This window comes from Scopulibacillus cellulosilyticus (assembly GCF_042665295.1).
GTDB classification, from domain to species: Bacteria; Bacillota; Bacilli; order Bacillales; family Sporolactobacillaceae; genus Scopulibacillus_A; species Scopulibacillus_A cellulosilyticus.
Map to the genome: position 1 here is coordinate 57,672 of NZ_JBHTCO010000010.1, position 57,671 is coordinate 115,342.

The 57,671-nt window shown below is 39.3% G+C and carries 44 protein-coding genes (2 of these 44 cut by a window edge); 8 read left to right on the plus strand and 36 right to left on the minus strand.

What is annotated here, in order from left to right; translation table 11 throughout:
• The 9 genes from ACFQRG_RS09185 to ACFQRG_RS09225 all read right to left on the minus strand — a co-directional run.
• A protein-coding gene (locus ACFQRG_RS09185; RefSeq protein WP_380965588.1) for a hypothetical protein crosses the window boundary here: on the minus strand, nucleotides 1-180 show its 5' end (the start). It extends 633 nt beyond the left edge of the window; 180 of the gene's 813 nt are visible here — the first part of the coding sequence; it begins with the start codon at nucleotides 178-180; the stop codon falls past the left edge of the window.
• 378 nt (nucleotides 181-558) lie between these two features.
• A complete protein-coding gene (locus ACFQRG_RS09190) occupies nucleotides 559-3,630 on the minus strand; it encodes a hypothetical protein (RefSeq protein WP_380965590.1) in 3,072 nt (1,023 codons plus the stop codon).
• 14 nt (nucleotides 3,631-3,644) lie between these two features.
• Entirely contained in the window at nucleotides 3,645-6,305 is a 2,661-nt protein-coding gene (locus ACFQRG_RS09195) for a tetratricopeptide repeat protein (protein ID WP_380965591.1), read from the minus strand.
• A gap of 154 nt (nucleotides 6,306-6,459) precedes the next feature.
• Complete coding sequence (locus ACFQRG_RS09200) at nucleotides 6,460-6,780, minus strand: hypothetical protein (protein ID WP_380965592.1); 321 nt, start codon at nucleotides 6,778-6,780, stop codon at nucleotides 6,460-6,462.
• Between the two features lie 318 nt (nucleotides 6,781-7,098).
• Nucleotides 7,099-7,371 (minus strand): WXG100 family type VII secretion target, encoded by a 273-nt coding sequence (locus ACFQRG_RS09205; protein ID WP_205001924.1) that lies wholly within the window; start codon nucleotides 7,369-7,371, stop codon nucleotides 7,099-7,101.
• A gap of 427 nt (nucleotides 7,372-7,798) precedes the next feature.
• Nucleotides 7,799-11,821 (minus strand): type VII secretion protein EssC, encoded by a 4,023-nt coding sequence (essC, locus tag ACFQRG_RS09210; protein ID WP_380965594.1) that lies wholly within the window; start codon nucleotides 11,819-11,821, stop codon nucleotides 7,799-7,801.
• A 13-nt stretch (nucleotides 11,822-11,834) separates the two neighbouring features.
• Nucleotides 11,835-12,203, minus strand: coding sequence for a hypothetical protein (locus ACFQRG_RS09215; protein WP_380965595.1), 369 nt, complete (start codon nucleotides 12,201-12,203; stop codon nucleotides 11,835-11,837).
• 31 nt (nucleotides 12,204-12,234) lie between these two features.
• On the minus strand, nucleotides 12,235-13,035 hold the full coding sequence (locus tag ACFQRG_RS09220; RefSeq protein WP_380965596.1) for a hypothetical protein: 801 nt from the start codon (nucleotides 13,033-13,035) through the stop codon (nucleotides 12,235-12,237).
• Nucleotides 13,036-13,051: 16 nt separating this feature from the next.
• Complete coding sequence (locus ACFQRG_RS09225) at nucleotides 13,052-13,816, minus strand: vWA domain-containing protein (RefSeq protein WP_380965598.1); 765 nt, start codon at nucleotides 13,814-13,816, stop codon at nucleotides 13,052-13,054.
• A gap of 491 nt (nucleotides 13,817-14,307) precedes the next feature.
• Here ACFQRG_RS09225 and ACFQRG_RS09230 point away from each other — a divergent pair, with 491 nt between their 5' ends.
• The 4 genes from ACFQRG_RS09230 (at nucleotide 14,308) to ACFQRG_RS09245 (ending at nucleotide 16,402) form a co-directional block, all read left to right on the plus strand.
• Entirely contained in the window at nucleotides 14,308-14,706 is a 399-nt protein-coding gene (locus ACFQRG_RS09230; RefSeq protein ID WP_380965599.1) for a hypothetical protein, read from the plus strand.
• Between the two features lie 300 nt (nucleotides 14,707-15,006).
• On the plus strand, nucleotides 15,007-15,336 hold the full coding sequence (locus tag ACFQRG_RS09235; RefSeq protein ID WP_380965600.1) for a hypothetical protein: 330 nt from the start codon (nucleotides 15,007-15,009) through the stop codon (nucleotides 15,334-15,336).
• Entirely contained in the window at nucleotides 15,287-15,547 is a 261-nt protein-coding gene (locus ACFQRG_RS09240) for a hypothetical protein (RefSeq protein ID WP_380965601.1), read from the plus strand. Before ACFQRG_RS09235 ends, ACFQRG_RS09240 begins: the two co-directional genes overlap by 50 nt.
• Before the next feature lie 222 nt (nucleotides 15,548-15,769).
• Nucleotides 15,770-16,402 (plus strand): YkoP family protein, encoded by a 633-nt coding sequence (locus ACFQRG_RS09245; RefSeq protein WP_380965602.1) that lies wholly within the window; start codon nucleotides 15,770-15,772, stop codon nucleotides 16,400-16,402.
• A 32-nt stretch (nucleotides 16,403-16,434) separates the two neighbouring features.
• On the opposite strand, the gene ACFQRG_RS09250 is transcribed toward ACFQRG_RS09245, so the two are convergent.
• The 7 genes from ACFQRG_RS09250 to ACFQRG_RS09280 all read right to left on the minus strand — a co-directional run bounded on the left by ACFQRG_RS09250 (nucleotide 16,435) and on the right by ACFQRG_RS09280 (nucleotide 23,274).
• The gene (locus ACFQRG_RS09250; protein WP_380965603.1) at nucleotides 16,435-17,100 is read right to left on the minus strand and encodes a bifunctional 2-keto-4-hydroxyglutarate aldolase/2-keto-3-deoxy-6-phosphogluconate aldolase; all 666 of its coding nucleotides are present in this window, start codon (nucleotides 17,098-17,100) and stop codon (nucleotides 16,435-16,437) included.
• 13 nt (nucleotides 17,101-17,113) lie between these two features.
• Entirely contained in the window at nucleotides 17,114-18,061 is a 948-nt protein-coding gene (locus tag ACFQRG_RS09255) for a sugar kinase (RefSeq protein WP_380965604.1), read from the minus strand.
• Nucleotides 18,062-18,137: 76 nt separating this feature from the next.
• Nucleotides 18,138-18,986, minus strand: a complete 849-nt coding sequence (locus ACFQRG_RS09260) for an SDR family oxidoreductase (RefSeq protein ID WP_380965606.1) — start codon at nucleotides 18,984-18,986, stop codon at nucleotides 18,138-18,140.
• A gap of 1 nt (nucleotide 18,987) precedes the next feature.
• Nucleotides 18,988-20,052, minus strand: a complete 1,065-nt coding sequence (gene uxuA / locus ACFQRG_RS09265) for a mannonate dehydratase (protein WP_380965607.1) — start codon at nucleotides 20,050-20,052, stop codon at nucleotides 18,988-18,990.
• A 94-nt stretch (nucleotides 20,053-20,146) separates the two neighbouring features.
• Complete coding sequence (locus ACFQRG_RS09270) at nucleotides 20,147-21,166, minus strand: zinc-binding alcohol dehydrogenase family protein (RefSeq protein WP_380965608.1); 1,020 nt, start codon at nucleotides 21,164-21,166, stop codon at nucleotides 20,147-20,149.
• A gap of 23 nt (nucleotides 21,167-21,189) precedes the next feature.
• Complete coding sequence (locus ACFQRG_RS09275; protein ID WP_380965639.1) at nucleotides 21,190-22,467, minus strand: MFS transporter; 1,278 nt, start codon at nucleotides 22,465-22,467, stop codon at nucleotides 21,190-21,192.
• 132 nt (nucleotides 22,468-22,599) lie between these two features.
• The gene (locus ACFQRG_RS09280; RefSeq protein WP_380965609.1) at nucleotides 22,600-23,274 is read right to left on the minus strand and encodes a GntR family transcriptional regulator; all 675 of its coding nucleotides are present in this window, start codon (nucleotides 23,272-23,274) and stop codon (nucleotides 22,600-22,602) included.
• 178 nt (nucleotides 23,275-23,452) lie between these two features.
• On the opposite strand from ACFQRG_RS09280, the gene ACFQRG_RS09285 reads away from it, so the two are divergent.
• Nucleotides 23,453-24,631 carry a M20 family metallopeptidase gene (locus ACFQRG_RS09285; protein WP_380965610.1) on the plus strand — a complete coding sequence of 393 codons (1,179 nt, stop codon included), beginning with the start codon at nucleotides 23,453-23,455 and terminating at the stop codon, nucleotides 24,629-24,631.
• Nucleotides 24,632-24,780: 149 nt separating this feature from the next.
• Nucleotides 24,781-25,959 (plus strand): hypothetical protein, encoded by a 1,179-nt coding sequence (locus ACFQRG_RS09290; protein ID WP_380965611.1) that lies wholly within the window; start codon nucleotides 24,781-24,783, stop codon nucleotides 25,957-25,959.
• 94 nt (nucleotides 25,960-26,053) lie between these two features.
• Here ACFQRG_RS09290 and ACFQRG_RS09295 read toward each other — a convergent pair whose 3' ends face one another.
• From ACFQRG_RS09295 to ACFQRG_RS09375, 17 genes are all read right to left on the minus strand, one after another.
• On the minus strand, nucleotides 26,054-27,268 hold the full coding sequence (locus ACFQRG_RS09295; RefSeq protein WP_380965612.1) for a M20 metallopeptidase family protein: 1,215 nt from the start codon (nucleotides 27,266-27,268) through the stop codon (nucleotides 26,054-26,056).
• Between the two features lie 47 nt (nucleotides 27,269-27,315).
• The gene (locus ACFQRG_RS09300; protein WP_380965613.1) at nucleotides 27,316-28,797 is read right to left on the minus strand and encodes a sodium:solute symporter family protein; all 1,482 of its coding nucleotides are present in this window, start codon (nucleotides 28,795-28,797) and stop codon (nucleotides 27,316-27,318) included.
• Nucleotides 28,790-28,996 carry a DUF3311 domain-containing protein gene (locus ACFQRG_RS09305; RefSeq protein ID WP_380965614.1) on the minus strand — a complete coding sequence of 69 codons (207 nt, stop codon included), beginning with the start codon at nucleotides 28,994-28,996 and terminating at the stop codon, nucleotides 28,790-28,792. Before ACFQRG_RS09305 ends, ACFQRG_RS09300 begins: the two co-directional genes overlap by 8 nt.
• A 23-nt stretch (nucleotides 28,997-29,019) precedes the next feature.
• Nucleotides 29,020-30,207, minus strand: coding sequence for a M20 family metallopeptidase (locus ACFQRG_RS09310; protein ID WP_380965615.1), 1,188 nt, complete (start codon nucleotides 30,205-30,207; stop codon nucleotides 29,020-29,022).
• Between the two features lie 270 nt (nucleotides 30,208-30,477).
• Nucleotides 30,478-31,737 carry a Zn-dependent hydrolase gene (locus tag ACFQRG_RS09315; protein ID WP_380965616.1) on the minus strand — a complete coding sequence of 420 codons (1,260 nt, stop codon included), beginning with the start codon at nucleotides 31,735-31,737 and terminating at the stop codon, nucleotides 30,478-30,480.
• 90 nt (nucleotides 31,738-31,827) lie between these two features.
• The gene (locus ACFQRG_RS09320) at nucleotides 31,828-33,261 is read right to left on the minus strand and encodes an amino acid permease (RefSeq protein WP_380965617.1); all 1,434 of its coding nucleotides are present in this window, start codon (nucleotides 33,259-33,261) and stop codon (nucleotides 31,828-31,830) included.
• A 12-nt stretch (nucleotides 33,262-33,273) separates the two neighbouring features.
• The gene (locus ACFQRG_RS09325) at nucleotides 33,274-33,960 is read right to left on the minus strand and encodes a DUF1028 domain-containing protein (protein ID WP_380965618.1); all 687 of its coding nucleotides are present in this window, start codon (nucleotides 33,958-33,960) and stop codon (nucleotides 33,274-33,276) included.
• A 202-nt stretch (nucleotides 33,961-34,162) separates the two neighbouring features.
• Complete coding sequence (locus ACFQRG_RS09330; RefSeq protein WP_380965619.1) at nucleotides 34,163-34,591, minus strand: RidA family protein; 429 nt, start codon at nucleotides 34,589-34,591, stop codon at nucleotides 34,163-34,165.
• 123 nt (nucleotides 34,592-34,714) lie between these two features.
• Nucleotides 34,715-35,269 (minus strand): FAD synthetase, encoded by a 555-nt coding sequence (locus ACFQRG_RS09335; protein WP_380965620.1) that lies wholly within the window; start codon nucleotides 35,267-35,269, stop codon nucleotides 34,715-34,717.
• A 12-nt stretch (nucleotides 35,270-35,281) separates the two neighbouring features.
• Nucleotides 35,282-36,733 carry a 4-hydroxyphenylacetate 3-hydroxylase family protein gene (locus tag ACFQRG_RS09340; RefSeq protein WP_380965621.1) on the minus strand — a complete coding sequence of 484 codons (1,452 nt, stop codon included), beginning with the start codon at nucleotides 36,731-36,733 and terminating at the stop codon, nucleotides 35,282-35,284.
• Between the two features lie 38 nt (nucleotides 36,734-36,771).
• On the minus strand, nucleotides 36,772-37,953 hold the full coding sequence (locus ACFQRG_RS09345; protein ID WP_380965623.1) for a flavin reductase: 1,182 nt from the start codon (nucleotides 37,951-37,953) through the stop codon (nucleotides 36,772-36,774).
• A gap of 519 nt (nucleotides 37,954-38,472) precedes the next feature.
• On the minus strand, nucleotides 38,473-39,927 hold the full coding sequence (gene nhaC, locus ACFQRG_RS09350; RefSeq protein WP_380965624.1) for a Na+/H+ antiporter NhaC: 1,455 nt from the start codon (nucleotides 39,925-39,927) through the stop codon (nucleotides 38,473-38,475).
• A 58-nt stretch (nucleotides 39,928-39,985) separates the two neighbouring features.
• The gene (locus ACFQRG_RS09355; protein ID WP_380965625.1) at nucleotides 39,986-41,356 is read right to left on the minus strand and encodes a purine-cytosine permease family protein; all 1,371 of its coding nucleotides are present in this window, start codon (nucleotides 41,354-41,356) and stop codon (nucleotides 39,986-39,988) included.
• Nucleotides 41,357-41,392: 36 nt separating this feature from the next.
• Complete coding sequence (locus tag ACFQRG_RS09360) at nucleotides 41,393-43,084, minus strand: amidohydrolase (RefSeq protein ID WP_380965626.1); 1,692 nt, start codon at nucleotides 43,082-43,084, stop codon at nucleotides 41,393-41,395.
• A gap of 337 nt (nucleotides 43,085-43,421) precedes the next feature.
• Nucleotides 43,422-44,900, minus strand: coding sequence for an aldehyde dehydrogenase family protein (locus ACFQRG_RS09365; protein ID WP_380965628.1), 1,479 nt, complete (start codon nucleotides 44,898-44,900; stop codon nucleotides 43,422-43,424).
• A gap of 72 nt (nucleotides 44,901-44,972) precedes the next feature.
• Nucleotides 44,973-46,355: an aminotransferase family protein gene (locus ACFQRG_RS09370; protein ID WP_380965629.1), complete on the minus strand. Its 1,383-nt coding sequence runs from the start codon at nucleotides 46,353-46,355 to the stop codon at nucleotides 44,973-44,975.
• Nucleotides 46,356-46,468: 113 nt separating this feature from the next.
• Nucleotides 46,469-47,920, minus strand: coding sequence for a 4-hydroxyphenylacetate 3-hydroxylase family protein (locus tag ACFQRG_RS09375; RefSeq protein WP_380965630.1), 1,452 nt, complete (start codon nucleotides 47,918-47,920; stop codon nucleotides 46,469-46,471).
• A 641-nt stretch (nucleotides 47,921-48,561) separates the two neighbouring features.
• Between ACFQRG_RS09375 and ACFQRG_RS09380 the strand changes: the two genes are divergently transcribed.
• On the plus strand, nucleotides 48,562-49,866 hold the full coding sequence (locus tag ACFQRG_RS09380; RefSeq protein ID WP_380965631.1) for a helix-turn-helix domain-containing protein: 1,305 nt from the start codon (nucleotides 48,562-48,564) through the stop codon (nucleotides 49,864-49,866).
• A 185-nt stretch (nucleotides 49,867-50,051) separates the two neighbouring features.
• On the opposite strand, the gene ACFQRG_RS09385 is transcribed toward ACFQRG_RS09380, so the two are convergent.
• The 3 genes from ACFQRG_RS09385 to asnB form a co-directional block, all read right to left on the minus strand.
• Entirely contained in the window at nucleotides 50,052-51,539 is a 1,488-nt protein-coding gene (locus ACFQRG_RS09385; RefSeq protein WP_380965632.1) for an amino acid permease, read from the minus strand.
• Between the two features lie 409 nt (nucleotides 51,540-51,948).
• Nucleotides 51,949-54,882, minus strand: a complete 2,934-nt coding sequence (locus ACFQRG_RS09390; RefSeq protein ID WP_380965634.1) for a S8 family peptidase — start codon at nucleotides 54,880-54,882, stop codon at nucleotides 51,949-51,951.
• A 142-nt stretch (nucleotides 54,883-55,024) separates the two neighbouring features.
• Nucleotides 55,025-56,875 carry an asparagine synthase (glutamine-hydrolyzing) gene (asnB, locus tag ACFQRG_RS09395; protein ID WP_380965635.1) on the minus strand — a complete coding sequence of 617 codons (1,851 nt, stop codon included), beginning with the start codon at nucleotides 56,873-56,875 and terminating at the stop codon, nucleotides 55,025-55,027.
• Between the two features lie 289 nt (nucleotides 56,876-57,164).
• Here asnB and ACFQRG_RS09400 point away from each other — a divergent pair, with 289 nt between their 5' ends.
• A protein-coding gene (locus tag ACFQRG_RS09400; RefSeq protein WP_380965636.1) for an ornithine--oxo-acid transaminase crosses the window boundary here: on the plus strand, nucleotides 57,165-57,671 show its beginning. The gene runs 687 nt beyond the window's last position; only the first 507 of its 1,194 coding nucleotides appear in the window; its start codon is at nucleotides 57,165-57,167; the stop codon falls past the right edge of the window.

Here is a 57,671-nt window from a genome sequence, read left to right on the forward strand (position 1 = left end):
GTTATCTTTACTAATAAAGCCTTTTTCGATTAATCCAGAAACTGTACCTTGCCATTCTGCATCGATTTCTTCTCCCAATAATCCAAGAAAGGGATTTTCCATTCCAATAATTACTGGCACTTCAAGCATACTTTGTAAAACATATATTTCTTTATTGGTTAGTATCATAAATTCATTCATTGTATCCCTCCATTTTAACTCTTATTTAAAAACTATAGAGGTCATAAGTTTTAATAATAAATACCCGTTTTCATGGAAATTTATTCATATACTTATAATAGAATTCCATCTCATATAATTAATTACCTTAATTTAAAGCGTATCATCAATCTTATTTTGACTTAAATCCGTCTCTGGTTTATGTAGTTTATCATCACTCAATGCCTTCCCGACGGCGACAATCAATAAGACACTAGATGATATGAAGAAAAAGATATTAATAATGATAGATATAATGCCAATTGAAAAGAGCCAAGCACCGGTGAATATGACTAAAGTGAAATGAATCCTTTTTAAGGGAACAGGCTGCAACAATTCAGCGGCAGCCTGTCTGTTAAATTATTTATATTGATCAGTGTCCGTGTTTTCTTGATCTTTTTGTGCTTTCTGATCTTCATTATTTTGCGTTTGATTATCGTTGTCTTTTTGAACATCATTGGTGTCCGTGTCTTTTTTATTATCTTGGTTATTTACATCTTGTGAATCATTATTTTGTTGGTTCTGATTGTCCTGATTGGTCTGAGTTTGTGTTTCTCTATTTTGCTTAACCTGGTTATCTTTATTGTCTGAGCTTTGGGTATCCTTGTTTTCTTCCTTTTGAGAATTTCCGTGCTGTGTGCTTTGAATGTTTCTGTTGCTTACTTGTCTGTTGCTGCTATTGTTGTCAGCGCCATTATCTTTATTGTTTAAGCCATTTAATGCCTGGCGTGCTTGTACTTTAAGGTTAGCTAAATCACTGATGTCCGGTGTTTTTTCGATCATAGTTTTATAGTAACGGGCGGCTAGTTGAGGGTCGCTGTCTTTGATTTTATTAGCCTCATCTATTAAAGCTTGTGATCTTTTAATTAATGGCTGTTTAGCAATAGATTGTGTGACATTATTTTGATATGCCAGTCCTAGATAGTACACTGCAATTTCATTTGAAACATCAGGATCCATACCTTTATTAAAGTTGTCAATGGCTTTCTGATTTTCAATCACTTGGTTTACTTTATCCTTCGGCATGCCAACAGCGCTTGTAATTGTACGGTAATCTTGTTGTTTTTCGCTCAAGTCATTAGATTTTTCGGCTTCTTTTAGCAGAGCATCTGCTGAACGTAACATTGTATTGTTATTTTCGTTCTGCATGTCATCATACATACGATTGGATTCGCTGGCGTAGAAAATCGCATCCGAAAATTTTCCATTATCGGCCAATTGACTGGCGTATTTTGCATAGGAAATGGCTAATTTCCGATTTGCTGCTTCTTTAGCAATATCCGTTTTAATCGTCGGTCGTGTGCTTAAAATTTCATATGCTTGTTCTTGTTTATCTGGACTCATGGACGGGGCTTTATTAAGAAGCCGGTTTGATAAATCATCTAATATGGCTTTTGCCCCAGGTGTATTATTGCCCTTATCAACAGACTCGGAGGCTAAAATAACAGCTTTATTTAGGTCTTTATCAGCGTCTTTTTCGGCTTGAACTGTCAGCCTGTATAGATAGAGCTGTGAAGCTGCTTTTTCGGCAATGTCTTTAGGGACGCCTGAATCCTCTGCCAGGACTCTATATTGATTAATTATTTGTGATTGATTAGCTTCTTCATAAGCATTCTCATTACCCATTAGTTTATTTGTTTGATCTAAAAGGTCTTTACTCGAGCCCGCTACGATATCAGCAATCTCTTTATTATTTTTGGCTAGCGGCCCGCCTTGATCGATAACGCGGACATGATCGCCATCCTCCTGAATTTGCTTAAGCTCTTCAGCTTCTTTTCCCTTTTTAAGATCTTTATAGTTTTGTTTACTGCGCTTTCCTAAATCATCAAGTAAATCCCTTGATAGATCATCTTCTTTAGCCTCTGCATAACCAGCCTCTTTCGGTGCGTACTGTTGGGCAATCTGGTATTTATTCAGCGCTTCAATAATTTTATCAGCATCATTAGCATTAGCTTGTTTATCAGCTGCATTTACTAAGTTTTGATCTGCCCGCTTGATGTCATCAGGGTTAATATTGTCATTAAACAAATTGTTATATTTTCCTGCGTAATAAACGATATCTTTTGCATTATCTCCGTTTGGATCATCAACATGATGATTAACATAAATATCCATGTTATCTTCTACAAAACGGTTAAACAGCTCTTTCCGGATACTTTCTTGAACATTTTTTACATTTTCATTATCGATATTCAAAGAACTGATCATTTGCTCAGTCGCTTCATCATCGGAATTAGCTAAACGGTTAACAATAGAATCCACAAGCATGCCAGTCACTTGTTTTTGCATCCATTCATTTGATGAATTGAAGTCTTGACCATAAAATAAAACATTATAGTAGTTTCCTGTTTGATAATAATATTGAATTTTATCGTAGAGAGATTCTGGAACAACCAAGGCTATATCGTGATCACCATGGTCGCCGTCGTGATTTCCCTTGCCGCCTTGATCTCCCTGGTCTCCGGAGTTTCCATTCCCTTCTGGAGATCCTCCGCCCTGATCTCCTTGACCGCCTTGGCCGTCTTGATCACCATGATTACCTTGATCTCCTTGGTTTCCAGAATTTCCATTGCTTCCTGTAGAATCGCCGCCATTATTGCCGGATCCTCCGTTAATAGGAGGTGGTGGTATAATACCTCCGTCACCGCCAGTATCCCCATTATCTTCGCTGCCTTCTTGATTACCATTGCCATCCTGGGAGTTATTAGGACCAAGATCACCATTGTTATTACCGTTAGGATCCTCTGGATTTACAGGATTTACAGGTATTACTGGAATACCGTTATTATTGTCCTTAGCCTCTTGATCTCCGGTTTCATTTTTGTCCCCTGGAACAGGTATAACCGTTTGATCATCGTTAACTTCAGATTCATCAATATCACTGCCGCCATGGATAGGTTGTAAAGGTGACACAGCACCAGATTCACTGCCCTCTCCATCATTTGAAACATTAACAATTGGTAATTTAGATTTTGGTTTTGGTGTCGGCAGTTTGATTTTATCTGAGTCAACAGACAAGGCAACGACAGGGTTGTCCGACTTACCTGAAGTGTCGACTAAATAGGCTTGTTCATCGGAATCATCAGTGTTAAGCGCCAGGCTGTGTGAAGTGTCCAGTCCGGCATTCGATGCTATTTGGTTTGTATCATTTGGATCCAATTGACCATTTTGAAGTTGATTCTTATTTGTGTTTAGCCTAATGCCTTGATGCTTATTTTTAAGTTGGTCATCCTTTTTTAAGTTATTGCCCCAATCACTTTTTTGGTGCAGTTGCTCGCTGCTGACTTTACCTCCAGCAGAGTCAGAGCCATTGGCCACCCATTCATAGGCTGCGGCACCCCAGCCTAATACAACAAGGACACCGACTGATGTAGATAGAATAACTTTGCGCATTTTTGAATGACTTTTATTCTCTTTGTTATCTTCTGTCATTAAGAGAAGCCCCCTTATTTAAGTAATTTTTTATCTTTCATTTCTTTAATACGGCTTTTGGCAATTGATACTTCCGATGCATTTTGGTTTAAGTCAATGACTTTTTTAAATAGTTTTGCTGCGTCTTTATATTTGTGTTTTTCTAATTTAAATAAGCCATAAGTAAAGTACGCATGACCAAAATCCGGGTAGGTATGAATCACTTTTTGATAGCTTTTATCAGCTTTATCTTTTTGGTTAAGCTTTTCATATAAAATGCTAATGTTAAGAAGGATATTTTTATTTTTAATTCCCAAGTCTACAATTTGGTTATAGGATGACAGTGATTGTTGAAATAGATTTTTGCTATTTGGATTCTTTTTATCCTCATAATAAAGGCCGAAATCATAATAGAGCTGGCCAAGACGGCTTAAATACTCAATATTAGAAAAGTCATTTTTAAGAAGATTGTTCATTAATGATATGGCTTGTTGATACGTGTTAACCTTTGTCTTATCATCAATGGCATCGGTTTTATTTACCTTAATATACATATCAACCAAATTTTCAACGTAACGTTCGTTGTCACCCTCTAGATCAACAGCAAGTTTATATTGGTTGATAGCTGCATCATCTTTCCCCTGCAGTTCATAAAGCTCGCCTTTTAGATTTTCAACAAATGCCTTTGATGTTTGACTATTTCCCTTTAATTGACCGACAAGCGCATTAGACTTTTGATAATCTTGATTGTTTGCATAACTAATGACCAGATCCCTGATAACATCTTGCTGGTAAATGCTTTTCTTCGCTTTTCTTGCCTTCTCATAATATTGAATAGCATTCGTATAATCTTTCATTAGGAAATAAGAACGCCCTATTAAGTAATAGGCCTCTTGATTATTCTTAGATAACTTCTTATTTTGGAATAGATCATTTAAGTACTGTATGGCCTCGTCATATTTTCCTTGACTGATATAAATGGTTGCCAGTTTGGTATAAAGATCTTGTGTCGGCTTTTGATCAATAGCCTTCGAGATATATTGGGCTGCCTGATCATATTCTTGAACATTAAAGGCGTTCGTCCCTTGATCAATCAATTTCTCCCACTTTTTCTCATTTGAATAATGAATGCCCCATATCATTGCTATAATACCAATTAGGATGACAAAACTTGCCAGCAGCAGATACCACCTTTTAATTGCAAACGCCTTAAATGTCTCAAAAAAGCTTGGTCCTTCATCTATAGGTTGTCTTGGCAATGGTTTGAAATCTGAACGGGATTTTTCCTGCTCTTTCTTCTCTCTTAATATTTTTTCCAGCGTTTCTTCTGTGGAGTCTTGCCGGTTTTGTTCATTGACTTTTTCTTGAAGATTGTCTTGAATAATATCGAGTTCTTCTTTTGTTGCAAAGTCTAATTGCGGGAGCTGTTTGGCCCGTTCATAGAATAATACGGCTGTCTCCAATTCTCCTATTTTCTCAAAATGACTGGCGCCTTTAAGGTAATCTTTCAACTCGGGTTCTTCAGATTCAAGCGTTGCGGCGGCACTTTCCAGCATTAACTCTATTTCTTCAACAACATTTTTCGACTTTGGGAAGGTACGGGTAATATATTTATACTCCCGTTGTGCTGCTTGTTTATTTCCCATGCCTTCAAAGGCTGAAGCAATTTTCAGTAAAGATTCTAATTTGATAGATAATGAATTTTTATGTTTCTCTTTCTCTTCTAATAAAGAAGATTCATGTGTCAAAACTTTTTCTCTAATTTCTTTTGGGAAAAGGTCCCACCATTCGGAAAAGGATGGACAATCTTCAAGCTTAGTACTGTTCCATGCTTGTTTTAATAATTTTTCTGCACCTTTTCCAAGCGTTTGCCTTAAAGCCTTTAACATGGCACGGTATCTTTCTGTATTTTCTTGAAGCTCATCCGGTTGAAAATAACTAATATCCTCTGCTTTATGTTTGCGAATATCTTCAAGATGCCATGTCATCATTTCACATAAGAGAACAGCTCCGGAAAATCTGTCTGCCTGCTGATTCCAGACACCATCCCTGACGTATTTTGCAGCATAACCCGGTGAACCTCCTGGAAGCGCTTGTGGTCTTGTCAATTCAGGGGCGTAAAGCTCTTCGACGTCGATCAGTTCTATATCGGAAAAAGGCTGTAATGCCCTTTTTTTGCTGAGGAACGGAATCATCACATTGCTTGATGATAAATCGCAATGCGCAAGCTGTGAAGCTTCCATCTCTTTCAAAACAAAGGCAAAACAGCAGGCGATATAAAGACTATTGTCTTTAGTAAGCGTCTGTTCATCTAAAAGAACATCCGACCATGTCGGCCCATCTATCCATGGCATGATTAAAGCAAATTGTAAATCCTCGTGCTGTTTTAAAAGCTTCCGGTGATTGCCCGGCTCTATAACTGACCTGCGGCAAGCTGACAGGCCAGGTTTTACAGCATATTTTTCAATGTTATTTGCTATGTCTAATTGTTGTTCATTTTTAAAACGGTTTCGGAAAACTTTTAAGGCAATATAACGATTGGACGCCCCACCGGAGGTCTCCAGCTGATAAACAGTTCCCTGCCTGCCTTCTTGACCGTAAGGCATGTCGAGACCAACAACTGCAGGGTGCTTAGTAAATATGTATCGTTTTCCAAATAGGTTAATTGTGTCTCCAACTTCTGGTTGAAAGCTCATTTCATTGACCTCTATTCATAAAACTTATAAAAATATTATCGAATTTTTAAGAAAGAATAGGCCCAATATTCGTTCTTTTTAACTATGTAATACAAAGAGGTTATAGGTTAATATTGACGTAGATGTTACTATGGGAATCTATTAAATTTATCAATTACTTGCCCTTAATTTTCTTTGATTTATCGTACATTTTTGTATTGGCTCCGTAGACGAACCGGAATAAAAATGGAAACGCGATACCTCCACAAACAGCTGAAAGTAAAGGCTTGTATGCTTGACTTAAATCAATAAAAGCTAAAATTAAAAATTGTAAAAGAAAAATAAAGATAGCTAGCAGATATACCACAACCGCAAACCAATAATAGAATCGAAATGCTTTTGATTCGTACGGAGATCCAAAGATTTTATAAATGATCTTTGTCGTACCAGATTCGGTTCCTTTTTTTTTCTCTTTTAATATATCCTCTTTTCCCACGTTTTCCTTATAAATTTTGATCATTTTATATAGAATTGAAATAACAAACGCTATTATAAAAATTGATGCTAGTGAACTAAGAATCTTTGATGTTAGATCAATTGATTCAAAAAACCAGATATCACAATTCTCATATATTACAAGAAATAAATAAAGAATAAAGATTATCCTTTTTACAGATTTTAATGATAATGATGCAAGAAATTTTATTACTATATTTACTATCATTTTATATACCCTTATTTGAATTAACATTACAAAAGACCAGTCAGTAAACAATGACTAGTCTTTTGTACGGAATGAACTTCTTCAGCAATATTACTGAGCATCCGCTGTACGGAAGCGGTTGGCAATGGCGCGAAGTTCTTGATCAATTGATTCAAGAAGTTGGACATATGCTTCCATGTGTTGGCGTGATTCATTGAATTGATTGAAGAAGCGTTGTTTTGTGTTACCGTCCCATTTTCCGTCCAGGGATTGAAGGGCTTGGTAAAGGTGTTGTGTTTGTTGACGGCCGTTTTCAGCGCCATTTTTGAATTGTTGGGCAATACCATCAAGTTCTTCTGGAGTAACGAGAATTCTCATTGACATGAAAATCATCTCCCTCGATTTTTTCTTTTACGCAGGAAATCATAAGCTGGCAGTAAAGCAGCTGCTTAAAAATATTTCTAGCAGCTATGCGAAGAGAATTGGAAATTCTTCTCGAATATACAACGGCGCAGGAGTACCCCATTATCTAATCTCCGCCATTAGGCTTGTACCTGCCAAGTTTCCTTTACCAGTCCAATATATAACACTTTTTCCTCATTGTGAATAACTTACCTAATTTATGAGCCTATAGGACTATGATTAAATGGTGATTTTCTATGAAATAACTTACAAGTTTATATATTCATAGGGTGGGGTACTATACTTTGATACAGCCAATCTCGAAATTAGGTATAAAGACCCCTGATCAAAGACCTTTCGCTTAACAAAAATTTAAACATTCATTTAAATTAGGGCTTTTATCACACGATTAACGTTCTTTTACGGTGGCAGGATATTTTTCATAAATTCTATTAAGCCATCTATTTCTTGAATCTGGATGACCGAATGGTTTGGCGATTTTTACTTTAACCTCTTTGCCTTTAATCATATATCCGTCACCGGCAGGCAATTCTTTGTCAGTTTCCGAGTGCGGAAGCCGCATATTAAAGAAGTACAAATCATTATTTAATGTTGAACCAAGCAGGAAGCCGACGTATTTTTTCTTGATGTTCATAAACCATGCATCGCTGGTATTCATACTTGCCAGTGTCCCTGCAAGTATAAAGTGTATATTTTTAAGGCGTGCTTGCTTCGTCAATTTATCAAGATTATCCTTCATTTCAAAATCCATATTCATTTGCTGCATAAGATTATCAACATCATCTATCACAATGACGAGCGGTGTATAGGTTTCTTCTCCGTCATCAGATCCCATCATGGAAAAACCGATATGAGACTGCTTTCGTTCGTCAACAATTTGAGTCAGTTTGGCTATGAGTTCTTTAGCTTGGGACAGATCACTCGCACAGCCTTTGACATGAGGCAGTTTAGCCAGTGTCATAAGCCCTTTTAATTTTGGCTCTAACTCTATAAAATATAGATCAATGTCATCAGGAGAATATTGATAAGACATGGACAGAACCAATGTCTGCAACAAGGATGTCTTTCCTGACTCTACTCGTCCTGTCACAAAGACATGGTCAACATCATCTAATAGAATCGATTGGCATTCAAGATTTTCCACATCCAGACCGTATGACAGCTCTCTCGTTTCTTCCGGCGGGAATTGGCTAAATAGCTGCTCCAAACTTATTTCTTTTGGAAGCATAGCAATTTCTTTTGCAGGTTCGCCGTCCCAACCTTCCTGCATTTTTTCAGACCATTTTCTTATGAATGCGGTTCTTTCAAGTTCGTTCACACCGTCATACGGGAGCATGGCCTGAAATACTTGGGGCGGATTTTGCCCTTTGATAAAGCCGCGGCCTTCAGGTAAATTCGCTGTTGCGATATTCGGGCGGCCGACAGCGTAATAATAATCTGTATGATCAGCAAGCTCAAATGAAACTGCTAAAGCAAAATTACTGCGGTAGCGTTCAAATATATCATTTGTTTGATTGACAGTTACTAATACGATTAACCCGTAAGATGCGCCTTCCCTGAGCAGTATTTCAAGCTGTTCATTTTCGAGTTGAAAGGTTGTTTTAAACCTTTGATAACCGTCAATAATCAAAACAAGCGCAGGCATTTTCTCACCTGATACACTTCTATATGTTTTTAACGAGCCGACACCCGCATTTGCGAACAATTCTTTACGTCTTCCAAGTTCTTTTAGGAAAAACTTTAACAGCCGTTGCATTTTTTCTGTTTCATCTTCGTGCACTACGCCGCCAACTTGAGGAAATTTAGCAAACTCTCTCATTTGCCGGCTGAAATCAATAATGTAAACATGCAAATCCTTTGGCGCATGATTAATGAAAAGGGACATTAATATTGATTGTATAAATGTTGTCTTGCCTGAGCCCGGCATACCATAAATGATGAGATGCCCTTCATTTAAATCAAGCTTTAACGGGTATTGAGCCTGATTTTTAACATCATCAATCATACCGGCATGAGGTTCTAACCAATCTGTTTCCTCTTCCCATCTGACCGGCGTCCAATCTTTTAAAGCAACGATCTTTGAAAGGGGCAACTGCTCTGGAAGAGGATCTTGCCATGGGCCTGGCAACGGCTGAATATTATGTTTTTCCGCCTCTCCCTTGATGTAATCAATCAGTACCTGAATTTGCTTTTGATTAGATTCATCAGATGTGTCAATTTTTTGTTTCCTAGTCACTGAACCATTGAGACTCACTTCAGCTATCATAATTTCTTCAGATTCAGTTTCTTCTTTTGGCTTATAATCAGCGCCGCTCCAAGCTGATTGAAAATATTCAAGCACCTCATTATTCCCTACTTGAAAATAAGCGCGTCCGGGGACATTGATCCTTGAGGCATTCGGGATTTGAATCATTTCGCGGCTGTCATTGTCGTCCTGTACGCGCAGGCAAATACGGAAACGTGAGTTACTCCATATTTTTTCATCGACGACACCTGCCGGCTTCTGCGTTGCTAATAATAAATGCACACCTAATGTACGGCCGATTGCTGCAATACTGATCAATTCATCCATGAATTCCGCTTCATCTTTCTTTAATTGCGCAAACTCGTCAATAATAATAAATAGATGAGGCAGCGGTTCTTTTTTGCGCCAATCCGATTGGAAATACTCGTCAATGTGCTGAATATTGCCAGCCATGTTAAAGAGTTTCTGTCTTCTCTCTAATTCCGCTCTTAGAGACGTTTTTGCCCGGCTGATTAAATGGGGGTCTTCAAGGTTGGTAATGGTTGCGACAACGTGAGGAAGCCCTTGGAATGTATTTGACATTCCCCCGCCCTTATAGTCAATAAGCATAAAAGCCATTTCGTGCGGATGATAATTCACGGCAAGAGACAATATTAACGATTGAATGACTTCACTCTTACCCGAACCGGTTGTCCCTGCCATCAAGCCGTGCGGACCCTGGCCTTTCTTTTCAATTTTATCGTGAATATTTAGCGTCACTTCTTTTCTTCCTTCACGAACACCGATTGGAACAGGCAGTGTCATAGGATAACGGTTCTTATTCCATTTTGAAACAACATCCAGCTCCTCAACATGATTAACATGATACATATCTAAGAAAGTCAACACCTTTGGTATAACGCCGGCGATTGATTGCTTTACTCTTAAAGGCGCAATTTCTCTCGCCATGGCCCTGGCTTCAACTAACGAAAAATGATCAAGGGCTACTTTTTCTAATCCTGTAAAATTCACTTCATCATCCGTTGAAAAAGTCTCATATAATTGAGCAACCCCGTCTTGAACTTCAATAATCAGTTCACATTCCATTGGCAAAGCCTCTTTTTTCGGTGCCATTAAGAATGTACAGGCCCCAACAGTTTCCCCCTGATTAAGAATAAGCGGTAAAATCCCGTCATCTTCAAGCATGGATAAATTCGGTAAAAAGAATATGTACTCCGGGATATTCGATTTTTTTGCTTTTCTTTCTCCCTTTTCAAGCTTACGGATATTTAATGTGCTGTACAGCTTTTCAAATAACTTGCGGGCCATTGCGTCCCCTTCGGCAATAAAACGTGATTCACGGCTTTCATCCCAAATATGCGGCAGCCATCTCATCCAGTTCCAATCTTCTTTTTCCTGTTCCCCGTAAGCTGTGACTAATTTCACTTCCTCAGGAGAATGATGGGTAACGAGCTGCAAGGTCAGCACGCGGGCCAGTTCAAGGATATCCTTTCTTTCACCGACGAGTCCGACAACCCTTTTTTCCTTTAAGGGAATTGACACAGGAACATTTGTCAAGTAACGGTAATCGGATTCAAGTTTCTGCGCTTCGGCAATAAGGGGATTAATGTCGTAGCCATCCTGATCCGGTACACGAATATTAATTTGAAAAGGCCTTGTACCAAGCCCAATACGGAGGTTGAGAAAGTCTTCTGTATTAGGGGTCCGCTCCCATAAAGCACTGTCACGTTCATGAATTCTTTGCACACATTCATCCGGATTCGGATTCATTTCACGTAAGAAATTAACCTGGTTATCACGAATCTCTTCAACTTCCCCCCGCTGGCGGTCAATTTGCTGAAGATATTCATTTTGAAGTTTGGCGACTTCCTTTTTATGTACTTTTTTCTTTCTGAAGAACATGCCGATTGTTGCAATGTATGAACCTAACATCGGAATGCTCATCGCCATCATAAATAACGCATAATAGCCGCTTTTAAATAGCGTCTTTGATAAATAATACATAATGAGCACTGTTGCGATCGTTAAAAAAATGGGAATGACCATCGTTTCAAAACTAAATTTCGGCGCCATTGGCTCCCTTTTCGGATTATGAACGATGATCTTTCCCGTCGGCAATGTCAGCTTCAGCCGGGGCGATCGCTTAAAATATGGTGATTTTCGCATTTATCATCCCTCATTAATCAATGATTTTCCATACATGTCCTGTATCATCTTGATAGTCATGGTTGGCTTTATCATCCTGATAAGTCAAACCATGCTTTTCAAAGTCCTTTTCAGTTTGTAAAGCAGAAACAGCATCTTTACTTAACCTTATAAAGGCACCGTCCCAAATTCCGGCCTTTTCAAAGGTTTGTTGTTTTTCCAAACGGAACCAATGTTTAAGATCAAACGAATATTCCAAATCGTGAACGCCGTTGGACCAGTTATACTCATGACCAAGCCATTCATTTAAAGCGATAACAATAGATTGACTATCAATATGGTTGGGCAAAAATAAGTCTATTTCTCTATCATGATGAATAAACGTTACAATAATAGATTCCAAGGATAATCACATCCCTTCCCAAAAACATCATTTACCACAAAAGGTCTAAATAAGAAATATCATCACTTGCCGGTGAATCCAACGATTTTGACATATAATAAGGAAGAAATTCTATAGAAGGTATTTCCTTAAACTGATCAATAATATGAAATCCGTCGGAGTATACAGCCAAACGATCAATGAGCCTGTCAACATCAGAAGATACAAAGGTCTGAACATCACCGTTTACCAAGCCTCTTTTTGTTGACCAACGCTGCTTGTCATTTAAATCATGCCTGAGTATTGAGGTTATTTCTTCCTCCTTTTCCCATAGACGAATACGGGAATCACCGCACCAAGCCAGAAAAATATTAGCTTCATTAGTCATCGGGCTAATCATATCCACTCTGCCGCAAACAAACATAGCTTCACTGCCTTGTTTTCTTTTTTCCTCTAATACATCCCTTAGCAGAACAGGCATAGACCGGGGCAACGGCTGTTTTTCAACCAAATCGGTTGCTTCATCAACAATTTCATTAAGATAAGTTTCCAAACGCTGCTTCATCATGTCTTTTTGTTGCAGATCTTTTAACTGGAAGCGTTTTAACCAATCCATGAGTTTATGTGATAAAAATTTCGCAGCAATATCTCCGCAAAAAGATAAACTGACACCATCACAAAGCACAAATGAGCATGAACGTTCGTCTATTTTAAAAATCAAGTAATCTTGTCCAACATCATTATGCTGCTGCGTTTCATTAGATCTGGCGTAACCGTACAGACAAGAAAATGGATCTTCATATAAGCGCTTAATTGGTGTTTCAGACCTTTGATCACATAAAAACGAAAACATACATATCTTCACTCCTTTATCTGACAGGTGTGGCTGCGGACATCTGAAATCCCAGCGAAACTAAATCGCCATTCGTTCCCGGAAGCATCATCAATGCACCTGGTTCAATTTTATATCCAGTTTCAATCATCATTTCCCGATAGCTCTCCGGCAATGGGCTTGAGAGCCTTTTTAATTTCATGCCATACGCTTCATCCAGTTCGGTTTCAGGCATAATACCCGGCCATTTTTTCGGATTGTCGATCGGACTTGCTAATATTTCATCTGAAATAAAGATGTTTTCAATTAACACATGACCGTCAGGGACCTTTAACTCCATTATTCGCTTAACAACCGGTTCAGGATCTTCTCCTGTAAAAGCCCCATCGGTCATATGACAAATTAATGGTGCCGGGCAATTTTGTAATTGCGGAAGTTCTTGACGCAGAATTTTCTCCGCAGCTGTAAAGGCCTTTGCTGTATCCGTTAAACGCTGCGTTTGAATATTCTCAAGCGGTTTCATTCTGGCGACTTCATCAATACTTTTAACGCCTCCGAGAACATCAAACACATGATCGCTGTATGCCAAAATTGATATTTTATATCGAGGACTTAATCTGCTGCCTTTAGTTGATCTAAAAACCATTTGGCGAATGGCAGAATTCAGTGCTGTTGTCACAACATCCATCCGCCTCTTTTGCTCTCCCCCGGCATCCATTAATTGGTTCATCGATGCGCTGATGTCCAGTAAATAAATAATATAAGCTGGTGTCTGCTGTGTCGCTTGAATTCGATAATCCATACTATTCTACTCCTAAACTTATTAGTTCACTATGTATCTCTTAAAAGTTAATTAATTTTATTGTAAGAAAAAAATAAGAAAAAGTGTAGCTGAAAGTGAATTTTCTTCTGTTTTTTAAATGATATGATTTTCCCACTTATGTCGTTTATATGCTTTTAATGATAAGGATAATATTCATTTATATTAAAAAGGAACCCATCGTTTGGAATGATTTACCACGAACCTGTTCTCGAGTATGTTAATAAAATATACTATCTTATTAATAATTCTTAATAAGAAAAGTACTAACCAATTTTCCTATAAAACTCCTGCAGAATTTTATAGGAAAATGACAATTGACAACTTTATTAAATTGCTCCCTTATTTCGGGATGTCCTTAAAGTGATTTCGTATTACAGGGGGCATCCCGTTTTTTCTGATAACTAAAATCATATTTGTCCCCGGTTCATCATAAGCATGAAATAAATATTCAAATGGATGGGGGATTGACCTTGCCCAATACAAGTGATGTCCAAATCACCGAAAAAATGGTTAGAAGATTTCATGAACTTAATTTAAAAGCAAAAGAAATCGAGGACGAGCTCTCAGAACTTAAAAAGACCTTTAATCTATATTTTGACAATGTACTTGGTGAGAATGCCAAAGGCGAGTCAGAATTTGGTGATTTAAAAGTACAGCGGCAAATACGGAAATCGGAAAAGTTCAATGAAGTTAAAACGGTAAAAAAACTTGAAGATTTAAATTTGTCGGATTGCATCCAAACAGTAAAAAAACCTGATAAAGAAAAAATTGATGCTGCATTAACTTTAGGTTTGATTTCCCAAGATGATCTCGAGGAATGTCTTATTAAAAGAATATCTAAAGTTATTGTTGTAAAGAAACAAAACTAGATTTCCCCCGGTTGTTATAACAATCGGGTTTTTTTTGTACGTTAGGAAAGCATAAATTGGCACCAGCCAAGTTTTCTTTACTGTAACTCGCTTTGTATTTTTTGTCCGGGACTTTAGAATCAAAATTGTGCTATGCCATTATCACACTATTCTTTTCGTGTATAATTATACATAAAAACCCAACTATTTCTTAAATTTCGGTTAAATTTTAATTAAATTGTTTACAAAATCAATTGAAAACCAACCCTTTCGATTAGGTTATTTGTAATATAACCCGGGTTCAAAAAGGATGGTGAAATTTTGAAGTTAGAATATCTAAATCCTGAGGAATATGAAGACGCGGCAAGAATATTAGAACAAAATATTGATGAACTTCGGGTTGTTGACCAAAGGGTTCATTTTACCGTTTCCTCTTTAGATGACTGGCAAACATCAGAAAAGCAGGTATTTATTGAATATCATAAGCGGCTGATCAGCACGATTAGCCAGCAAATCGAATATTTACATAACAAAAGCAGGGAACTAAGAATAATGGCTGAGCATATCAGACAAGAAAAGATGCGAGCAAGGATGACGAAACATGGACAATTTGAAAATTATTCCCGCCCATTTAAAGGAAGCGGCTGGTAAAATAGAAATTGAAAACAGCGCAGTACAAAATATCAGCCGACGGGTCAATGCTGCAGTTGCCCATTTGCCAATTGGGAGAACGACTGTATCTTTTGATCATATTACTTCTATTTTATTTAATATGAAAGAAGTTCTTAATAAAACGGCTAATGCTTTTGAAAATGCTGATAAGGAGCACATCAAATCATTGAAGGATTCAACAATAAAATAGAAAACAATAGTCAATAAGTAACGCCTTATAAAAAAGGAATGAGCCTTCACGAACCTTTATACATACAATTGTATTACCATCGTTTCCCTTGATGCTGCAGGATATATTTTCCCCTTTTTCGGGTATGTTATCATTAACTTATACTTATTTTAAAAATAGCCATTATAGATTTTTGATGAAAAGTAAAGGAGAAGTATGCTCATGTGGGTAAGGCGGTTGGTATTGACTCTGTGGAATTTTGTTGATCCGATTTATTATTCATTTTCACATTTAAATGATATCGGGAAAAACGGGAGAACCAGCGATAATATTTTCAGGGTAAAATTAACCCGATATAAAGGGCGTGATGTAACCTTTTCCGATGGGACTAAAATCAAAAAGAATGACCTGCTTATTAAAATTCACCTGCACAACGCTCAATTGTTGAAGGAAATGCGTGCATTTAAAAATGATATTCAAAGGATTCTTCACCTATACAAACTAACCAAGCAGTCTATGCCGGGTGTGGCAGAATTTATATATGAGCATCCGCTTAGAGAAAACATTAAAGGTATTGTAGGAATTACGATGTTAAACAATGGGAGCGAAAAATTAGGTTTTGTCAAAGTTGAAATCTCAAGTAAATGTTACAAAGCATTTAAATACATGGCCTTTTTGCCAATCCATTTATTATCAACCTCAAAAGTTTCTATTTCAAAGCTTAAGAAGCACCCTCCCACTTATTTATTTATGACAAAAAGCACTTTATTGAAGAGATACTTAATTAAAAGTAAGAAAGTGTATAACATAGAGAAAAATCCAGCTTTCATGTCTGAAACTAACAATGAGCAGGTACCGGAGCTGGGTGAAATATAAAAGCGAGGGTTGTCCCTCGCTTTTAATAATAATTACTGCTGCTTTGCTTCATGATAGGCATTCATATATTGCCTGGCCTTTTCAGTTATGACTTGGTAATCTTTACTTTCACCCAGTCCTTTTGTTAAATCGGAACCAATACCAACAGCTGCTGCCCCTGCTTTTATCCATTCATGGAGGTTATCTAATGACACGCCTCCGGTCGGCATAATATTCACTTGCGGAAGCGGTCCTTTAACTGCTTTAATCATACTTGGAGAGAAAGCATTTCCCGGGAATAGTTTAATGATGTCGACACCTAATTCCAATGCGCTTTGCATATCTTGGATGGTCATTGCCCCAGGCATGACAGGTACACGATACCGGTTACATAACTTTACCGTTTCTTCATTAAGGTTTGGTGAAACGATAAATTCTGCACCATTAAGGATGGCAGCTCTGGCCGTTTCAGGGTCAAGAACCGTCCCGGCACCAATAATTGCATAATTATCAGCAGTTAAGTCATCACTTTGGAATTCATCTGATAACGTTTCAATAGCTTTTAAAGCTTTAGGGACAGTCAGAGTAATTTCAATGACTTTAATACCGCCAAGAATGGCATGTCTTGCTATTTCAATAACCTCTTCTGCGGAATCTCCGCGGATAACGGCAACAACCCCTGCGTCAACTATATTCTGAATTAACTTTAGCTTTTTCATGATTCCAGTCCCCTTATCTTTCTATATGATTGGTTATGCCAAGGGCTTGTTCAACTTGTCTCTTAGTCGGCAGCGCTTCCCAATCCCCGTGAGATTGAATAACCATTGAGCCAATTAAATTGCCAAGTTTTACTGATTCTTCAAGAGTTTTATTTTCTAAAAGCCCAGTAATAAAACCGGCGCAGAATCCATCGCCCGCTCCGACTGTATCAACAATTTGATCGATTTTAAAATAAGGTACGCTTGTTAAATTGCCGTCTTGAAAAACATATGTCTTGTTATCTCCGCCCTTTATTATCGAAGGACAAGGGAGTTCTTTTAAATGATTTAAAATTGTATTAAAATCATCAGTTTCATATAACAATTCCAGTTCATCAAGCCCCGGTAAAAAGATATCAGCTTTTTGTGCAAAGTCCAATAAAACCGGTCGCGCTTGCTCAATATCCCAAAGTTTAAGACGAAGATTAGGGTCAAAACAAACTTTGACTCCGTGGGATTTAGCGATATCAATAGCTTTAGCAACCGTTTCACGGCATGAGTCGCTTAGTGCCGGCGTAATGCCAGTGACATGTAAAATTTTTGCATTTTTAATGTACGATTCATTGAGATCTTCCGGTTTCATAAGAGATGCAGCTGAATTTTTCCGGTAATAATAAACGGAAGATTTCCCGGAGATAAATTCCCGTATCATAAATCCAGTATTCGCATCCTCGTGAAACTTTACTTCAGAGACGTCAATACCTTCGCCGCGAAGCACTTTAAAAATATAATGACCGATCGGTTCATCGCCGAGATGCCCAAACCAGCCGACTTGATGCCCAAGACGGGATATACCAATGGCAAGATTAGTTTCCGCCCCGCCAAAAGACTTTTCGAATTGTGATGAATTTGCGATTCCCTTTTGGCCTGTCGGCATAAACAGTCCCATGGATTCACCAAATGTTATAACTTCAGGTTGCATAAAAAAAGCCTCCTTTCATATTTCTTAAATTATAAGAACATTGTCTTTGCTTAGATATAAACATTATTGAAAAAAATTAAACACCAGAGTAAGCCATAAATCCGCCGTCAACAGGGATTGTTACACCTGTAACGAAACCTGACATGTTCTCATCAACCAACCATAACAACGTTCCCAGAAGATCCTCCGGTTTACCAAATCTGCGCATTGGCGTGTGTGAGATGATTTTATGTGATCTCTCTGTTAACGAACCATCTTCATTTGTTAAAAGCCTTTTATTTTGTTCAGTTAAAAAGAATCCTGGAGCCAGCGCATTGACACGAATGCCCGCGTCCGCCATATGGACAGCTAACCATTGAGTGAAATTGGTCACTGCCGCTTTAGCAGCGCTGTAAGCAGGGACTTTCGTCATCGGGCTTGGCGCACTCATCGACGACATGTTGATAACAATTGCGCCTTGTTTATTAATCATTTTCTTAGTGAAAACTTGAGTCGGGATCAGCGTTCCAAGAATGTTTAAATCAAAGACATGTCCAAATCCTTTTTCATCTAAATCAAAGAAAGACGTAATATCGTTATCTTCAAGGTCTTCTGCGTTAAAAGTTTCATTGGTTGTTGAACCTTTTGGATGGTTGCCGCCTGCTCCATTTATCAATATATCACAACTGCCGAATTTTTCACTAACGTTTTTTTCCGCCGCTTTAACACTTTCGCTGTCGGTTACATCACAAGCAACGGCAATTGCCTCGCCCCCGGATTGTTCAATTTCCTCGACAACCTTTTCCCCTTTTTCAAGATGACGGTTTAAAACAGCGACTTTAACACCCTGTCTTGCAAGCTCCTTTGCCATAGCACTGCATAGGACACCGCTGCCGCCTGTAATAACGGCCACTTTACCTTTTAAATTTTCATTTAGACTTAACATGTTATTTCTCCTGCCTTTCTAAGGAATCCCAAATGCCTAATAGATACATAATGCCAAGCGCTCTATCATACAGTCCGTAACCAGGCCGGCATTCTTCCCCCCAAATATGTCTGCCGTGATCCGGTCTGATATAACCGGTAAAATTGTTTTCATGATAAGCTTTGACAATATCATAAATATCAACTGATCCGTCTGTTGTTCTATGTGATGTTTCGATAAAATCTCCATTTTCGAAGATTTTTACATTCCTTATATGACCGAAAGGAATTCTGTCAGCAAAAGTTCTAACCATGTCTGCTGCATCATTATTAGGATTGGCGCCGAGAGAACCGCTGCAAAGCGTAATGCCATTGTACGGGCTATCAACAAGATCTAGAAATCTTCTAATGTTTTCCTTGTTGGTTATAATGCGCGGCAGCCCAAAAATCGTCCAAGGCGGATCGTCCGGATGGATGGCCATCTTAATGTCATTAACTTCAGCAACCGGAATAATTTGTTCTAAGAAATACTTCAAGTTATTCCATAGATCTTCCTCTGTGACATGCTTGTAAGCTTCAAATAGTTTGGAAAGGTCTTTTAATCTGTCTGGTTCCCAACCGGGCATTGTAAATTTTGGATTGTCAGCAATTTCATGAACCAAATCCATCGGGTCGAGATTTTCAACTTTTGCCTTTTCATAGAAAAGAGCCGTTGAGCCGTCTTCATGTTCTTTGTATAAATCGGTCCTTGTCCAATCAAACACCGGCATGAAGTTATAACAGATGACTTTAACACCGGCTTTCGCTAACTTTTCAATCGTTTTTTTATAGTTTTCGATATATTTGTCTCTTGTTGGCAGTCCAAGCTTGATATCTTCATGAACGTTGACACTCTCAACGACATCAATATTGAATCCATATTCATCAGCTTGCTTTTTGACTTCAAGAATTTTATCCATTGGCCATTCTTCCCCAGCCGGAACATCATGCAACGCCCAAACGATGCCTTTAACGCCGGGAATTTGCTTAATCTGATCAAGGCTGACGCTGTCATTTCCCTCGCCGTACCATCTAAATACCATTTCCACAGTTGATTCCTCCAATAGCCTTTGTATCTCATCATTGATTTATAATATCCACATTATCCACACGTTCACGGGGTTTGACCCCGTGAACAAACTGTTAATTAACTTCTAATACTACTTTTCTGACTTTGTCCGGTTCCGTTTCGATTTGTTCGATGGCTTTGTGAATGTCTTCCAGGCGGAATTGATGAGTGACGAATGATCCCGCTTGAATTTTCCCTTCATTAAATAATGCAATCACTTCCGGAAATTTATTTGATTGCAACCGCGAGCCAACGATTGTTAATTCCTTTCCGGTGATCGGAAGCTGCGGGATTTGTGACGGCTCTTCATTAAAGCCAAGCGTTACGACACGTCCCGCCGCGGAAGTTAATGCGATACAGTCTTCAAATGTTTTGGTGGTACAAACTGCATCAATCGTAACATTGGCACCGTAACCGCCTGTGATTCTATTAATCTCTTCTTTTACATCATCTTTCATAGCATTGATAACATAGTCAGCGCCTTGTTCTTTCGCATAAGCAAGCTTATCATCACTTAAGTCAGAAATAATGCAAACGGCGCCTTTCAATTTAGCAATCTTTAAAACACTTAAACCAATAGGCCCGGCTCCCATGATGAAGACAATATCTCCTTCTCTGACGTCCCCTCTCCAGTTAGCCTGTGCGCCAATAGTAAATGGTTCAACTAAAACTGCCTCTTGCCAATCCAATTGCCCGCTTACCTTGTGAACATTATTTTCAGGAAGAACAAGATATTCCTGGTATCCTCCGTCAATATGAACACCATAGACATTTAATTTTTCGCATACATTATTTCTGCCTTTCCTGCACGCATAACATTCGCCGCAAGTTTGAATGGGTTCTAACACAATCTTATCTCCCGGAGCTACATTCTTAACATCTGCCCCTATTTCAACAATTTCTCCGGCCACTTCATGACCGATAATTCTTGGATAGGTAGCCATTGGGTTCGTTCCATGATAAATATGCATATCCGAACCGCATATCCCGACCATACGCACTTTTACTAAAACCTCGTTGCCGCGTTTAATTTCCGGCATGTCCTTTTCAATGATTTCTATTTGTCCTGGTTTTACTACTTGAATGGCTTTCATTATTATTCCTCCAATTATAAATCTTAAGCGACATGTTGTTTATTGTTTTTTACTTTAAAGGGTTTAACAAATATCCAAACACAAACGGCACCGATAAGAGCCAGAGCACCAGCGAGTAAAAAGGCGCTCGTAAATGAACCTGTGAATTGTACAATAAAACCTGTGACACTTGGCGCGATAATCCCGGAAATGTTAGCTAACGTATGAACAAAACCGCTTGCACCGCCAACCTTATCAGCTTCGACAGTATCTGAAATAACCGCCCAATAGAGTGCGCCTGTGATATACATAAAGAAGATGCCTAATGCCATTAGAATAACAGCACTAACCGCTGTTTTTGCAAGTCCGGTTAAGCCGATACAAACAGCCGAACATAATAAACCGCTTACAAGGATAACCTTTCGAGAAAACAAAAGTTTACCTGTCTTTTTATAAATAAAATCTGAGATTGTTCCGCTAAGCACTAAACCAAAAAATCCAACAATCCATGGAACGGATGTGGCGATGCTCATACTTTCAATATTTAAATGTCTTTCCATTGAAAGATAACCTGGGAACCATGTTGTAAAAAAGTAAAGAATAAAGTTATAAGCAAAAAAGGCGATCGCCGTACATAAAATCGTTGGCTGCTTCAAGTAAAACGTCAACGGCGTTTTCGCTGATTTTTTCGAAACCGCTGCCATTTCAGTTTCCGGTTCATAGTCTTTTAATTCTTCTTCCGAAACATTAGGAAGATCTCGCGGCTTGTCCTTAATGAATTTATACCAAACAATAGCCCAAATAATCCCAATCAGAGTAATAACAATAAAGGAAATTTTCCAATTCCAAAGAATTGCGATAAAACCGACAATTGGCCCCGCAATCGCTCCGCCTAAAGGAGAACCTGAAAAAGCAATACCAGTCGCCCGGGCACGTTTTTCCTTTGGCACCCAATTGTTTACTGTTTTATTCGTTGTTGCAGCAAGAGGTCCTTCTCCAAACCCGAATAATAATCGAATAACAAAAAGTGAAACAAAGTTAAACGCCGTAATCGTTAATCCGCAAAAGATCGACCAAAGTGTCATTGACCCGGCAAATATTTTTCTTGGACCGTATTTATCAGATAAATACCCGCCAATGAAATTGAAAATTGCATACCCTACAAAAAAGACACTCATTATGATACCTAACTCGGCTGCATTAATGTCTAATGACTTTTTAATATACGGTACGGCTACCGAAAAAGCCGAGCGGTCCAAATAGTTAATAGCATTAGCAAGAAACAGCATGACTACAACGAAAATGCTATATCTTTTTATCATAACCTTCTTCCCCCAATCAATCATACATTTAAATTTAATTTTGGCGCCGCTTACAAAAATACTCATCCTATCCCCCATATAGGGGAAGTGACATCGCTTTCATTTAAACTGAAAACACCCTATGGTGAGTTTTTACTTAAAATAATTCGGATAACTTTGCTTAAGTTCTTCTTTATAAACCATAACGCTTGTTAAATGGTCTTCCATAGTCTTTTCGGCAAGATCCGGGTTCCGATTCCTTATAGCCTCAGCAATCTTGGAGTGCTGAGAAAAAATATCATCCCAATTATAATTAGTTGATAGTCTCAACATTCTGATACGATTAAAATCAAAATTCATTTTTTGAATCGCAAGCCATATATTCTTTTTATTACAGCCTGTAAAGATCATACGGTGAAACTCTTCATCGAGTTCAAACATCCCTGTGTAATCTTTTTTTTCAACATGCAGCTCTTGCATTTTCAAATTCATTTCTAATGATATAAGCTGCTCAACGGGAAAATTTTCACACGCCAGCCTGATAACAGCCCTCTCTAACTGTTCCCGCATAAATCTTCCTTCTTCAACAAGGGTTAAATCAATTAATGAAACATAAGTTCCTTTTTGTGGATATATATCTAATAATCCCTCTTGAGATAATCGAAGAAAAGCTTCTCTTACCGGCGTACGGCTCACATCAAGCTTTTTTGACACTTCGGCTTCAGAAATGCTTGTTCCAGGTTCAAGCTTCAATGTTAAAATCTCTTCTCGTAAAATTTGATACACAGTATCTCTTGAAGAATTCACGTTATTCTTTAATCCGTTCATTTGCTTTCCTCCTTCTATTACCATACTACCATACTAGCATACTTGTATGGTAGTATAAATTTTGCCAAATTAAATCAATGAAAACTCGCTTAAATTTCAGAAAATTTAATATTGACACAAAACTAACAATTCAATATAATTAGGACTAATATCATATATCCTCGAAAGGAGTCATGTTATGGCACTGGCAACATCATTAAATGACTTAGTCAATAGTGTTAAACAAGATGTGATTAATTGGAGAAGATACCTTCATGAAAATCCCGAACTTTCTTTTGAAGAAAAGGAAACCTCACAATTTGTCTATGAGAAACTTCAATCCTTTGGAAATCTCGAAGTCTCCCGCCCAACTGAAACAAGCGTGGTAGCCCGCTTAATTGGACAAGCATCAGGCAAAGTCATTGCTTTTCGGGCGGATATGGATGCCTTGCCTATATTAGAAGAAAATGATTTTGAATTTGCTTCTAAAAATAAAGGTGTCATGCATGCTTGCGGTCATGATGGACATACTGCCATGCTTTTAGGAGCGGCAAAAATATTGTCGCAAATGAAGGATGATATAAATGGTGAAGTAAGATTTATCTTCCAGCATGCCGAAGAGCTTCCTCCCGGAGGTGCGCAGGAAATGGTCGACGCAGGTGTCATGGATGGTGTCGATGAAATCGTCGGGTTGCATTTGATGTCTCTGCTCCCAAAAGGAAAAATTGGTATCGGTTATGGTCCAATTACAGCTAATGCTGATACATTTGAGATAAAAATTCATGGGAGAGGCAGTCATGCTTCGCAGCCGGAAAATGCCATTGACCCTGTGGCGATTGGTTCGCAAGTGGTCGCCAATCTTCAGCATATCGTCTCTCGAAATACTGATCCAATTGAAAGATTAGTCATTTCGGTCACACAGTTTCACGGCGGTACAGCTAACAATGTCATCCCGCAATCTGTAGAACTTGGCGGCACTGTGCGGAGCTTTAACCCTGAAATCCGTAACAATGCGCCTAAATTGATGAAGAAGATTATTAAAGGTGTAACTGAAGCCCATGGTGCTTCATATGAGCTTGATTATCAGTTCGGATATGCCAGTGTCAATAATGATGAAAACGTCACTAGAAAGATGGAAGAAATGATTGAGGAGGTGTTTGGAAAAGATTATATCGAATACCCGCCGGCGGCAATGGGCGGCGAAGATTTCTCAGCTTTCTTAACTAAAGCACCGGGATGCTTTATACCGGTTGGCGCTGGGAATAAAGAAAAAGGTATCACGGCTCCCCACCATCATCCTAAATTTACTGTAGATGAAGATTCACTGGAGGACGGTGTTAAAATCCTGGTTAACGCGCCATTTAAATTGCTTAAATAACATTTTTCTTATAACCAATTGTCGTAATATTCACAACATAGGAGAATCATTTTCCGTTGTTTAGATGGTAAACAAGAGACGAATGATCATTCATTCTAAGTATCATTCGTCTTTTTATAAAAATATATTTTTATTTAAGGAGGGACCTGATGTTACATGATCCTACAGTAGCAACAGCGATTATTTTATGCATTATCGTTGTTGGAGAAATCATTTCTATTGCGACGCGGGCGAAAATCCCAATGCTGCTCGTAGCACTTCTTGGCTATCTTGCACTTACATGGGCAGGTATATTGCCTAAAAAAATGATTGTTGATTCGACATTTGTTCAAGTTGGCGCCGTACTTGGCTCCGCCCCAATCATTGTTCATATGGGAACTTTAATCCCTATTAAAACAATGAAAGTTCAATGGAGAGCAGCTTTTATAGCACTGTTTGGTATTGCTGTTTCCAGTATTCTCATCATTACGATTGTTACACTTGTATTTGACTATAAAACAGCTGTATCAGGGGTAGGACCATTGACAGGCGGTATTATAGCCTTCCTTATTACCTCACAAAAATTAAAAGCATTAGGTTTAACCAGTTTAATTACTATTCCTGTTTTAATTCTTTCTTTTCAAGGTTTGTTTGGAATGCCTCTCACTGCAAATTTACTTAGAAGACATGCTCTAAAAGTTCGTCAAGCTATGGATAATGGCAATTATGTAGCTGCTACGATTGCTGATGATCCGCAAGCAAAGTCGGAAACAACTGCAAAAACATGGATTCCGGAAAAATATCAAACGACCACTGTTTTATTTTTCCAAGTTATTATCGGCGGCGCCTTAGCGGTTATTTTAGGCCATTATACCCATGTTTCCTACAGCTTATGGGCGCTTGCTATTGGTATTATCGGGAGATATGCCGGTTTTTATCCTGATCGCGTCATGGAACGAGCTAACGCATTTACAGTAGGTATGATCGGTTTAATATTCATGGTAACCGTCTCATTAAATGATATTACACCTATGATGTTTATAAAAACATTACCGCAAATGCTGTTAATTATCATCATCGGAATTATTGGTATTATTATTGGAGGATATGTAGGTTCAAAAATTGTAAAATGGGATCCTTTGAAGGGAATTCCCGTTGCTCTGACTGCCACATTTGGCTTCCCGGGGGATTATTTAATCAGCGAGGAAGTCAGCCGCAGTGTGAGCCGGAATAAAGAAGAAGAAAAGGCAATTTTTAATGAGATATTAACCCCAATGTTAATCGGCGGCTTTACGACCGTAACCATTGGTTCTGTTGTTATTGCCAGTATATTAGTAGGGACGATATGATGCACATTTAATAGCAAAAAGTCACTTTTCACAATATGAAAAGTGACTTTTGCTATTTTATGATTAAAGAGGATTGCCAATCGGAAAGTGTTCTTTATACGCTTGTTTCTTTTATTGTCAATGGGCGTACTTTTCCATTAGTTAAATAGTCAAAAACAGCTGCAATAAAGATTTTCCCTGTAACTAACATTGCCCTTTCATCCACATCAAATTTTGGATGGTGGTGCGGGTAGGTAGCATTGATATCTGGATTTCTTCCTCCGACGAAGAAGAATGTACCCGGGACTTCTTTTACATAGTAGGAAAAGTCTTCCCCGCCCATTGCTGGTACTAATTCTTTGACATTTTCTTCGCCGATAATAGATTTAGTAAGGGATTCAACCCTTCTTGTTTCCTCTGGATCATTCCATACACCCGGGTAACCGCGTTGGTAGTCTATTGTAAAAGTTGCTCCTGCACCTTCACATGTAGATTTCACAACTTTGCGAAGTTCTTCTTCAATAAGATCTCTTGTTTCCTCATCAAATGTCCGAACAGTTCCTTTAATATTTGCTGTGTCAGCAATAACATTAAAGGTTTGTCCGCTGTGAAAAGATCCTACAGTGACGACCGCAGGGTTAAGCGGATCAACGCGGCGGCTGACGATTTGTTGAAGGTTTAAAACCAGCTGGCTGCCAACGACTAGTGAATCAATCGTTGTATTAGGCATCGCACCATGTCCGCCTTTACCTTGAATGTTAATTTCAAATGAATCAGCCGCAGCTGTTGCATAGCCTTCTTTGAACAATACAGTACCATATGGATCAGGAGACCAGACATGGGCGCCGTATACAGCATCGACGCCATCCAAGCAGCCGTCTTCTACCATAGCTTTTGCCCCGCCTGGCGTTACTTCTTCCGCAAACTGGTGAATAAAGACAACGTTTCCTTCCAGCTCGTCTCTTACCTCACTTAACACTTTGGCAACGCCAAGTAATCCTGCCGTATGAATATCGTGTCCGCAGGCATGCATAACGCCTGGGACTTTAGATTTGTATGGCACATCTTTTTCATCTTGGATAGGCAGTGCATCAAAATCAGCCCTAAGCGCAACGGTTTTACCCGGCTTACCGCCTTTTAGAAAACCTACAACACCTCTTCCGCCTACTCCGGTTTTCACTTCAATCCCTAAATTTTCGAGATATTCAGCCACCTTATTAGGTGTATCAACTTCTTGAAATGAAAGTTCAGGATGCATATGAAGATCCCGGCGAAATTCTACTAATTCAGGATATAATTCTTCAAGTCTCTTAAACAATTGATCCAGCATGTTTTATTCCTCCATTTTTAATACAAAAATTTAAAATTTTCACATTGTTAACCAGCACTAACTTTATTAGCATCTTTAATTGTTTCTTCATTCATGTTTTTTTTCGTAACGAGGCTGATAACAATCATGACAATGATATTAATAACCATTGCTACAACACCGATATTAAGGTCTTTAAGGGTTTGCGGCAAGCTTGGAAATAGACTGGCTATTGTAGTTCCTGTAATTGTTGTATAGGCAATAACTAAAATGCCGGCAATAATACCGCAAGCAGCACCTGCCTTAGTGATTGGATTACGTTTTAACAAACTGCATGCAATGGCTGGGAAAAGCTGCGTTACTAAGCTATATCCCATTAAAAGTAAAGGTACAAGTGCACTGCCGCCTTTAAGCGTAGCAAACACTGTTATTAATGCAACAATCGGTACCAAGTACTTTGCCAGTTTTGGAACGCTTTGATCCGGCATTTTTGGCGCGAACACTTGAATCACATTTTTGGATAACATTGTAGCAGAAGTCATCAATATCAATGAACCCGGAACAATGGCTGTCAGCAATCCCGCAGCTCCTACTAAACCAATAAACCATGGGTCAAAAGTCTTTTCGGATAAACGCAGTAATGAAAGATCGCCGTTTTTCAAACCTGGAACTTGCAGAATAGCTGCAAATCCTACTAAAAACACGAACATTAAAATCATCTGATACAATGGCATAAAAATTGCGTTTTTTCTAAACACTTTTGGACTTTTTGCAGAAAATGATGCCCCAAACGTATGCGGCCACATATAGGCGCCGAGTGACGTCAATAATACGGTAGAAATAAACCATGAAAGACTCAAACCTTTATCTTGAAGTGCTGTAAACCCTGGCTTCGCGGCATTAACAGCTTTAAACATCGGCTCAAAGCCGCCGTAATAATGAAGCGGTAAATAAATACCCAGAAAGATACAAACAGCTAAAATCATAATGTCCTTAAGAACAGCTGTCCATGCTGAGCCATGAATACCTGAAACCATGACATAAACAGTGACTGAAATCGCTCCAATCCAAACCGCCAGCGTTGGTGAAATTAATCCATAAGATGCTTCGGATACAATAAGCCCCAATCCTTGAAATTGAGTAATAAGATACGGAATCATTGCAATAACGCCGACAATGGCCACTAATACCCCAAGATAAGGGCTATTATATTTTTTTATCATATAATCTGATTGCGACATAAGATTGTGCTTCTTTGCATATTTCCAAACAGGCGGAAGAAGGTAATACGAAATAACATACATTAATGCTCCATAGCCAATAATATAAAAGGCTGCACCGCCCTTACTGTATGCCCAGCCGCTTCCTCCTAAAAATGTAAAGGTTGTATAGATTTCGCCGGCCATTAACAGGAATACAAATATACTGCCAAAACCCCGGCCTCCGACAGTCCATTGCTCGAGGTCCATATCTTTCCCTTTTTTGGCTTGAACGCCAAGGTAAATGGTCACTATTAGGAATATAGCCATAATGATAAGAGCACTATTCATTGGTGGTTTCCTCCCCTTTATTTTGAGGGTCAAACTTATAAACAACAGCTAAAATGATTGACGTTAAAACGAGCCATAAAAGCAGATAAAAAATCATAAAAGGCATTCCCAAAACATAAGGGGTTACCCTGTTTGCAAAAATAATTCCAACTAATATGCCTAGAAAAGGCAATATGGAAAGCAGATGGATATATTTCATCACGTTCCCTTCCTTTCATTAACTTAATTTTCGCCTAACAGCTTTAATGCAGCATTGACAAATAATGTTACCCCATGATTCAAAGCAGCTTCGTCAATTGTGAAACGCGGATGGTGATGTGGATATACAATACCTTTTTCCTCATTACCGGCCCCAACAAATATAAAGGATGCCGGTTTTTCGTTAGAATATGCTGAAAAGTCTTCACTCACCATTTCCGGGGGCATTTTGATCAAGGTTTCTTTACCAAAAACATCAACAATCGTTTCTTCAACAGCCTTTGTCACTGTTTCATCGTTGATAACAGAACCATATCCAAAGGTAACATTTGCTTTATATGCTGCACCGTGAGCTTCAGCAATACCTTTAACAACTTGTTCAATAAGGTCAGGTAGTTTTTTTCGTATATTCTGATTTAAAGTTCGAATTGAACCGCCTAAAGAAACAGTATCCGGAATAACATTATATGCATCCCCGCCGTTAAATTTGGTTAATGAAATAACAATAGAATCTAACGGATCGATATTCCTTGAAACGATATGCTGAAGGTTGCTGACGATTTGTGAACCTATAGCAATTGGGTCAACAGTTTCCTGAGGTTTGGCAGAATGACCGCCTTTTCCTTGAATAACAATATCAAGCATGTCAGAAGCAGCTGTCGCCGATCCATAACAAATGCCAATCTTACCAACAGGCATTGGCGACCAAAGATGGATGCCGATCACTTGATCTACACCTTCCAATACACCTGCTTTGACCATTTCCCGAGCGCCGCCTGGCTGCAATTCTTCGGCATGTTGAAAGATAAATCGAATCTCCCCATTGATGCTATCCTTATATTGAGCCAATACCTTCGCAGCCCCCAGCAGCATCGCTGTATGGCCATCATGTCCGCATGCGTGCATAACGCCATCGTTTCTAGAAGCAAATGGAAGATCGTTCTCTTCATGAATTGGCAGTGCATCCATATCAGCACGCATCGCAATAATTTTTCCTGGTTTTCTGCCAATCAATCTTGCCATTACACTTGTTTTTGTAGGACGTGAAATTTCCAGGTTTTCAACGGTTTGCAATCTTTCAAATACAAATTGCGAAGTTTTTTCTTCCTTGAAGGATAATTCAGGATATTTATGAAAATATCTTCGCCATTCAATAACCTCAGATTTCACTGAATCTATTGAATCACGAAGACTCGTTATGACTTGCGACAACAGCAACAACCCCTAACCAAAACCATATTTTAGAAGATTTAGTGAATTTATTATAATTTAATTGTAATTGTATTTTGTAAAAATTGCAATAGTGTGTCGAAAATGGTCGATATAGGATTTTAACTTCAATATAATCTTGTAAATTTACAAGTTGTAATCTTCAACAACTATAAAGACTTTTTACGAAGAAAACCTCCCTGTCTCATAAGACAGGAAGGTTTTAAATTTATTATTAAAGTCAAAAATAGCACAAATAAATACCTGTATCTTTTAGTCTATTTCCCGATCAACATTAAGTGTTCCTTGCAATAATAAGTTTCCCGCTTTTTCAATATCTTCAGGTGTACTGTATTCTTGCGGGCAGTGGCTTTTACCATCGATACTTTTAACAAAGATCATTGCCGATTTACAGACCTCTGCCATGTATCCGGCATCATGTCGTGCCATACTTGCTAATATCAGGTAAGGTTCGGATGAATCTTCAGCTGTCTTCTGTAATATTCGAACTACATCTGAATCCATTTTGACTGGCTTTTGATTCTGAATAACCTCTTGATCAATTATTACTTTCCGCTTTCTGGCTATTTCCTGCCAGCACTTCTGGATTTCTTCCAAGGTATGATTAATTCTCTCCTCAGTTTCTCCTCTTATCTCTAATATAAATTCAATTTTGCCCGGTATAATATTAGCCGCATTCGGTGATACATCTAACTTGCCTACCGTCCCTACAAGATCAGTTGGGTCATCCTTGGCAAATCTCTCAACAGATAAAATCATTTCTGAAGCAGCTGTCAACGCATCTATTCTATTATTCATCATCGTTGTTCCCGAATGATTGGCTTCACCTGTGATTGTAACTTTATTTCGATAAATGCCCACCATATTATCTATTATAGCAACGGAAATATTTTTATCTTCCAAACGTTTGCCTTGTTCAATATGAAGTTCGATAAATGCTTTTTTGTCCTTTCTTAATTGCTTCATAGATGAATAGTTTTCTATTCCGCCCCCAACCCGATTCAGTGCATCAACAAGACGAAGACCTTTTGAATCGGATACATCTTTTAAAAAGTCAGTTGATAAACGACCGGCAAATGAACGGCAGCCAAAAGTTGAGATATTAAAATCATTTGACTCTTCTGCGGTAAAAGATACAATGTCAATATCATGTTCAGGGGTGATACCATTTTCAATCAGCGTTTGTATCACTTCCTTTGCCATGAGAGTGCCCAGCGCACCATCATATTTTCCGCCGTTTGGGACAGTGTCCAAATGGGAACCGATGACAATGCTTCCTGACTTTTTCCCGTTTCCCTTCAGCCTTCCCCAAATGTTTCCAGCCCCATCAATGGTAGTCTCTAAACCAAGATGACGAAGTTCTTTAATAAATAGTTTACGAACGCCAAGATCAGGTTGAGAAAAACTGGGTCTTGTAATCCCTCCCTTTGGGTCTTTCCCGAACCGCGCATATTTTTCAAGGTCGCTATTAAGTCGGTCTAAATCAATGTGCAAAGTATCTATTAATTCCATAAAGTGCCTCCTTAAAAAGAAATTAACTTCCGGAAATATCCGGAAGCAATATATTTATATGAGAAATATCCCTGTCTTTCTTAGACATTATTAATTCTCAAATTGTCCGCTTACTGGCTTGTCAATATATTGTCCAAGCCTTTTTTTACGTTTAGCATGTATTGCGTAGGCCAGGAGAATAACAATAAAGCTGATAAAACTCATAAGAACTTCCGAACGCGTATCTTGCAGAAATAACATAACGATTAGAACCGCCAGCATACAACTAATAGAAAAATAAGTTAAATAAGGGAAACACCACATTTTTAACTTCAATTTTTCCGGCGCTTCACGTTCGAGCTTTCGTCGAAGCTTTATTTCGGAATATGCAATAATTAGGTAATAAAAAAGAGAAACCGCACCGGCCGAGTTTATTAAAAACAAGAAAACAGTGTTAGGGAAAAAGTAGTCAAGAATTACACCTACATAACCGAAAAGTGTTCCTGCAAGAATTGCCCATACCGGTACACCGCGTTTCGTCGTTTTAAAAAAAATCCGCGGCGCATCTCCCTGTTTTGTAAGGGCAAAAAGCATCCTTGAAGTAATGTAAATACACGAATTCAGTGAGCTTAAAACGGCAGTCAGAATAACAAATTGCATAATGGTTCCCGCTACGGGGATACCCAAGTGATTAAGCGCAATAGCAAACGGGCTTTGAATAGCCACTCCGCCAAACTTAACGTTCCAAGGTACTATGGCTACGATGATAAAAACTGAAACGACATAGAAAAAAAAGACTCTGTACATCACTTGTTTTGTTGCAGTTGCCGCGTTTTTAGCGGGATTATTAGATTCTGCTGCAGCAATGGTAGCAATTTCCGCGCCTCCTATCGAGAAAAGGACGGTTACACTGCCGATAAAAGCCGCACCTATCCCCTTTGGGAAGAAGCCGCCTTTGCTGTAAAGATTTGAAAAGCCGGGTGAATGTCCATGCCACAGACCGATCAGGTATAATACGCCTACAGCAATGAAGGCAATAATTGCTATAACCTTTATTGAAGCTAACCAAAACTCCGCTTCACCATAAGAATTAACCGAATAAAGGTTTGTTAAAGTTAGCAGCAAGATCAGCAACAAACATAACAGCCAAGGCGGAATATTTAAATAATTCACTAGTATCCCTGCCCCCGCAACAGCTTCAATGGCCAGTACAATCAGCCAAAAATACCAGTACAGCCAGCCGACGGTAAAACCAGCCCAATTTCCTAAAGCCTTTCTCGAATAATCAGAGATTGAACCTGTTGATGGATAGGCTACCGCCATCTCCCCGATCATACGCATAACTAAAATCATAAGCCCCCCGGCGAGAAGATAACTAAGTATAGCTGCCGGGCCCGTTGCATTAATTACTGCTCCGCTCCCAACAAAGAGCCCCGCTCCAATAATCCCGCCTAACGCAATCATAGTCACATGCCGATTACGCAGACTTTGCTTCAGCTCATGTCTTTCATCTGAAACTTGTCGCCCGGTGCGGTTTTTACTCATCTTTCACCCCACCTATTCGTCGCCCTTAACATTATAAGAAGGCGCTCTGGCAGGTTCAATCGCCCGTATTTTATAATCCTCAGCCTGCGGACCGTAGATCTCCCATAATTTCTTAAGATCACTTAAGGGGTCCTCACTGTAATCCACTCGAAGGTCAACGTAAGGAATAAGCTCGTCCGTATAAACAAGTAAAGCTATAGAGTGCTCTTGATCCATCTCTCCCCCCATTTCAAAACCGACTTCAATCGACGAAATAAGTCTTTCCGGCAAAGAAACACTTTCTTGCTCAATGAAGTGTCTGCCCATAGCCTCTGGTATAGCGGGGTCACTCAAAAGGTTACCGACAGCGGCCACATTTGTTGAACAAAATTCCCCGTGAACACCTAGAGCCTTTTTTCCAGTGAAAACACTCGATCCGCCTTTAGCGTCCACTACAGCCAACTGACGGTAATCGGGATATGGCGTTACATTCTTCATTGCCCGTACAGCAGCCTCCGCATCGTAACCTTTTTCGAGGGCGGAATATCCTATACTGGCAAGCCTGGGATCAGTAACATTTTGCGAAAGAATGACACCTGATTGTCCCCTGACGCTCAAACAACGTGCGCCAACAGCGGGGCTGCTTGAAGTAACGACAGCACCTAACGATCCCGTTGCAGAACAACGTCCCGCTACTGAAAAAGTACTCGTAATATTCATTTTAACTCCCCCATTTCATTTGAATAAAACTGAATAGACCGGATGATTTCCGAAAATCTTTTTAAATAATCGATTATAAACTTTTTATCACGTCATTTTTGAATATAAAAATAGTATCTTTTTTATATCTCCTTAACCTTGATCGGCCACCTACAACTCATTAGAGCGTAAGTGGCGTCACTTAAACTTTTAATCTTTCACATTAATCGCCGCTTATTACTGCTTCTACATCAATTTCCATCAACATCTCCGGAAGAGCCAAACCATTGACAACCAGACCTGTGCTGCATGGGTAAACACCGCGAAAATGTTTTGCTATCACACCGTAAACTTCACTCCGATACGAACGATCAGTCACATATACGGTCATTTTACAAATATCGTTAACACTGCCCCCCGCTTCCTCAAGTAACTGCTTAACACAACGGCATGCATTTTCAGCTTGTTCAGCGGGATTTCCTTCACCATGGAAATTGCCTTCGAGATCGAAACCTGTTTGTCCCCTGAGGAATATACGATTTTCAGCTCTAACTGCCATACTCAACTCATTTTTGATATGATGCTTTTCTTCGCCCATGTCGGAAGGATAAAAGTTTTTTGTTTCAAATTTCCTGAATCTTTGAATCTCCATTGTCAAAATTCCTCCTTATTTACATTCATTACTTTAGTAAATATAATCTGCATAACGATCGAATTCTTTAACTTTTTAACATTTCTTATGGTCAATCATTTTAACTCCTAAAATTATTTCTTATTACACTTCGATTGGTTCAGAGCTTTTCAATGACCATCCTAAAAGCTGTTCGGCTTGATCTATCATTCCCGCTGCCAAATAACTGCGAATTCGGCTTGATGAGATAATCTTGCCTGAATTGCATCTTATAGGTTCCAAAGAATGCACATTAAAACGCTTACATAATGTACTTGTATCCCCATCCCGATTTCTGCCAAATCGGAAATCGGAGCCTTCCCAAATTTCCAGCGGGTTTAATTCTGAAATCTCATCAAGAAAAGCTGTAGCTCCCTTTGAAGCGTATTTAGTGTCAAAAGGCGCGATAATTAAATCATCTACTCCAAGAATTTTAAGTCTGCGTATCTTTTCTTCGAGCGGTGTCAAAAGAATTGAATGCTGAAAATAGACTTTTGGCGGCGGATCGAATGTATACACCACCATTGGTACTCCAAACTCTTTGGCACGTTGTTGCGCGCGGCTGATCAATATTTGATGGCCGCGATGGACTCCATCCAATGCTCCGATGGTGAGTACCGAAGAAGGAAGCTGTAAACTTCCAGCGGCATGTACTTTCACTTCGACCACCCCTTATCTTTTAACGGCCTCCGGTGCGAGGTTCGCTGCCTTACACACTTTCTCGCGCACTTGTTCCAAATCAAAGCTGTTATATGCTGCTAAATATTGGGCAAACGGCGGACTTTGGGCAAATAATTCAAAGGTAATTTTATGCCCGGCATAGGATGAATTAAGCAAGTCGCGGGCAAAGTAGAGAAGCTTTGTCCGGTCTTCTGAAGTCCAACCGCCGACAGAATAATACTTGTCAATATATTCCTTAACTTTCGGATCAGAAACCGTTTCTGCATCAGGACTGATGGCCAGCTGGCCGCCAACGAGTTCCCTTGTCAGATGAGCCATTGCCGGGAAGTTCGTTAATGCAAAAATCCGTCCCGTATAGAGAAGTGACTGATTGGGCATCATCAGGCCGCCCGGGCTTTTCTCCGCTTCAGCGACTGCCGCTGTAAGGTGGGCGTTAATCCCTTCCCTGTAACTGATCAGCTGGGCAAGTTTCTCTTTTACTGCTGGAATTTTGGTCAATCCTGTCTGTTCAACATTTAATAAGGCTGTTCCGATCAAGAGATCCGCACGTCTTAAAATTCGCAGAACATAATTAAAGGCGGAATATCGATGCAGTGTGTTCCGAATATATTGGGCCGATTCGATTGAGCGGTGGAACAATACGTTTTCCCATGGAATCAGCACGTCATCAAAGACAAGCAGCGTGTCCAGTTCATCGAATTGTGTGGACATCGGATAATTTTCAGGACTTCTTCCTTTTCCAAGCGATGAACGACAAATATGTTTTAAGCCGGGCGAGCCCATATCACAGATAAAACCGCACGCAAACGGATCCATATTTTCGTTTGTCCAATTGGAGATGGTCGGCTTGACAAAGGCTTGATGGGCATAAGCTGCGGCTGTTTCAAACTTAGCGCCCCGTACGACAATCCCTTTGTCATTTTCTTCAACAACATGCAACAGTGTGCCTCCGTCTTTTCCTTCAATCAGTTTACTCCGGTCGCCCTTCGGGTCGGTGTTCGCTGAAACGTGAAATAAATCTTTTCTCGCTACACGGTCAACATGATGCCTGATATTATCTGCATATGTAGGGTCAATTTCATTTAATCGGTCTTGGGCATCATAAAGGGACCACATCTCTCCAATTGTTTCATCCCCGACACGGTAGACGACGCCGCCTAAGTCATCCAGCACCGTCTCGACATAACGACGGATCGCTGTCAGATCTTCCTTGTCCTTTGGCAGCTTATAAGGCCGGCAGATTGTATCCCCGTCCGGCAGTTTTGTTGTACAAACATCGGCGTAACGTTCTTCATGGTTCATGTCATACATGCGGGCCTTCACATCCACAATAGGTTTAAATGCCGGATGCTCGGCAACATTCTTAACTTTCTCGCCGTCAATGTAGACTTCGCGTCCATCATTTAATGATTGACGATATTCATCGCCGGTCATGAGTGTCATATTATTTCCTCCTTTGTTCGTTCATTTACCGACTGGTTTTAAATCTTGCCTCCTGCATTGTCAATTAAATATCGTCCGAGCCGCTTGGCATTTTCAGTATGCCGGCGAATCACCTGTTTAGCTTCCTCAACATCACCTTTTTCAATGGCGTTCGTCAGAGCAATGTGATCCTCATCCAATTTTGTCAGTTCTTTTTGGGCCATCTTGTCGTTTGCTTTAAGCGCCCCGCTTAAGGCACTTGACATCACAGCTTCCGCTGAAACCCTCCGGTAGGTATTAAGCATTGTGGCATTCTTCGTAACAGCAATTGTATAATCATGAAAAGCCGTATTTGCCTCGATATAATCCTCTGCGGGGACAGCTTTCCCATCTGCACTGGCAATGGTTTCCTTCATTCTCTTTCGAAGCTCGATCAGTTCTTCATTAGAGAGTCGGCCAGTTATCTGTTCAATTGCTGCAGTTTCCAAAGCACAGCGTGTGTCTAATGCATCATTAAGCATTTCGGCATCGAGAGGACTAACAATGTAACAACCTTCTTCTTCCCGGATCAAAAGTCCATCGTTTTCTAATCGAGTCATTGCGTAATAAACGGCTTGACGTGGTACATCAAGCTGGTAAGCAAGTTCAGTGAGAGCCAGCGGCTGGTCGGGCTTAAAGCTCCGCTCAAGAACTAACTGTCGAATTTTCCTGTAAACTCTCTCATCATTTGCTTCTTGAAAATGCCCAAATTTCCCTCGAAAATAGGCTAGCGGCATGCCTTTTTCTACTCTTGCATTTTGAACCTCAGCAAGAAATACGGAGTGTGTGCCTCCGGTGACTTCTTCAACAACCCGGCACTCCAGATTAGCCAAACTTTCCTTTAATAAAGGCTCGCCCAGTTCGCCATATGATATATCTATCCCTTTAAATTTATCTGTATTTGGTCTTGCAAACTGTAAAGCTACTTCACCCTGATCTTCATGAAGGATGTTCACCCCGAATGTTTTCGACTGCGATATTGCATGACACGTACCGGTCTTTTGGTTAATACAAACGAGTAACATTGGCGGATCAACAGATAGAGAAGTTACGGCGCTTGCTGTTACCCCGAAATTCGTTTCATCCTGCCTTGTCGTAATTACCGTGACACCACTGGCAAAGTGACCGATTACATCACGGAATAAATCACTGTCTATAAGGCGACGGTTATTAGAACCTGATTTCGTAGTGTCAGTACCCATAATGCTCACTCCTTCGATATGCACATTAATTTCGGAATATATCCCTTTCTATTCCCTAATTAAAGTCTACACAATAATTAAAAGTGTGTCAATGCTAAATTTTCGAATAATTCCAGAATTTAAAGTTGAAAATTAATCTATGAAAAGTAAAGAAAACTTGCCGATTGGCAAGCCTAAAAGGCGAAGACAGAGCGAGTTAAGCAGCTACCTGAATAAACATCATTGCAGCTTTGATAAGCTTCTCTGAATAACGTCGCGCAGGAGCACCATACAATACTTCTCGAACTACTACGAGCTGTAACGAGAAGTTGCGATACTTCTTCGAATAAACTTCGGCGTAGGAACACCCACTTATACTTAGAACTTAAAATTGGCTTCTGCGTCGAGTTAGCAACATTGATGCCAATTTATACTTTCCTAACGTAAAAAAAAAGCTCGACTTTTGGTTATGTCTTAGTCATTACTAAAACAATCCGAAAGAAGAGCTCTCTTAATATTCGAAAAAAGGGCTTATTATATTTATTCAATTGGCAAGCTAAGATCTTTATTTAACCTTGCGCTGTCTTCTTCAGATTGTTCTTCGACCGGCAGACGGTTGATTCTTATATTAAAATACCCGTAAATGACCGCTATAACGCTGCTCATATAGCAGAAAAATGCCCACGGCCCATATGCAAGCGGGGAAACATGAAGGACAGAATACATAAAAATACCGCCGGTGGTCCATGGGATCAGGTTCGTACTAACTGTACCGCAATCCTCTAATGTCCTTCCCAGAAGTTTCGGATGCAGACCGCGTTTTCTATATTCATTTAAATACAAACGTCCCGGAATAACTACGGACATGAATTGATCACATCCAACAGCACTGGAAACATAACATGTACAAGCAGTTGCGGCAATCAGGCTGCCCGTCCGTTTTACTTTCCTGAGCAATGGTCCAAGGATAGCTTCCAATATTCTCGCTTTCTCAAGGGTTGCCCCAAATGATAGAGCAATCAGAATTAGGGAAACTGTAGACATCATACTTTGAATGCCGCCTTGATTTAACAAACTGTCAGTAATTTTGTTACCCGTTTTGGCTTTATACCCTTCATTCATTGTGGATATTATATCGCCTATTGAAACGTGTTGGACAAAAACAGCACAAAGCGCACCAATAATAACCCCGATTGTTAACCCTGGAATAGCCGGTATTTTTAAGACAAAAATTAAAATAATAAACAGCAATGGGATTAATAAGAAGGGAGAAATAACGAAATGTTCAGAAAGTATATGCTGGATTTTTGCAACGTGTGACAAATCCGTACTCTCTCCATGAAATTTAAATCCAAGAAGTGTATACAGTATAAGTGAAATAATCAGTGTAGGGACTGTTGTATTCATTAAGTTCCGAATATGATCAAACAGATCAATGCCAACAACCGCCGATGTAAAATTAGTTACATCTGATAAAGGACTCATTTTGTCACCGAAGTATACACCTGAAATGATTGCTCCGGCAACCATAGGCAACGGTAGACCCAAACCATGTCCAATGCCAATTAAAGCAACACCAATCGTACCGGCAGCGAACCAGGCATTTCCCGCAATACTAACAAGAACAGAAATAGCGCACGCCGTAAGCAGGTAATATGTTGGCGATAAAACACTTAAACCATAATAAACCATTGAAGGGACAATTCCTGCCGCCATCCAAGCACCAATAAAACTGCCTATTATCACCAATATTAGTAATGCTTTGATCGAAACACTAATCGTTTTTGTTATACTTTCCTCAATTGATTTCCAAGAGTGGCCTAATTTTAAAGCTACAAGGACTGCAACAACAGTACTTAACAAAAGCGGAACGTGCGGTTCTGCCCCGTAAATACCAATACCGACCGCAAGGGAAGCTCCCATAAACACAATTGGTACTAAAGCAAGCCAAACAGGAGGCGTTTTTACCACACTCTGATTATTTTCCTCTTTCATTATTTCACCTCTTATAGGTTTATATAAAAGCACAAATTTCAACCTGAAGACTTGAGTGCTACAAAATCGTTGACTGCCTTTCTTCTACTAATTTAATTTCTTTCCTCATTAAATAGTAATATAGTATACCAGGAATAGTTATCGCTAAAACCCAAGCAAGATCAATCCCGTTAAGCAGTTTTGCAATAGGTCCTATATATATTGTAGTGTTTAAAAAAGGAATTTCGCAGACAACCGTTATCAGGTAGGAAATTAGCGCTTTCCAGTTAAATTTTCCATACATGCCATTGTAATCGAACAAAGCATTTATATTATATTCGCCGTGACGTAAGGAGAAAAAGTCAACTAAGTTGATTGTCGTCCAAGGGAACAAAGTATATGAAAGTATTAATATTAAGTTTTGCACATTGTTAACAAAGTTTTCGTGACCGAATACGCCAAGGGATGCAACCATTATCGAAGTAACCAAAAGCAACACAAATCTTGATTGAATGGTTGATTTTATTTTTACAAAAGTATCCAAAACGGTAGTAATAGACATAAAACCTCCGTAAATATTAAGCACGTTTCCGCCCATTGTATTGATAATAATACAGCTGTAAAGAATCATTGACCATGTAAAACCGCCAAGACTTGCGACCCCGTGGCTGGCATTGTCTAAGAAGCGGGGGATCGTTTCCGTAAGTATTGCTCCTAAAATCATTAACCAGACTGTACTAAGGACTGAACCTCCGTAGGTATAGATGAACGCTTTTTTTGAATCAGTATTTCGCGGAAGATAACGTGAATAATCCGCGATATAAGGCGCATATGTCAGTTGCCAAGTTGCGCAAACACCTAACAGAAGTAAAAAGGGTGTCAATTTAAATTGACCTGGCGACCAGTTATCTAATGGAAATCCAAACCGAAAAGCAACTATGGTTACATAAATAAACAAAAGTCCCATTATAACCGATAGAACTTTTTGAACTCTATGAATTAAGTCATGTCCATAAATCGCAACTAAAAATGTTACAGCGCTTATAATGATAACTCCCCAACTGACGGAAATATGAGATATGGAAGAAAGCGCTTGTGCGGCAATAACTGTATTAGTTGCACCATAACCCACATACATTATAATGACGAGAAGGAGCGGGAGAACTGCACCAATCACACCAAATTGTGCCCGGCTTTGAATCATTTGAGGAATCCCTAATCTTGGACCCTGCACAGAGTGTAAAGCCATAAAAATCCCGCCGACAAGGTTGCCTATCAGAATAGCGACCGCACTCCAAAATAAATTTAACCCTGCTTCAACGCCTAAACCGCCGGTAACTACTGTAAAAAGCGACATATTTGCTGCAAACCACATCGGGAATAAACTTCGTACACTCCCATGTCTTTCTTCTTCCGGGACAAATTCAATAAAATGCCTCTCAACTTTCAATGTTATCCCTCCTTTTTAAAACCGAATTTTGCAGTTTCACAGTCTTTCTAATGACTCTAATTCTGTCTTATTAAACTTTTCAGCATCCCCTAAATTGCTATAAACAACTTTCCCGTCAACAATGGTTAATTTCACCTTAGAATTTAAAATCTCCGAAGCCTCAACATCAAAAAGATTTCTATTAAGAACAATAATATCTGCCAGTTTTCCTGCCTCAAGTGTCCCCAGTTGATCTTCTTCAAAATTTCCATAAGCACCGCCAAGTGTATAAGCGCGTAAAGTTTCAGCTAATGATATTTTTTCTTCCGGAAACCATCCGCCTTTTGGTTCCCCATCATTATGAACTCTTGTGATTCCTCTATAAACGCCGTACATTGGATTTAAACTGACTATAGGAAAATCACTGCCAAAAGCAAGCGTCGCGCCATGATTCATTAAAGTTTTTATTGGAAAATAAGGTGCCCGATTTGGGCCTAATCGAGACGGATAGGTGTTTTCTGAAAACTTTTCAAATAATGCGACATGTTCCGGTTGCATAGAAGCAATAACTCCAAGTTCAGAAAACCTATCTAAATCATCTGGTTTAACGGTCTCGACATGCTCAATCGAATGTCTGGAATCCCTTTTTCCATTTGTTTGCTGTGCTAAATCATAACAATCTAACGCCAAACGAATAGCCCCATCCCCGCAGGCATGAAATCTAACTCTAAATCCTTCTTTATCTGCTTCCTTCACCCAATTCTTTACTTCCTTTGGATCAAGTAACGGTTCACCGCTTGTTGAAGGGTTATCATGGTACGGGTCAAGCAAATAGGCTGTATATGTTGCAGGAACGCCATCTAAAAATCCTTTTAATCCCGTGAACTTCAACATTTCTGACTTATATTTCTCCCTTAATTGTTTTGGATAATCTAATTCTCCATTTATTTCATATGAAAAATGTATTCTAGCAGTCAGTTCTCCTCTTTTTTCAAAGTCCCCGCATGTTTTGATATAGTCCAAATCAGATTCTTCTCTTAGGGGAGAAACATCAGTCACTGAAGTTACGCCATATTCAGCTGCTTTTTCTAAAAATTTTTTAAGAAAACGCGGATGTTGCTCTAACGGAACTTTTAATATAGATTCCGCTAAATTTATAGCTTTTTCATCTAATACACCGGTCGGTTCACCATTTTCATCTTTTATAATTTTCCCGCCATGCGGATCAGGTGTATCACGATTAATGCCTAGAATTTCAAGTCCTTTGCTATTTAACCAAGCCCCGTGGACATCCGAATTTAATAAGCAAACAGGGTTATCCGGGAACTCTTTATCTATCGAAGAGCGATGAGGTAACTTCGGCTCATCCCAAAACACATGATACCAGCCAAACCCTAAAATCCATTTGTCTTTACCAATCTCATTGTTATCGTTTTCCATAACATGTTTTTTCAAAATATCGACAGCTTCCTGCTCAGATGCAGCACCGCTTAAATCAGCACAATATTCCGAAAGGCTGCCTTGTTCCAAATGGATGTGAAAGTCATTAAAGCCTGGCATTATCAGTTCATCTTTAAAATCGTATCTTTTAGTCTCACTTCCTATAAAAGATGCAACTTCTTTTTGTGAGCCAATCGCAATAATTTTATTTCCTTTAATTGCGATAACCGCATTAATTGGTTTATCTTCCAAACCCGTAAATACAGCATTACTTGAAAGCACCATATCAGCCTTTATAGATGTCTCCATTTATATTTACCCTCCATTGTTTTCGAAAATAAAGGCAACATATCCCAAATTAATTCTAAATACCTTTTACTTCTATTTAATAAGAGAGAAGGTCTATGATTCCCGGTTCAAAGTTAATAATTTCTAGATCTTTGAAATTTAAATGCCATTCTAAAAACCTCATCACAAATAAACCAAAATCCCAGCAGGAATATAGGAAGATTAAATAAGCCTGTAAATGTTATGTTAGATTACATTAATACCGAGACTTAACCAACAATAAAAATAATCTCCCTGCACTCCTCTGAACTTTTGGTTTACAAAAAGCGCTTACAATTTAATGGTTTCAAAAATATATCTATCTCAAATTAATCCAGACGCTTTTGACTTCTGTATAATTTTCCAAGGCATATGACCCCATATCACGGCCAAAACCTGATTGTTTATAGCCGCCGAACGGGGAAGCTGGATCCATTGCATCGTAACAGTTCACCCATACTGTCCCTGCTTTTAATCGATTAGCCATGTTATGGGCGCTTTTAACATTTTCTGTCCACAAACCGGCTGCCAAGCCATAAGAAGAATTATTTGCTCTATTTATGACTTCATCTAAATTTTCATAAGGCATCGCGACAACAACCGGTCCAAAAATTTCTTCATGAGCGATTGCCATGTCGTCACTGACATCAACAAAAACAGTTGGATCGACGAAATAGCCGTTGTCAGTATGTCCTCCCCCTGTCAGCATTCGCGCGCCTTCATCATTGCCTTTATTAATGTAATCAACAACACGCTCTTGCTGCTGTTTTGAAATCAGCGGCCCCATTTCTGTATCTTCATCTAATCCATTACCTTGTTTAACATTTTTCGCATAAGAGACAAGTTCGGAAACAACATGATCAAAATGCTTCTTATGAATATAAACTCTTGACCCGGCGCTGCATATCTCGCCTTGGTTAGCCATAATGCCTGAAAACACACCTGGAACCGCCTTCGACAAGTCAGCATCAGGTAACACGATATTTGGAGATTTGCCTCCCAGTTCAAGTGTTACGCGTTTCATTGTATTTGCAGCTTCCTTCATAATCCGCTTGCCAACAGCAGTAGAACCAGTAAATGAAATTTTGTTAACCTCCGGATGTTTGACAAGGGCATCGCCTGCTGTATTACCGTACCCTGTAACAATATTAACGACACCTTTCGGGAAGCTGGCTTTTTCGACCAGCTCCGCAAAGTAAAGAGCAGATAACGGCGTTTGTTCTGCAGGTTTCAACACAACAGTACAACCGGCAGCCAATGCTGGCGCCACTTTCCAAGAAACCATATTAATCGGGAAATTCCATGGAATAATTTGTCCAACTACGCCTACGGGTTCATGACGGGTGTAATTGAAATAAGAACCGGATACAGGAATCGTCTGCCCTGTGATCTTTGTTGCCCAGCCGGCGAAGTAACGAAACTGTTCAATTGTATTTGGAATGTCAGCGATACGCATCTCATTAATTGGCTTGCCATTATCGAGGGTATCAAGCTGGGCAAGCTCTTCTTTATGTTCTTCGATAAGATCCGCCAATTTATAAATTAGCTTGCTTCTTTCCGCTGCACTCATCTTGGACCAAGGACCTTCCTCTAAGGCCTTTTTCGCTGACTTTACTGCTTTATCAACATCTGCTTCTTCCGCTTCACTTACTTCGGCCAATACCTCCCCGGAAAAAGGGTTATAGGTTTTAAATGTTTTTCCGGAAGCTGATTCAATAAATTCACCATTAATATACAATCTCTTCTTGCCGCTTAAAAACTCTGCAACTTTCGTCTTGAGGGCTATTGTTTTATTCATCGTTAGCCAATCCTCCATATAAAATTAAAGTTTGGAAGGCAGAAGGAAACCCTCCTTACCTTCCACAAGCACTTACTTAATTTTTTTCTCAAAGGCTGTGATGGCTTCGTCAATAATATTAATGATTTCCTCTATATCTTCTTTTGTTGTTATAAGCGGCGGAGCAATAGCAATAATATTTTTCCCTTCTTCAAAATCTGCTGTTCTTAAGATAAGCTTACGTTTGTAACACTCTTCAGCGACTTCTTGCGCGGCCCTGATCGATTGATCAAACGGTATATCCGCATCACGGTCTTGTTGTAAATCGAATCCGGAAATTAAACCAAGCGCTCTCGTTTTTGTTACATTAACATGATTTTCTTCTAAATACTTAAAGCCTTTTTTTAATTCCTGTTCCATATTTTTTACGTTTTCAACAATATGATCACGTTCAATAATTTCAAGGTTTTTCAATCCCACTGCACAAGCAGTCGGGTGTCCGCTATAGGTAAAACCGTGGCCCAAAATTTGATCGTATTCAACTAGAGTATTTCTTATTTCCTCGCTCATAAGAACGCCGCCCAATTGGGAATATCCGCTTGTGATTCCCTTTGCAACACTCATAAGGTCTGGTACAACATCCCAGTTTTCGACACCGAACATCTTACCTGTACGTCCAAATCCGCAAATGACTTCATCGGCTATAAATAAAATATTGTTTTCTTCGCAAAGATTTTTAACCGCTTTCAAATAGCCGTCTGGAGCAATATGAATACCGCCTGCTCCTTGAACTGGTTCCATAATGACGGCTGCAATCGCATCAGAGCCTTCTTTTTCAATCGTATAACGGATTGATTTTTCGTAATTTGGATCGCTCTTATCGCCTGATTCGCAATTTGTTAAATGAGCCTTAGCATGGATAACGTCAGAGTCTTTTGATCCTGCAAAGCTGTGAAATGCATCGATCCCGGTTGCCGTTCCCGCTCCGATTGTAGCGCCATGGTAGCTGTTAGATATTGAAATGATCTTTTTCTTATTCGGTTTCCCTTTTAAATGCCAATAAAATCTTGCCAGTTTAAATGCTGTGTCATTTGATTCAGAACCGCCGGACGTATAATAAATGGCGCTTAAATGACCTGGGGCAAGAGAAACTACCTTTTCTGCCAAACGAACGGCCGGCTCATTTGAATATCCGTAAAATGATGACCCGTAAGCAAGTTTAGTCATTTGCTTGCGGGCGGCATCGGCAAGCTCTTTCTGACCATGCCCTAAATTAACGTTCCAAAGCATAGATACGCCATCTATATACGTATCACCATTGATATCCTTTACACGGATACCGTTACCTTCAGAAAAAATGATTTTAGGTCCATTTTCGATAAATGCCTTTGGCACAGTTGTTGGATGAAGATAATACTTTTTATCCAATTCTTTTAATTCATCTACTTTAGAAATGCCTTGAGAAAGATTTGCCATTATAAAAAACCTCCTAAAATTAATTTATTTTTGGTCATTGTTTTTAAGTTTAATAGATTGCATACAGGCTTATATTCAAAACTTCATTATTAAACCTGTGTTTTTATTTATTGTTATACGCCGACGGCCTCCGGTGCGAGGTTCGCTGCCTTACGCACTTTATCGCGCACTTGTTCCAAATCAAAGCTGTTATATGCTGCTAAATATTGGGCAAACGGCGGACTTTGGGCAAATAATTCAAAGGTAATTTTATGACCGGCATATGATGAATTAAGCAAGTCGCGGGCAAAGTAGAGAAGCTTTGTCCGGTCTTCTGAAGTCCAACCGCCGACAGAATAATACTTGTCAATATATTCCTTGACTTTCGGATCAGAAACCGTTTCTGCATCAGGACTGATTGCCAGCTGGCCGCCAACAAGTTCCCTTGTCAGATGAGCCATTGCCGGGAAGTTCGTTAATGCAAAAATCCGTCCCGTATAGAGAAGTGACTGATTGGGCATCATCAGGCCGCCCGGGCTTTTCTCCGCTTCAGCGACTGCCGCTGTAAGGTGGGCGTTAATCCCTTCCCTGTAACTGATCAGCTGGGCAAGCTTCTCTTTTACTGCTGGAATTTTCGTCAATCCTGTCTGTTCAACATTTAATAAGGCTGTGCCGATCAAGAGATCCGCACGTCTTAAAATTCGCAGAACATAATTAAAGGCGGAGTATCGATGCAATGTGTTCCGAATGTACTGGGCCGATTCGATTGAGCGGTGGAACAATACGTTCTCCCATGGGATCAGTACGTCATCAAAGACTAGCAGCGTGTCCAGTTCATCGAATTGTGTGGACATCGGATAATTTTCAGGACTTCTTCCTTTTCCAAGCGATGAACGACAAATATGTTTTAAGCCGGGTGAACCCATATCACAGATAAAACCGCACGCAAACGGATCCATATTTTCGTTTGTCCAATTGGAGATGGTCGGCTTGACAAAGGCTTGATGGGCATAAGCTGCGGCTGTTTCAAACTTAGCGCCCCGTACGACAATCCCTTTGTCATTTTCTTCAACAACATGCAACAGTGTGCCTCCGTCTTTTCCTTCAATCAGTTTACTCCGGTCGCCCTTCGGGTCGGTGTTCGCTGAAACGTGAAATAAATCCTTTCTCGCTACTCGGTCAACATGATGCCTGATATTATCTGCATATGTAGGGTCAATTTCATTTAACCGGTCTTGGGCATCATAAAGCGACCACATCTCTCCAATTGTTTCATCCCCGACACGGTAGACGACGCCGCCTAAGTCATCCAGCACCGTCTCGACATAGCGACGGATCGCTGTCAGATCTTCCTTGTCCTTTGGCAGCTTATAAGGCCGGCAGATTGTATCTCCGTCCGGCAGTTTTGTTGTACAAACATCGGCGTAACGTTCTTCATGGTTCATGTCATACATGCGGGCCTTCACATCAATAATAGGTTTAAATGCCGGATGCTCGGCAACATTCTTAACTTTCTCGCCGTCAATGTAGACTTCGCGTCCATCATTTAATGATTGACGATATTCATCGCCGGTCATGAGTGTCATATTATTTCCTCCTTTGTTCATTTATTTAGCCGACTGGTTTTAAATCTTGCCTCCTGCATTGGTAATTAAATAGCGTTTAGGACTTTCCTAAGCTGGTTTCTTCCTGACTTATTTTAGGAAACATTGAAATGCCGCCAACATCCCGGTGCAAACCAAAATTCTGCCCAACTCGACAACTAGTTTTAATTAATTCGATCGTATCAATGATCATACAACTTCTTATCCGCTATATTTTAGGAATATATCCCTTATTATTCCCTAATTAGGATTTTACTTAATTGTCGGATTATTGTCAAGGTTAAATTAAATCAAAAAAAGACATGATTAATTTTACCTTTTAAGTTTAAACAGCATTTTTCACTGATGGAAGTTTCATTTTATAAGGGTTATTATTTTAGAGAATGGATATTAATTAGCATCATTCTTCTTCAAAAATCTGTTTATTTACCTTAAAATTAATAATGACAATATTATTCTTAAAAATTTCTCAAATCCTAAATCTTCTATAAAATAGATTTGGTTTTTATCCCGGTGCAAAGTACAAGGAGTTTATTCACGCAGCAGCTTCACTAACCATCAGCAGGGAATGAACAACCCCCCACTAATGAAAGTTCACTTTATTAAACTAATGGAGGCAGCATATGAAAATAAATATCGGAATCGTTGGCCCAAAGGATTCTGTTGATTTTATAAATAGTATTGCGAAAGAATTCAAAACCAAGATACACCCTGTTTTATTTGTGTATAATAACGTAGAAGAAATAACCAATATTATTAAAGAAAATGAGCATTTAGTTGATATCTGGATTTTTTCCGGACTGACTCCTTATAATTTTGCAAAAAAAAATGGCCTTCAGAAGCTTTCTTTCTACCTTAGGCTCAATGAATCAAGTTTGACAAAGTCCCTTATGGAAATCGTCTATAAAGGTCATAAAAACATCCAAAAAGCAAGCATTGATATGCTGGAAAAAAACGATGTTTATGAAACTTATCTTGATCTGGACATTCCATATGAAAATTTTTATCTATATGAGTACCCCGGTTATACCCCATATGATGATATTGTCAACTTTCATCATAAACTGTTTAAAGAGAACAAGGTTGATGTCTGCATTACCTGCCTTCGTTCTGTTTATGAACAATTACAGTCAATGGATATTCCGGTATTTAGAGTTACACCAACACGTGTCAACGTTCGGCATACCTTTAACACCGCGCTTCAACAATGGGAAACACAGCAGTTTAAACAATCACAAATTGCCATTATGCTGATCAGAACAGGCGACGCTGAAAAAATAGATAATAAACAATCTCTTTCGTATGATTTACATAGACTAGACTTGGAACTTCAGTCAGCTATCGTCGATTATGCTGAATCTATTTCTGGTTCTTATGTATCACTGGGGATTGGAAATTCAATTGTATTTTCTACAAGGGGATCCCTGGAAGGTCAAGGACAGCAGGGACTGGCTCTTTTAGACCGGCTAGCCTTAATTACCGATTTGCCTTCTAATATCGGGATCGGTTACGGCGAGACTTCTTTGGCGGCGGAAGAAAACGCGCGTCTTGCTTTATACCATGCACAGAAATACGGTGAATTTTGCGCTTTTCTTGTCGATAGTAACGGAACTATTGAAGGTCCCCTAAAAGAGCAACAAAGTATTTCCTTTGAATATCGCAATGAGAATAAAGAAATCAGCGAGAAACTGAAACGCGCCGGAGTAACAATAACAACTTTCAACAAAATCTTATCTGTTCAAACAGGGGTAGGCAACCATGCGATAACGGCTTCCGATGTAGCAGAATGGCTAAAAATGACTCAAAGAAATGCTCGGCGAATACTGAACAGCCTGGTCGAACAAAAACTTGCAGAAATCATCGGCGAAGATGCTCCTACATCACGAGGCAGACCACGAAAAATATATCGTATCGGAACTGATTTATAATTTAATGCCAACAACCGCTTAAGAATTCATACCCCAGTAAAACGTTAATAATGTATTTTGGACTCCTCTAACATGCTTAACAAACAGAAATTAAGACTGTCACTCAATAGACAGTCTTTTTTCTCCCAAAATTAGAAACCGAACAATGAGGATCATTGTCCGGTTAAATTCTTTATAGAAAACTGTTAATCATATTTTTTTTCAAAGTCAAAATCAAACTCACATTCCTCAAGCGGCACAACCTTGGTTTTCTTAATCCACTTATATCCAAACCATAAGCAAAGGAAAAGCGGGATACCCATATAGGCGGCTATGAGACTTCCCCAATCAATATGACCGCCGAGAAACGCTTGGTAATCTTGAGCCAAAATAACGATTAATCCGATAACTATCGCAAAAATTGGTCCAAACGGATACCATTTTGCGCGGTATGGCAGCTTATCTAATGAATGGCCCTGGGCTATATATGCTTTGCGGAAGCGATAGTGGCTGATTGAAATACCTAGCCAGAAAATGAAGCCTGTAATGCCGACCGAGTTCATTAACCATACATAGACCTTGCCATCACCGAAAATCGAAGCAAAAAAGGCAAGCATACCGACAATACATGTTAGGAATATTGCGGCAACTGGTACACCCCGTTTGTTAAGCTTTGCGAAAATACGCGGCGCTTGTCCTGCTTTTGCCATTGAATACAACATACGGGTTGACGCATACAGACTGGAATTGCCGGCAGACAACACTGCAGTTAAAATAACCGCATTCATCACTGAAGCTGCAAAAGCAAGTCCCGCCTTTTTAAATACCAAAGTAAACGGACTAACCATAACATTGTCACTTTGCAAGTTGTGATTAGTATAAGGAATGATCAGACCGATCACAAGTATTGCCAGCACATAAAAGAGAAGAATTCTCCAGAAGATACTTTTGACGGCCTTTGGCACGTTCTTAGCCGGATTCTCACTTTCACCGGCTGCGACACCAACGATTTCCGTGCCTTGAAAGGAAAACCCTGCCGCAATGAAAATGCTGAAGATTCCCATAAAGCCGCCTGAAAAAGGCGCTTTGCCGACTGTAAAGTTTTTAACTCCGACTGCTTCACCGCCCATAATGCCGAAAATCATTAGTATGCCGACGATAATAAAAATGATAACCGTTGCGACTTTAATAAAAGAAAACCAATATTCGCCTTCACCATATCCTTTAACAGATAAGTAATTTAAGAGAAAGATAATCACTAAGAATAATAAGCTCCATAATAAGGACGGGCTGTTCGGAAACCAAAATTTCATAACCATTGTTGAAGCGGTAAGCTCAGCGGCAATGGTCATTGCCCAGCTGTACCAGTAATTCCAGCCTAAGGCAAAACCAAACGCCGGGTCAATAAACTTTGTCCCATAAGTACTGAATGCGCCGCTTGTTGGCATAAATGATGCCATTTCTCCTAAGCTGGTCATCACGAAAAATACCATTGCACCAATCAAAGCATAGGCCAATATCGCGCCTCCGGGACCAGCTGTGTGTATGGCTGCCCCGCTTCCGAGGAAAAGCCCTGTGCCAATAGCGCCTCCTATAGAAATCATCGTTAAATGACGAGATTTTAAACCGCGTTTTAATTTTTGTTCCTCTTGCTGGGGATGTTTTAAAACATCTTGTTCTTTTTGTACTGACATCCTTATTTCAGTCCTTTCTTTATTGTAAGAGAAGAAATATTTGGCCAACTGTTAGGTGAAATGTTTTTAAGCGCTTACAAATTTTGTGCAAATTACTCATAAATATACAAAAGTAAAAATATTTTAAAGGTCATTTGTATATATACTATTTTAATAAATGACCAGTTACCTGAAAAGTGTTATTTTTTAACAAACACTCGATACTTAATACCTCTTCCTAATAGTTGCAATTTTCATGCCAATAATTTAAAAGGTAAAATACTTAAACTGCGGTTAAAGCAGAAAATTTTTTTTGCACTTGATGCAAAAAAATTATAAAAATGTAGAAGTATTTTGCATGAAATGGCGTTCTCCAATTCAAAAAAGACGCCCATGTTAGGACGCCTTTTTAGCTCTAATACACCTTTGATTATTTTTTCTTTGACTTCTTTACGGTAACTTTTGCCGGTTTACTTGTATTGCCGGCCTTATCTTTTGCTGTTACGTATAGTACGGAACCGGCCTTTTGCTTTTGGATTGCCGCTTTAAAAGTACCTTTAGTATTTGCTTTTGTTTCACCAATCGTTTTACCTTTCGATTTTACAGATATTGCGGCTTTAGATTCAGTTTTTCCCTGAATTAATTTCTCTTTGTCATATACTGTGTTTACTTTTGGAGCAGCAGGCGGAATTTTATCTTTTACGGTAATTTTGACTGGCTTGCTTTCCCTTTTTGCAAGGTCCGTTACAGTTACATAAAGGATCGTTCCAGCCTTTTGCTTTTTAATTTTTACTTTAAAAGTTCCTTTACTATTAGACTTGGCTGAAGCCATCACTTTCTTTGATGAATTTTTAACGTTCACTTTAATATTCGCTAACGTTTTTCCTGTCACAGTTGTATCTTTGTTGCTTACTGAATTGACCTTTGGCGAAGCAGGAGCTTTCCCCTTCTTTACAGCTATCTTAATAGAAGCTTTGGCTAAACCGTTTTTATCTGAAGCATTAATGTGAACCAGCTGACCGGCTTTTTGGACTGGGATCTTTACAGTAAATGTCCCTTTCGACGAGGCTGTCGACTTGCCAAGCGTTTTGCTGCCTTTTTTCACTTGAATTAATGTTCCTTTTTTAGCCGAGCCTGTGATATGGTCCATATTGTCCTTTATGTCATTGACTTTTACATTTAAATCTGCGACGCTTGCCGCACTATAAGCGTTGAGCCTTCCCCATCCTGAAACCTTATCAAAGCCCGGGGTTTTTGCTTCAGCTTGTGGGTTGCCGTCATCATCATAATCTTCATCAGTATTATCAACTTCTTTAAAAGCAACATTGTCTGCAGTTTCTGTTAAAATATTTTTAATTTCATCAGGTTTTAGTTTAGGATTTTCCGATAACAATACGCCTGCAGCAGCTGTTACATACGGTGTTGCCATGGATGTCCCCGATAAATATGTCACATTGCCATTTGGCAATAGGCTTGGGATATCAGTGCCAGGGGCAACGAGATCCAGGTCTTTTCCATAGTTAGAGTAATCCGCTGTAATATCAAGGCGATTGGTTGCCCCAACAGCGATCGTATAGCGGGAGGACGCTGGATAACCAACTTCATTGATACCATCATTGCCGCTGGCCGCTACCACTGTCACGTTTTTAGAAGCGGCATATTTTAACGCATATTCAATCACTCGGCTGTAATCACCGCCAAGACTAAGATTAATCACTTTAGCCCCTTTGTCTACAGCATATTTAATCCCCATCGCTATTTGGTCTGTTTCACCGCTGCCTGATTCATCGAGGACTTTTACAGGCATTATTTTGACTTTTGGATCAAGACCGGACATAGAATAACCATTATCAGAAGCAGCCGCAATAATACCCGCAACATGAGTCCCATGCCCTTCATCATCATTCGTGTTATTATTTCGGGCAATAAAGTTTTTTCCTAAGTCTGTGCGAACTTTTTGTTTTAAATCGGCAAGTGTGCTGTCTACGCCTGTATCAACGACGGCAATTAATGGTTCTTTTAATTGTCTTTTCTTTAATAATGATTTCATAGGTTCATTTTTAATATCAGCACCGCGCTTGCCGCCTTCTTGCCCGCTGTTTTTTAGGGGCCATTGATAATCATATTGAACATCGTTAGACATGTTGTGATAACGTTTGACAGGTTCAACAAAATCCACTTCCGGCATTTTTTTCAAACGATTAACAGTGATTTTTTCTTGAGGGGATTTTGATAATTGATGACTGCCGATTTTCATGACATACATATTGTTAAATAATTGACCATTTGGTTTTAAACTTTTCGGAGCTGTTGCCTTGTCGCCATAAGCGCTCATTTTATTGTTTACAGATTTAATAGACTTGCCTTCTTTAAGTTTTACGATATATTTATTAGACACTGAACTTGCAGTTGAGTCACTGTTAGACAGCCCTGCCTTTTTCAATACATCGGAAAGCGGCTTCCCTTCTAAATGGGCCAAATCTATTTCTTGTGCAATCCCTGTAATCTTATCTTTTAAGGCATTAGGAACGGCTTTCACCGTGATGTCATATAAGTTATTGATTGCTTTTTGATCTGACCTCGATATTTCATGAGAACTGTTGGACCCGTTTTCAGCTAAATCATCAAACAAAGGTTTTAGCTCAAGTAAATTTTTATAGACAGATTCTTTGGTATCCTTGTTAACAATCATTTTAGCAACTAAGAATGGAGCTGTTTTGTAATATAAAGAAGTAAGGTTTTTCCCATTGTCTGTCTTCGATAATAAATGATCCCTGATTAAACGCAGCTTGTTTAAAATATCTGTCCCCGATTTCCTTTGATCAGTGCTTAGCTCAACCGGGCATGGTTCATTGACTTGACTGGAAGGAGGAAGCTTGACGCCTTGATACCCTATTTTGTATTCTGCTTTTCCCGGGGTAGCTTCTCCATCTCCCTTTTCTTCACTGTCCGAGTATTCTACCTTTATGTAATATGGGCCTGACCAAGCATATGGGACAACAATTTGTGCCGGTTGACCCGGAACCGTAAATCCCCGGTACATATCAAAGGTGTCGTCTTTATTTGCTTTTTCCGAACTGGGATAGATTGATAAATTGAGTTCGGCATTGCTTGACAGCTTAATTCGCATATGTGTATCTTTTGATATTTCATCTTTAGCAGGTGTTATTTTGTACCAGCGAACTTGCTCAGGCTTATCAAAGGAGCTTTTTAACTCTTTTCCGTTTGTCAGCTGAACAGCTTCCTTTATAGACTGCCCGTTCAATTTATTTTGTGCATAACTTGCAGCGGGCTGAAATAAACTGAAACATAGTACTAAGACAAGGAACACGGGCATTAATCGACAAATCTTGTTTTCTTTCATTGAATACCTCCGCTTATTTTGATAAAAAGGACAAAAATATAACAAATATTTTAATTCTATAAATTTATGGAAATTCCTGCTTCCACTTGATAAAAAATCAAATAAAACAAGACGAAAGACGCCCTACTTATGAGGCGTCTTTCTAACTTTCTTCAATTCTTACATGATATTCTTCCAGCCAATAATTCATTTGAGCTAAATGAGCAATTAATTGCGGTCCTGACATTAACTGACCAAACCATGGCACCTTAAAAGCTCTTCCTCCTGATTCCGCTATATCTTGAACATTTTTCTTATCAACAATTTCTAAAAGCGGCGCTGATGGATGATTAATAACATCTTTCAGCCATTGAGTTACTGCTTCAGTATATTTTGGATGATAAGTTTTCGGATAAGGGCTTTTCTTTCGGTAGAGAACTTCATTTGGCAGCATACCCTCTAAAGCTTTTCGCAATACGCCTTTTTCTCTGCCATTTAACATTTTCATATCCCAAGGCACGTTCCAAACGTATTCCACTAATCGATGATCGGCAAACGGGACACGAACCTCCAGACTTGCTCCCATGCTCATTCTGTCTTTACGATCTAATAGAGCGGTCATAAACCATATCATATTGAGGTAAAAAAGCTCTCTGCGGCTGGCGTCAACTCCGGTTTCCCCTTCCAGCCTCGGTGTTTCGTTAACAGTTTCCTTAAAACGTTCAAGTGCGTATTCCTTAAGGTTCAAACGGTTTTGCCATTTTTCATTAAGTAATGTCTGACGTTCTTCTGTAGAACGCATCCACGGAAATCCTTCTTTAGACGATGTTTCCGGACTATGGAACCACGGATAGCCGCCAAAAATTTCATCAGCACATTCTCCTGATAATGCAACCGTCGCCCCGCGTTTAATACCTTTGCAAAACCAAAGCAATGAGGCATCGACATCCGCATATCCCGGCATATCACGAATATGGATCACCTTTTTTAAATAGTCAACGAGTTGTTCATTATCAATAATTAAATTATGATGTGATGTTCCTAAAAACTGAGAAGCCATTCGAATGTAAGAACCATCTGCATTTGGCAGAAATTTATCGCTTTTAAAATATTTATCATTATCCTGATAGTCAATAGAATAAGTATGCAGCGGCCATTGATTATTCTCTTTAAATGCTTTAGCAGCAACAGAAGTGATAGCGCTTGAGTCTACACCTCCGGAAAGAAAGGTTGCCACAGGCACATCTGCATATAGCTGCCTTTTAACAGCATCTTCAAATAGTTCCTTAATATGAGCCACTGTTTCATCTATATTATCAGTATGTTCATGACTTTTAACATTCCAGTAGCGCCATATTTTCACACCGTCTTTTGTAAAGGTCAATGCATGAGCCGGTCTGAGATCGTTAATTCCTTTATAAACGCCATGGCCCGGCGTTTTTGATGGACCTAATCCAAAAACTTCAGATAAGCCCTCACGATCAACAACAACTTCAACATTTGGATGAGTTAAAATTGCCTTTAGTTCTGAGCCAAATAGCAGACTGCCGTTGTGCTCCCTGTAAAAAAACGGCTTAACGCCTAAGCGGTCACGGGCCGCAAACAGTTTTTGCTTCGTTTCATCCCAAATTGCAAACGCAAAAATGCCGTTAAATCTGTCTAGACAATCTTCTCCCCATTCAATGTATGATGAAAGCAGTACCTCAGTATCCGAATGACCTTTAAACGTATGACCTAATTCGAGCAGGGCTCTGCGAATATCTTCAGTATTATAAAGCTCGCCATTATAAACCATTGTGTAAGTATGGCCGTTCATACTCTTTTGCATCGGCTGCGCTCCGCCGTTCGGGTCAACCACAATCAATCTGGCGTGACCAAAGGCAGCGCGCGGAGACAGCCATGTGTTAAGATCATCGGGTCCGCGGTGCTCAATGCTTTTCGCCATCTGATGAATGGTTTGCTGCTCATATCTTAAATCTTTGCGCCAGTCAATCCATCCTGTTATCCCGCACAACTTGCTCCACCTCTCTCTGTGAAAACTACTTACATATGCCTCTCTTTAACTTATGATGGCGATTGTCGCTGTGTGATAACCCAAGTCTGATAACCGAACGTTATTTGAAGTTTTCTTTCTATTCATCATATAAAAAAACAGACCGTCGAATAACTTATCGGTCTGTACTTTTTTACTGTAAATATAATGATCATCATGCTAAATGCAAATATTAATTATGGAGCAGGCTAAAATGATTAATGTTATAATTTAAAAAAGTAACCTTATTATTCAAAAAAGAGGTGCTGGTATGAGTCAATCAAAACAAATCATTGAACAAACAGAAAAGTACGGCGCACACAACTATCATCCGCTTCCAATTGTTGTTTCTAAGGCTGAGGGCGTTTGGGTGGAAGACCCTGAAGGCCAACGTTACATGGATATGCTAAGCGCTTATTCTGCTGTTAACCAAGGACATCGCCATCCAAAAATTATTCAAGCGCTTAAAAAACAAGCTGACCGTGTAACATTAACATCAAGAGCCTTTCATAATGATCAACTCGGCCCATGGTATGAAAAGGTGTCAAATGTAACAAACAAAGATATGGTGCTCCCAATGAACACTGGTGCCGAAGCTGTTGAAACCGCTTTTAAAGCAGCCAGGCGCTGGGGATATAATAAAAAAGGCATCGCTCGGGACCAGGCTGAAATTATCGCTTGTGAAGGTAATTTCCACGGACGGACAATGACAGCAGTTTCATTATCTTCAGATCCCGAATATCAGCGCGGATTTGGTCCCATGCTTCCCGGCATTAAA

Coding starts and splice junctions, on each gene's coding strand:
- ACFQRG_RS09275 (WP_380965639.1), bottom strand. CDS start 22,467: ATGATAAAAAGATATAGCATTTTCGTTGTAGTCATGCTGTTTCTTGCT.
- ACFQRG_RS09205 (WP_205001924.1), bottom strand. CDS start 7,371: ATGTCAATGAGAATTCTCGTTACTCCAGAAGAACTTGATGGTATTGCC.
- ACFQRG_RS09365 (WP_380965628.1), bottom strand. CDS start 44,900: ATGAATAAAACAATAGCCCTCAAGACGAAAGTTGCAGAGTTTTTAAGC.
- ACFQRG_RS09390 (WP_380965634.1), bottom strand. CDS start 54,882: ATGAAAGAAAACAAGATTTGTCGATTAATGCCCGTGTTCCTTGTCTTA.
- ACFQRG_RS09240 (WP_380965601.1), top strand. CDS start 15,287: ATGGACAATTTGAAAATTATTCCCGCCCATTTAAAGGAAGCGGCTGGT.
- ACFQRG_RS09385 (WP_380965632.1), bottom strand. CDS start 51,539: ATGTCAGTACAAAAAGAACAAGATGTTTTAAAACATCCCCAGCAAGAG.
- ACFQRG_RS09255 (WP_380965604.1), bottom strand. CDS start 18,061: ATGCAACCTGAAGTTATAACATTTGGTGAATCCATGGGACTGTTTATG.
- ACFQRG_RS09325 (WP_380965618.1), bottom strand. CDS start 33,960: ATGAATATTACGAGTACTTTTTCAGTAGCGGGACGTTGTTCTGCAACG.
- ACFQRG_RS09285 (WP_380965610.1), top strand. CDS start 23,453: ATGGCACTGGCAACATCATTAAATGACTTAGTCAATAGTGTTAAACAA.
- ACFQRG_RS09360 (WP_380965626.1), bottom strand. CDS start 43,084: ATGGAGACATCTATAAAGGCTGATATGGTGCTTTCAAGTAATGCTGTA.
- ACFQRG_RS09220 (WP_380965596.1), bottom strand. CDS start 13,035: ATGTTTTCGTTTTTATGTGATCAAAGGTCTGAAACACCAATTAAGCGC.
- ACFQRG_RS09315 (WP_380965616.1), bottom strand. CDS start 31,737: ATGGAATTAATAGATACTTTGCACATTGATTTAGACCGACTTAATAGC.
- ACFQRG_RS09330 (WP_380965619.1), bottom strand. CDS start 34,591: ATGGAGATTCAAAGATTCAGGAAATTTGAAACAAAAAACTTTTATCCT.
- ACFQRG_RS09320 (WP_380965617.1), bottom strand. CDS start 33,261: ATGAGTAAAAACCGCACCGGGCGACAAGTTTCAGATGAAAGACATGAG.
- ACFQRG_RS09195 (WP_380965591.1), bottom strand. CDS start 6,305: ATGAGCTTTCAACCAGAAGTTGGAGACACAATTAACCTATTTGGAAAA.
- nhaC (WP_380965624.1), bottom strand. CDS start 39,927: ATGAAAGAGGAAAATAATCAGAGTGTGGTAAAAACGCCTCCTGTTTGG.
- ACFQRG_RS09295 (WP_380965612.1), bottom strand. CDS start 27,268: ATGCTGGATCAATTGTTTAAGAGACTTGAAGAATTATATCCTGAATTA.
- ACFQRG_RS09250 (WP_380965603.1), bottom strand. CDS start 17,100: ATGAAAAAGCTAAAGTTAATTCAGAATATAGTTGACGCAGGGGTTGTT.
- ACFQRG_RS09300 (WP_380965613.1), bottom strand. CDS start 28,797: ATGAATAGTGCTCTTATCATTATGGCTATATTCCTAATAGTGACCATT.
- ACFQRG_RS09380 (WP_380965631.1), top strand. CDS start 48,562: ATGAAAATAAATATCGGAATCGTTGGCCCAAAGGATTCTGTTGATTTT.
- ACFQRG_RS09270 (WP_380965608.1), bottom strand. CDS start 21,166: ATGAAAGCCATTCAAGTAGTAAAACCAGGACAAATAGAAATCATTGAA.
- ACFQRG_RS09340 (WP_380965621.1), bottom strand. CDS start 36,733: ATGACACTCATGACCGGCGATGAATATCGTCAATCATTAAATGATGGA.
- ACFQRG_RS09345 (WP_380965623.1), bottom strand. CDS start 37,953: ATGGGTACTGACACTACGAAATCAGGTTCTAATAACCGTCGCCTTATA.
- essC (WP_380965594.1), bottom strand. CDS start 11,821: ATGCGAAAATCACCATATTTTAAGCGATCGCCCCGGCTGAAGCTGACA.
- ACFQRG_RS09260 (WP_380965606.1), bottom strand. CDS start 18,986: ATGTTAAGTCTAAATGAAAATTTAAAAGGTAAAGTGGCCGTTATTACA.
- ACFQRG_RS09190 (WP_380965590.1), bottom strand. CDS start 3,630: ATGACAGAAGATAACAAAGAGAATAAAAGTCATTCAAAAATGCGCAAA.
- ACFQRG_RS09305 (WP_380965614.1), bottom strand. CDS start 28,996: ATGAAATATATCCATCTGCTTTCCATATTGCCTTTTCTAGGCATATTA.
- ACFQRG_RS09375 (WP_380965630.1), bottom strand. CDS start 47,920: ATGACACTCATGACCGGCGATGAATATCGTCAATCATTAAATGATGGA.
- ACFQRG_RS09280 (WP_380965609.1), bottom strand. CDS start 23,274: ATGAACGGATTAAAGAATAACGTGAATTCTTCAAGAGATACTGTGTAT.
- ACFQRG_RS09290 (WP_380965611.1), top strand. CDS start 24,781: ATGTTACATGATCCTACAGTAGCAACAGCGATTATTTTATGCATTATC.
- ACFQRG_RS09370 (WP_380965629.1), bottom strand. CDS start 46,355: ATGGCAAATCTTTCTCAAGGCATTTCTAAAGTAGATGAATTAAAAGAA.
- ACFQRG_RS09225 (WP_380965598.1), bottom strand. CDS start 13,816: ATGGATTATCGAATTCAAGCGACACAGCAGACACCAGCTTATATTATT.